The organism is Lysobacter sp. OAE881 (assembly GCF_040546665.1).
Classification (GTDB): Bacteria; Pseudomonadota; Gammaproteobacteria; order Xanthomonadales; family Xanthomonadaceae; genus Lysobacter_J; species Lysobacter_J soli.
The window spans coordinates 3985518-4040434 of the sequence record NZ_JBEPOG010000001.1 but is presented as its reverse complement, the minus strand read 5'-3'; the positions used below and the strand labels follow the sequence as shown (position 1 = coordinate 4040434).

Annotated in this window: 57 protein-coding genes, 2 tRNA genes and 1 pseudogene; 37 read left to right on the top strand and 23 right to left on the bottom strand. The window is 65.8% G+C overall.

From position 1 onward, the window contains the following. Positions 1 to 10: 10 nt before the first annotated feature. The gene (locus tag ABIE51_RS18545; RefSeq protein WP_115841944.1) at positions 11 to 337 is read right to left on the bottom strand and encodes a DUF6249 domain-containing protein; all 327 of its coding nucleotides are present in this window, start codon (positions 335 to 337) and stop codon (positions 11 to 13) included. Between the two features lie 154 nt (positions 338 to 491). On the opposite strand from ABIE51_RS18545, the gene ABIE51_RS18540 reads away from it, so the two are divergent. Next, a complete protein-coding gene (locus ABIE51_RS18540; RefSeq protein WP_115841943.1) occupies positions 492 to 1064 on the top strand; it encodes an RNA polymerase sigma factor in 573 nt (190 codons plus the stop codon). Continuing rightward, positions 1061 to 1582 (top strand): hypothetical protein, encoded by a 522-nt coding sequence (locus ABIE51_RS18535; RefSeq protein ID WP_192632723.1) that lies wholly within the window; start codon positions 1061 to 1063, stop codon positions 1580 to 1582. Before ABIE51_RS18540 ends, ABIE51_RS18535 begins: the two co-directional genes overlap by 4 nt. Before the next feature lie 859 nt (positions 1583 to 2441). Here ABIE51_RS18535 and ABIE51_RS18530 read toward each other — a convergent pair. Then, positions 2442 to 3668: an RtcB family protein gene (locus ABIE51_RS18530; RefSeq protein WP_192632724.1), complete on the bottom strand. Its 1227-nt coding sequence runs from the start codon at positions 3666 to 3668 to the stop codon at positions 2442 to 2444. Positions 3669 to 3725: 57 nt separating this feature from the next. Next, positions 3726 to 4853 carry a slipin family protein gene (locus tag ABIE51_RS18525; protein ID WP_192632725.1) on the bottom strand — a complete coding sequence of 376 codons (1128 nt, stop codon included), beginning with the start codon at positions 4851 to 4853 and terminating at the stop codon, positions 3726 to 3728. A 4-nt stretch (positions 4854 to 4857) separates the two neighbouring features. Here ABIE51_RS18525 and ABIE51_RS18520 point away from each other — a divergent pair, with 4 nt between their 5' ends. Beyond that, positions 4858 to 5214, top strand: a complete 357-nt coding sequence (locus ABIE51_RS18520; RefSeq protein WP_192632726.1) for a hypothetical protein — start codon at positions 4858 to 4860, stop codon at positions 5212 to 5214. Between the two features lie 15 nt (positions 5215 to 5229). On the opposite strand, the gene ABIE51_RS18515 is transcribed toward ABIE51_RS18520, so the two are convergent. The 3 genes from ABIE51_RS18515 to ABIE51_RS18505 all read right to left on the bottom strand — a co-directional run bounded on the left by ABIE51_RS18515 (position 5230) and on the right by ABIE51_RS18505 (position 6757). Then, a tRNA-Leu gene (locus tag ABIE51_RS18515) sits at positions 5230 to 5297 on the bottom strand. Position 5298: 1 nt separating this feature from the next. Continuing rightward, a tRNA-OTHER gene (locus ABIE51_RS18510) sits at positions 5299 to 5369 on the bottom strand. A 665-nt stretch (positions 5370 to 6034) separates the two neighbouring features. Continuing rightward, positions 6035 to 6757, bottom strand: a complete 723-nt coding sequence (locus ABIE51_RS18505; RefSeq protein WP_354504693.1) for an arylesterase — start codon at positions 6755 to 6757, stop codon at positions 6035 to 6037. A gap of 73 nt (positions 6758 to 6830) precedes the next feature. On the opposite strand from ABIE51_RS18505, the gene ABIE51_RS18500 reads away from it, so the two are divergent. Both ABIE51_RS18500 and ABIE51_RS18495 read left to right on the top strand, forming a co-directional pair. Then, on the top strand, positions 6831 to 7532 hold the full coding sequence (locus tag ABIE51_RS18500) for an ABC transporter ATP-binding protein (protein ID WP_396615994.1): 702 nt from the start codon (positions 6831 to 6833) through the stop codon (positions 7530 to 7532). After that, positions 7529 to 10039: an ABC transporter permease gene (locus ABIE51_RS18495; protein WP_192632727.1), complete on the top strand. Its 2511-nt coding sequence runs from the start codon at positions 7529 to 7531 to the stop codon at positions 10037 to 10039. Before ABIE51_RS18500 ends, ABIE51_RS18495 begins: the two co-directional genes overlap by 4 nt. Before the next feature lie 39 nt (positions 10040 to 10078). Here ABIE51_RS18495 and ABIE51_RS18490 read toward each other — a convergent pair whose 3' ends face one another. After that, complete coding sequence (locus ABIE51_RS18490) at positions 10079 to 10339, bottom strand: hypothetical protein (protein ID WP_115841939.1); 261 nt, start codon at positions 10337 to 10339, stop codon at positions 10079 to 10081. 133 nt (positions 10340 to 10472) lie between these two features. On the opposite strand from ABIE51_RS18490, the gene ABIE51_RS18485 reads away from it, so the two are divergent. The 3 genes from ABIE51_RS18485 to ABIE51_RS18475 are packed head-to-tail and all read left to right on the top strand — an operon-like array spanning position 10473 to position 12900. Then, positions 10473 to 11531 carry a class I SAM-dependent methyltransferase gene (locus tag ABIE51_RS18485; protein WP_192632728.1) on the top strand — a complete coding sequence of 353 codons (1059 nt, stop codon included), beginning with the start codon at positions 10473 to 10475 and terminating at the stop codon, positions 11529 to 11531. Further along, on the top strand, positions 11528 to 12235 hold the full coding sequence (locus ABIE51_RS18480) for a pseudouridine synthase (protein ID WP_192632729.1): 708 nt from the start codon (positions 11528 to 11530) through the stop codon (positions 12233 to 12235). Before ABIE51_RS18485 ends, ABIE51_RS18480 begins: the two co-directional genes overlap by 4 nt. Continuing rightward, complete coding sequence (locus ABIE51_RS18475) at positions 12232 to 12900, top strand: HAD family hydrolase (RefSeq protein WP_192632730.1); 669 nt, start codon at positions 12232 to 12234, stop codon at positions 12898 to 12900. The genes ABIE51_RS18480 and ABIE51_RS18475 overlap by 4 nt, the downstream gene beginning before the upstream one ends. 5 nt (positions 12901 to 12905) lie before the next feature. Here the strand turns inward: ABIE51_RS18475 and ABIE51_RS18470 are convergent, their stop codons facing one another. Then, on the bottom strand, positions 12906 to 13442 hold the full coding sequence (locus ABIE51_RS18470) for a DUF1415 domain-containing protein (protein WP_192632731.1): 537 nt from the start codon (positions 13440 to 13442) through the stop codon (positions 12906 to 12908). Position 13443: 1 nt separating this feature from the next. Then, on the bottom strand, positions 13444 to 13926 hold the full coding sequence (locus ABIE51_RS18465) for a YajQ family cyclic di-GMP-binding protein (RefSeq protein WP_192632732.1): 483 nt from the start codon (positions 13924 to 13926) through the stop codon (positions 13444 to 13446). A 158-nt stretch (positions 13927 to 14084) separates the two neighbouring features. On the opposite strand from ABIE51_RS18465, the gene ABIE51_RS18460 reads away from it, so the two are divergent. Continuing rightward, positions 14085 to 15155: an NAD(P)-dependent alcohol dehydrogenase gene (locus ABIE51_RS18460; RefSeq protein ID WP_192632733.1), complete on the top strand. Its 1071-nt coding sequence runs from the start codon at positions 14085 to 14087 to the stop codon at positions 15153 to 15155. A gap of 633 nt (positions 15156 to 15788) precedes the next feature. After that, a complete protein-coding gene (locus ABIE51_RS18455; RefSeq protein ID WP_192632734.1) occupies positions 15789 to 16676 on the top strand; it encodes a DMT family transporter in 888 nt (295 codons plus the stop codon). Positions 16677 to 16856: 180 nt separating this feature from the next. Here the strand turns inward: ABIE51_RS18455 and ABIE51_RS18450 are convergent. The 3 genes and pseudogenes from ABIE51_RS18450 to ABIE51_RS18440 form a co-directional block, all read right to left on the bottom strand. Then, positions 16857 to 17588, bottom strand: a pseudogene (locus tag ABIE51_RS18450) (DNA-formamidopyrimidine glycosylase family protein); the annotation flags it as partial. 7 nt (positions 17589 to 17595) lie between these two features. Beyond that, a complete protein-coding gene (locus ABIE51_RS18445; protein ID WP_192632736.1) occupies positions 17596 to 17790 on the bottom strand; it encodes a hypothetical protein in 195 nt (64 codons plus the stop codon). A gap of 180 nt (positions 17791 to 17970) precedes the next feature. Next, positions 17971 to 18621 (bottom strand): OmpW/AlkL family protein, encoded by a 651-nt coding sequence (locus ABIE51_RS18440; RefSeq protein ID WP_192632737.1) that lies wholly within the window; start codon positions 18619 to 18621, stop codon positions 17971 to 17973. A gap of 317 nt (positions 18622 to 18938) precedes the next feature. On the opposite strand from ABIE51_RS18440, the gene ABIE51_RS18435 reads away from it, so the two are divergent. The 4 genes from ABIE51_RS18435 to lpdA all read left to right on the top strand — a co-directional run bounded on the left by ABIE51_RS18435 (position 18939) and on the right by lpdA (position 23802). After that, positions 18939 to 19757 (top strand): DUF2884 family protein, encoded by an 819-nt coding sequence (locus tag ABIE51_RS18435; RefSeq protein ID WP_192632738.1) that lies wholly within the window; start codon positions 18939 to 18941, stop codon positions 19755 to 19757. Between the two features lie 91 nt (positions 19758 to 19848). Beyond that, positions 19849 to 21288, top strand: a complete 1440-nt coding sequence (locus ABIE51_RS18430) for a dihydrolipoyllysine-residue acetyltransferase (RefSeq protein ID WP_192632739.1) — start codon at positions 19849 to 19851, stop codon at positions 21286 to 21288. Next, positions 21285 to 21962 carry a hypothetical protein gene (locus ABIE51_RS18425; protein ID WP_232338470.1) on the top strand — a complete coding sequence of 226 codons (678 nt, stop codon included), beginning with the start codon at positions 21285 to 21287 and terminating at the stop codon, positions 21960 to 21962. The genes ABIE51_RS18430 and ABIE51_RS18425 overlap by 4 nt, the downstream gene beginning before the upstream one ends. A gap of 19 nt (positions 21963 to 21981) precedes the next feature. Then, a complete protein-coding gene (lpdA, locus tag ABIE51_RS18420; RefSeq protein ID WP_192632740.1) occupies positions 21982 to 23802 on the top strand; it encodes a dihydrolipoyl dehydrogenase in 1821 nt (606 codons plus the stop codon). A 72-nt stretch (positions 23803 to 23874) separates the two neighbouring features. Here the strand turns inward: lpdA and ABIE51_RS18415 are convergent, their stop codons facing one another. Both ABIE51_RS18415 and ABIE51_RS18410 read right to left on the bottom strand, forming a co-directional pair. After that, positions 23875 to 24678 (bottom strand): outer membrane beta-barrel protein, encoded by an 804-nt coding sequence (locus tag ABIE51_RS18415; RefSeq protein ID WP_192632900.1) that lies wholly within the window; start codon positions 24676 to 24678, stop codon positions 23875 to 23877. 416 nt (positions 24679 to 25094) lie between these two features. After that, on the bottom strand, positions 25095 to 25313 hold the full coding sequence (locus ABIE51_RS18410) for a DUF2061 domain-containing protein (RefSeq protein ID WP_115841925.1): 219 nt from the start codon (positions 25311 to 25313) through the stop codon (positions 25095 to 25097). 260 nt (positions 25314 to 25573) lie between these two features. On the opposite strand from ABIE51_RS18410, the gene ABIE51_RS18405 reads away from it, so the two are divergent. The 9 genes from ABIE51_RS18405 (at position 25574) to ABIE51_RS18365 (ending at position 32976) form a co-directional block, all read left to right on the top strand. Next, a complete protein-coding gene (locus tag ABIE51_RS18405; protein WP_232338469.1) occupies positions 25574 to 25942 on the top strand; it encodes a hypothetical protein in 369 nt (122 codons plus the stop codon). 10 nt (positions 25943 to 25952) lie between these two features. Beyond that, entirely contained in the window at positions 25953 to 26783 is an 831-nt protein-coding gene (gene atpB, locus ABIE51_RS18400; RefSeq protein ID WP_115842075.1) for a F0F1 ATP synthase subunit A, read from the top strand. Positions 26784 to 26860: 77 nt separating this feature from the next. After that, positions 26861 to 27139: a F0F1 ATP synthase subunit C gene (gene atpE, locus ABIE51_RS18395; protein ID WP_192632741.1), complete on the top strand. Its 279-nt coding sequence runs from the start codon at positions 26861 to 26863 to the stop codon at positions 27137 to 27139. A 95-nt stretch (positions 27140 to 27234) separates the two neighbouring features. After that, positions 27235 to 27705 (top strand): F0F1 ATP synthase subunit B, encoded by a 471-nt coding sequence (locus ABIE51_RS18390; protein WP_115841923.1) that lies wholly within the window; start codon positions 27235 to 27237, stop codon positions 27703 to 27705. A gap of 48 nt (positions 27706 to 27753) precedes the next feature. Continuing rightward, entirely contained in the window at positions 27754 to 28281 is a 528-nt protein-coding gene (locus ABIE51_RS18385; RefSeq protein ID WP_192632742.1) for a F0F1 ATP synthase subunit delta, read from the top strand. Between the two features lie 48 nt (positions 28282 to 28329). Further along, the gene (gene atpA, locus ABIE51_RS18380; RefSeq protein WP_115841921.1) at positions 28330 to 29880 is read left to right on the top strand and encodes a F0F1 ATP synthase subunit alpha; all 1551 of its coding nucleotides are present in this window, start codon (positions 28330 to 28332) and stop codon (positions 29878 to 29880) included. A 113-nt stretch (positions 29881 to 29993) separates the two neighbouring features. Continuing rightward, positions 29994 to 30857, top strand: a complete 864-nt coding sequence (gene atpG / locus ABIE51_RS18375; protein ID WP_157031253.1) for a F0F1 ATP synthase subunit gamma — start codon at positions 29994 to 29996, stop codon at positions 30855 to 30857. Positions 30858 to 31004: 147 nt separating this feature from the next. Further along, positions 31005 to 32405, top strand: a complete 1401-nt coding sequence (gene atpD, locus ABIE51_RS18370; RefSeq protein WP_115841919.1) for a F0F1 ATP synthase subunit beta — start codon at positions 31005 to 31007, stop codon at positions 32403 to 32405. Positions 32406 to 32550: 145 nt separating this feature from the next. Continuing rightward, positions 32551 to 32976 carry a F0F1 ATP synthase subunit epsilon gene (locus ABIE51_RS18365; RefSeq protein WP_157031252.1) on the top strand — a complete coding sequence of 142 codons (426 nt, stop codon included), beginning with the start codon at positions 32551 to 32553 and terminating at the stop codon, positions 32974 to 32976. Between the two features lie 104 nt (positions 32977 to 33080). Here ABIE51_RS18365 and ABIE51_RS18360 read toward each other — a convergent pair whose 3' ends face one another. Next, positions 33081 to 33395, bottom strand: a complete 315-nt coding sequence (locus ABIE51_RS18360) for a GtrA family protein (protein ID WP_502913313.1) — start codon at positions 33393 to 33395, stop codon at positions 33081 to 33083. A 204-nt stretch (positions 33396 to 33599) separates the two neighbouring features. Here ABIE51_RS18360 and glmU point away from each other — a divergent pair, with 204 nt between their 5' ends. Further along, positions 33600 to 34970 (top strand): bifunctional UDP-N-acetylglucosamine diphosphorylase/glucosamine-1-phosphate N-acetyltransferase GlmU, encoded by a 1371-nt coding sequence (gene glmU / locus ABIE51_RS18355; protein ID WP_192632744.1) that lies wholly within the window; start codon positions 33600 to 33602, stop codon positions 34968 to 34970. Between the two features lie 237 nt (positions 34971 to 35207). On the opposite strand, the gene ABIE51_RS18350 is transcribed toward glmU, so the two are convergent. The 6 genes from ABIE51_RS18350 to ABIE51_RS18325 all read right to left on the bottom strand — a co-directional run bounded on the left by ABIE51_RS18350 (position 35208) and on the right by ABIE51_RS18325 (position 42641). Beyond that, entirely contained in the window at positions 35208 to 36524 is a 1317-nt protein-coding gene (locus ABIE51_RS18350; RefSeq protein ID WP_192632745.1) for a sensor histidine kinase, read from the bottom strand. A 4-nt stretch (positions 36525 to 36528) separates the two neighbouring features. Continuing rightward, complete coding sequence (locus ABIE51_RS18345; protein ID WP_192632746.1) at positions 36529 to 37863, bottom strand: sigma-54-dependent transcriptional regulator; 1335 nt, start codon at positions 37861 to 37863, stop codon at positions 36529 to 36531. Positions 37864 to 37970: 107 nt separating this feature from the next. Then, complete coding sequence (locus ABIE51_RS18340) at positions 37971 to 39206, bottom strand: ABC transporter permease (protein WP_192632747.1); 1236 nt, start codon at positions 39204 to 39206, stop codon at positions 37971 to 37973. Between the two features lie 15 nt (positions 39207 to 39221). After that, the gene (locus ABIE51_RS18335; RefSeq protein WP_115841912.1) at positions 39222 to 40541 is read right to left on the bottom strand and encodes an ABC transporter permease; all 1320 of its coding nucleotides are present in this window, start codon (positions 40539 to 40541) and stop codon (positions 39222 to 39224) included. Between the two features lie 11 nt (positions 40542 to 40552). Beyond that, entirely contained in the window at positions 40553 to 41284 is a 732-nt protein-coding gene (locus ABIE51_RS18330; protein WP_115841911.1) for an ABC transporter ATP-binding protein, read from the bottom strand. A gap of 67 nt (positions 41285 to 41351) precedes the next feature. Then, positions 41352 to 42641: an efflux RND transporter periplasmic adaptor subunit gene (locus tag ABIE51_RS18325; protein ID WP_192632748.1), complete on the bottom strand. Its 1290-nt coding sequence runs from the start codon at positions 42639 to 42641 to the stop codon at positions 41352 to 41354. Between the two features lie 207 nt (positions 42642 to 42848). Between ABIE51_RS18325 and glmS the strand changes: the two genes are divergently transcribed. From glmS to ABIE51_RS18275, 11 genes are all read left to right on the top strand, one after another. After that, the gene (glmS, locus tag ABIE51_RS18320) at positions 42849 to 44681 is read left to right on the top strand and encodes a glutamine--fructose-6-phosphate transaminase (isomerizing) (protein WP_192632749.1); all 1833 of its coding nucleotides are present in this window, start codon (positions 42849 to 42851) and stop codon (positions 44679 to 44681) included. A 121-nt stretch (positions 44682 to 44802) separates the two neighbouring features. After that, a complete protein-coding gene (locus tag ABIE51_RS18315; RefSeq protein ID WP_192632750.1) occupies positions 44803 to 45045 on the top strand; it encodes a hypothetical protein in 243 nt (80 codons plus the stop codon). 134 nt (positions 45046 to 45179) lie between these two features. After that, positions 45180 to 45389: a hypothetical protein gene (locus ABIE51_RS18310; protein ID WP_192632751.1), complete on the top strand. Its 210-nt coding sequence runs from the start codon at positions 45180 to 45182 to the stop codon at positions 45387 to 45389. 216 nt (positions 45390 to 45605) lie between these two features. Continuing rightward, positions 45606 to 45881: a hypothetical protein gene (locus tag ABIE51_RS18305; protein ID WP_192632752.1), complete on the top strand. Its 276-nt coding sequence runs from the start codon at positions 45606 to 45608 to the stop codon at positions 45879 to 45881. Between the two features lie 244 nt (positions 45882 to 46125). Next, a complete protein-coding gene (locus ABIE51_RS18300; RefSeq protein WP_192632753.1) occupies positions 46126 to 46596 on the top strand; it encodes a hypothetical protein in 471 nt (156 codons plus the stop codon). Positions 46597 to 47815: 1219 nt separating this feature from the next. After that, positions 47816 to 48211, top strand: a complete 396-nt coding sequence (locus ABIE51_RS18295) for a hypothetical protein (RefSeq protein WP_192632754.1) — start codon at positions 47816 to 47818, stop codon at positions 48209 to 48211. A 228-nt stretch (positions 48212 to 48439) separates the two neighbouring features. Then, positions 48440 to 48760: a hypothetical protein gene (locus tag ABIE51_RS18290; RefSeq protein WP_192632755.1), complete on the top strand. Its 321-nt coding sequence runs from the start codon at positions 48440 to 48442 to the stop codon at positions 48758 to 48760. 176 nt (positions 48761 to 48936) lie between these two features. Next, the gene (locus ABIE51_RS18285) at positions 48937 to 49458 is read left to right on the top strand and encodes a hypothetical protein (protein ID WP_192632756.1); all 522 of its coding nucleotides are present in this window, start codon (positions 48937 to 48939) and stop codon (positions 49456 to 49458) included. 91 nt (positions 49459 to 49549) lie between these two features. After that, positions 49550 to 50008, top strand: a complete 459-nt coding sequence (locus tag ABIE51_RS18280; protein WP_192632757.1) for a hypothetical protein — start codon at positions 49550 to 49552, stop codon at positions 50006 to 50008. Between the two features lie 55 nt (positions 50009 to 50063). After that, positions 50064 to 50303, top strand: coding sequence for a DUF6960 family protein (locus ABIE51_RS19370; RefSeq protein WP_502913312.1), 240 nt, complete (start codon positions 50064 to 50066; stop codon positions 50301 to 50303). Between the two features lie 140 nt (positions 50304 to 50443). Then, positions 50444 to 50944 carry a hypothetical protein gene (locus ABIE51_RS18275; protein WP_192632758.1) on the top strand — a complete coding sequence of 167 codons (501 nt, stop codon included), beginning with the start codon at positions 50444 to 50446 and terminating at the stop codon, positions 50942 to 50944. 96 nt (positions 50945 to 51040) lie between these two features. Here the strand turns inward: ABIE51_RS18275 and ABIE51_RS18270 are convergent, their stop codons facing one another. Then, entirely contained in the window at positions 51041 to 51397 is a 357-nt protein-coding gene (locus ABIE51_RS18270) for a hypothetical protein (protein WP_192632759.1), read from the bottom strand. Between the two features lie 815 nt (positions 51398 to 52212). Here ABIE51_RS18270 and ABIE51_RS18265 point away from each other — a divergent pair. Then, complete coding sequence (locus ABIE51_RS18265) at positions 52213 to 52683, top strand: hypothetical protein (protein WP_192632760.1); 471 nt, start codon at positions 52213 to 52215, stop codon at positions 52681 to 52683. Between the two features lie 100 nt (positions 52684 to 52783). On the opposite strand, the gene ABIE51_RS18260 is transcribed toward ABIE51_RS18265, so the two are convergent. After that, positions 52784 to 53788 carry a glycoside hydrolase family 43 protein gene (locus tag ABIE51_RS18260; RefSeq protein ID WP_192632761.1) on the bottom strand — a complete coding sequence of 335 codons (1005 nt, stop codon included), beginning with the start codon at positions 53786 to 53788 and terminating at the stop codon, positions 52784 to 52786. A 356-nt stretch (positions 53789 to 54144) separates the two neighbouring features. Here ABIE51_RS18260 and ABIE51_RS18255 point away from each other — a divergent pair, with 356 nt between their 5' ends. Then, the gene (locus ABIE51_RS18255) at positions 54145 to 54702 is read left to right on the top strand and encodes a DUF6438 domain-containing protein (protein ID WP_192632762.1); all 558 of its coding nucleotides are present in this window, start codon (positions 54145 to 54147) and stop codon (positions 54700 to 54702) included. Positions 54703 to 54917: the final 215 nt, after the last annotated feature.

Sequence of the window (54917 nt, the reverse complement as noted above, 5' to 3'; positions counted from 1 at the left end):
GCGCGCGGCCTCACCCCAGTTTCCGCGAGGCTGCGTAGGCGGCCAGGTTCCCGAGGCCCGTCACGCCGAGCAGCACGGCGACGACGCCGGGGGTGATCTCGGTCCAGCCGAACGCTTCGATCAGCGCGAAACCGAGGCCGACGGCCAGCAGCAGGATGCCCCAGCGCAGCGAGGCGTGGCGGCGCTGCAGCGCTTCGGCCTGCACCAGCGAGCGGATCAGGTCTTCCGAGCCGTTGCTGGCGATCAGCTTGGCGCGGGTACGCGCGTCCACGACCACCTTGATGGCGTAGACGACGCAGATGAACAGGGTGATCGGGATCAGGATTTCGAAGTTCATGGGTGTGTTCTCGATGCCGTGGCGTGGGGTACGGGACATGAGATACAGCCGCCGCGCGACCGGTTGCAGCGGCCTCGAACGAATTTCGTGAAGGCCGCGTTGCAACCATCTGGCCCCTGAACGTATCCACAAAGGTCATGACCGGTGAAACCCCGTGACCGAGGACGACCGCAGGCTGGTGGATGCCGTGCTGGGCAACGTGCCCGGCGCGTTCGAACGCCTCGTGCGCGAGTACCAGGGCCTGTGCTGGCACATCATCCAGCGCATGGTCCGCCAGCCGGAGGACACCCGTGAGCTGTGCCAGGAAGCCTTCCTGCGCGTGCACCAGTGCCTCCACCAGTACCGCGGCGAGAGCGCGCTGAAGTCATGGATCGGGCAGGTGGCCTATTCGGTCGCCAAGCGGCACCTGGAGAAGCGCCGCATCGCCATCGCCGAACCGGTGGGCGACGAGGACGACGGCGTCAGCCTGCTGGACCAGCTCAGCGACGGCTTCGATCTGGAAACGGCCTGTGCCGATGCCGAGATCGCCGCGGGTCTCCACGAGGAAATCGAATCGCTGCCGCCGTTGCAGCGCACGCTGCTGACGCTGTATCACCTGGATGAAGTACCCATCGTCGAGATCGCCCGCATCACCGGCCTCGCCGAGGGTACGATCAAGAGCCATCTGTTCCGGACCCGGGCGCGGCTGCGCGAACGCCTGCAGGCCCGGATGGGAGTGACCGCATGAACACACCTGACGATCGCAAGCCCGGACGCGAAGACCCGCCGATCCACCGCACCGGCTGGCGCGGCATCGACGCCTTGCGCCTGGAAGCCGAATGGCAGGCGCAGGAACACGCACTCGAACAGGAACGCCGCGGGCAGCCGCTCGATCCGGCCGATTCGCGCCTGGCCGAGTACCGCCTGATCGCGCGCGCATTGCGCACGCCGGCGATGGAGCCGGTGCCCTACGACCTCGCGGCGCAGATCGTGCGCCACGTGGAAGGCATGCCCGCGGCTGGCGAACTGTTCGAACGCTGGCTGCTCCGCGTGCTCACCGCGATCTTCGCGATCGCGGTCATCGCGGTGGTCGCCGCGTACGGCGCGCAATGGATGCCGGCCTTCGCCAGCCTGTGGCCGTCGCTGTCGCCGCAATCGGCCGACTGGGCGGGGCTGCTCGTCGGCTGCCTCGCGGTGTCGCTGGCATGGCAGGGCGTGGTCCGCCTGATGCGCGCGGACGTGGAGATGCCGGCGGGGTTGGCTTGAGTTGAGCCCCTCTCCCTGCGGGAGAGGGGTTGGGGTGAGGGCCGGGACGTGCGATCACACGCGCATGCCCGTGCAAAAAAGGCCGTCATTCCCGCGAAGGCGGGAATCCAACTGTCCGCGTTCTCACGCTCTTCGTAAGTCGTGATGTGTCGTCAAGATGGATCCCCGCCTTCGCGGGGATGACGGCGTTCGATTCGATCGATGCCAAAGCCCCTCTCCCCGCGGGAGAGGGGTTGGGGTGAGGGCCGGGACGTGCGATCACGCGCGCATGCCCGTGCAAAAGAGGCCGTCATTCCCGCGAAGGCGGGAATTCAACTGTCCGCGTTCTCACGCTCTTCGTAAGTCGTGATGTGTCGTGAAGATGGATCCCCGCCTTCGCGGGGATGACAGCTTCAGCGCGAGCGCTTCCAAAGCCTCTCTCACTCCAACAATGCCGTCATTCCCGCGAAGGCGGGAATCCAACTGTCCGATCCCTCATGGCCTCCGTAAGGCGTGACAAGTCGTGACGTTGGATCCCCGCCTTCGCGGGGATGACTGACGTCTTCCAGCGCGAGTGCGATTGAAGAAGCGCCGCTTCGAATGAGGAGTCGATGCCATCGATGGCGCCGCACGTCAGGCTCCGGAAAGCCCGGCCCGGCCATCCCTGGCCGGGCGTTCCGGCAGTGCCGCGTAGGCGGCCTGCATCACCCATCCATGGCCGTGCGTTCGGCAGGCCGCGCGGCAGTGCCGCGCAGCACGAGCTTCGAAAGGATGCCACTGCCATCCATGGCGCAACGCACCGGCTTCGGATCGCCCGGCCCGGCCATCCATGGCCGTGCGTTCGGCAGGCCACGCGGCAGTGCCGCGTAAGCGGCCTGCCTCACCCCTTGATGCACACCACCTGCCGCAGCGTATGCACGATCTCCACCAGGTCGCGCTGTGCCGCCATCACCGCGTCGATGTCCTTGTACGCGGCGGGCGACTCGTCGATCACGCCTGCGTCCTTTCGACATTCGACGTGTGCGGTGGCCTCGCGATGCTCCTTCAGCGTGATCCGCGCGCGTGCAGCGGTGCGGCTCATCACGCGGCCGGCGCCGTGGCTGCAGCTGTGGAAGCTGTCCGCGTTTCCCTTGCCGCGCACGATGAAACTGCGTGCGCCCATGCTGCCCGGGATGATGCCGAGCTCGCCCTCGCGCGCGCTGACCGCGCCCTTCCGCGTGACCAGCAACGACTCGCCGAAGTGGTCCTCGCGCTGCACGTAGTTGTGGTGGCAGTTCACCGCCGACTTCTCCGTCTGGAACTTCGGCAGGCGGTGGCGCATCTCGTGCAGCACGCGCGCCATCATCGCCTCGCGGTTCGCACGCGCGTAGTCCTGCGCCCACGAGACCGCTTCGACGTACTCGTCGAACAGCGGCTCGCCCTCTAGGAAGAACGCGAGGTCGCGATCGGGTACGTGGAAGCCGAGCACGCGCTTTTCCAGCTCGCGACGCGCCAGTTCGATGAAGTACGTGCCGATGAGGTTGCCGGTGCCGCGCGAACCCGAATGCAGCATCACCCACACGCGGTCCGCCTCGTCCAGGCAGATCTCGATGAAGTGGTTGCCGCCGCCGAGCGTGCCGATCTGGCGATCGAGCTTGTCCGGACGGATCTTCGGATGCTTCTGGCGGATCTTCGCCAGCCGCGCGACGAGGTTGGACTTCTCCAACGCCGTCTCCACGCTGTCGGGAATCCGGCGGTGCTCGCCGCCCGGACCGTTGCCGACCGGAACGCTGCGCTCGATGGAGTTGCGCAGCAGCGACAGGTCGTCGGGCAGGTCGTCGGCGCGCAGCGTCGTGCGAACCGCGGCCATGCCGCAGCCGATGTCGACGCCGACCGCGGCCGGGATGATCGCGCCCTTCGTCGGCACGACCGATCCCACCGTCGCGCCGATGCCCAAGTGTACGTCCGGCATCACCGCGACCCACGGCCCGACGAAGGGCAGGGTGGTGATGTTGCGCAGCTGCTGCCGCGCCTGGTCCTCGACCGGCACGCCGTGCGTCCAGCCCTTGATCGGCGTGGTCGCACCTTCGGCGTGCAGCAGGTCGAATGAAGCGTGTTGCGTGTTCATGGTTCCATTCCTTGTGAAAAACCGTGCGGCGCGAATCCGTTCGCCCCGCACGGAAGCTTACTGCTTGAGGCTCACGAGCTGCTTCATGACGCCGTCCAGGCCGCCGAACACGGTGAGCTTGTCGATCTTCTCGGTCACCTTCTCCAGAGCTTCCAGCTCCTTCAGGCGCATGAGTACCGGGCTCTCCTCGATCAGCTTCGCGGTGTTGAGCAGGGAACGCGTGGCGTTCGCCTCCTCGCGACGACGGATCACGTTGGCCTGCGCCGACTTTTCCGCCTGCACGACGCTGTTGAGGATCTCCTTCATCTCGCCCGGCAGGATCACGTCCTTCACGCCCACGCCGAGCAGCTCGACACCGACCTCGCCGACGCGGCCGCGCACGTAGCCGAAGATGTCGGCGTCCAGCGATGCCTTGTCGCCGAGCAGGTCGTCCAGCGTCTTGGCGGAGACCGCCTTTCGCAGGCCGAACTGCAGCTCGCGGTACACGTAGTCGGCGTACTTGCCGACCTTCGTGATCGCGGCGACCGGATCGACGATGCGCACGCTTGCGGCGAGGTTCACGCGCAGGCTGACCTTGTCGCGCGTGAGCAGCTCCTGGCCGGAGACCTCGAGCGACTGCACGCGCAGGTCGACCGCCTGCACCACGACGTTCTTCCGGAAGTTCCAGAAGGCGTACGAACCCGCACCGACGACGCGCGCGAGCTTGCCGTCGATGAACACCAGGCCCGCGAACTCCGCCGGCACCGGCAGCACGACCGCGACCTTCTCGAGCACGCCGAGCTGGCGCAGACGCGTCGCGACATCGGTCGGCACATCCGGCTCGTCCTGCAGCGCGAGCGTGCGGACCTCGATCGCGATCGGGCCCTTCCAGTACAAGCGGCGCGAACCCGGCGCGAGCACTTCCTCCAGGCGGCCGTTCTTCATCACCAGGCCGACTTCGTCCACGCCGATGTCGGCGAGCACGAAGGTTTCAGCCAGGCGCGTGCCCAGCGCATCGATCAGCGCGTTCTCGTCGCTGCCGAGGTATTCGGCGCGAAGCGCGATGTTGTGCACCTTCACCTCGACCGCGCCGAACGGGTCGAACCACGTGTGCACACCCGGCGCGATGACGCCTTCGAATTGACGGTTGCGATACACCAGGCCGCGCTCGCCGTCGCCGATCACGACCTTCTTGGTCCAGAACATCGGAATGTCCTCCTTGTTGTTGGCTCTGATGTTTCGATCCGCTTGGTGCGCGAGGGATCGGTCGTCGCGTTTGATTGGCGCCCGGCGAAAGCGCCGCAACGCAGGAAAAAGTTGGAAACGCCCCGACGCCGAATCCGCGGAGCACGTCGCGCTCGATGCATTCGATGCGATGGCGACATGGATCGCGTCGCAGGCCGACATCGCCCGCGAACGGACCCGTGCAGCCAGCGCACGCATGCGCGAGGGCGACGGCCCGGCGGATCCACCGCTGCGATACTCCGATCGCATCCGCATGAAGCCGGATGCGACACGGAACGCCGCAAGGGGCGTTTCCGATGAAGGGACTTTCGTCCCGATGTAACGACGTGAAAGGTCGTTGGAGCGGGAATCGAACCCGCGACACTCAGGCTTTGGACCTGATGCTCTACCCGACTGAGCTATCCAGTGGTGGACAAGCCGGAATCGAACCGGCGGCCGATGGCGTGCGCCATTGCTCTACCTCTGAGCTACTGTCCCGGCACGACGCACCGCTCTACATCCCGGCATACGCAGCGGCAGTGCCGCGCGCACCGGGCAGGTACGGCTTCCGCCGCGAACCTGCGCCGCTGTGGACGTTTCGCGTGATGCGTCGTTCATTGGCGTCGCGATCCACCGCAAGCGATGAGTCGTGACGTCAATCCTGTGTGCGAATGCAACCGCCCGCCGCCCGCGCCGAAGCATCCAGGCGCAGCGCTGTTGCGCTCACGGCATTCCCTTCATCGAAACCAGCATGTTCCGGATGCTTCGGGATGCGCGATGCACTCGCGTTGTGATTGTTTGAAATGCCTTGAAAACGGGCCTTTGCGAACGCCGAAAAGAGAACGCCCCCGGGTGTGAACCCGAGGGCGTTCGCGTTGCCTCGGGGAGATCGGGGTGACCGACCTCCCGTGTGCAGGAGATCAGTCGATGGACTGGCCTTCGTCGCGCAGTCGCGGCGCGAACGCGCACAGACCGCGGCCGTTGGGCTGCAGTGCGTGGCGCTTGGCGATGTGGGCGACGGCGTTCATGGAAATCGACTGACTCGAAAAGTGTGTGGTGCAACGAAGGTCGCGCAAGTTACGCATTCGTAAAAACGAATGCAAGACCGTTCGTCGGGAAATGAACGGTCGTATGCAATGCACCAGCAAATCAACATTGGCGAATCAACGCAGCAACGGCGCGAGCTGCGTCCACACGTGATCGCGCAGTTTGGGTTGCGCGCTCGCGACCGGATGCAGGTTGTCGTCCTGGAACGCGGTGCGATCAGTGGCGATGGGTTCCAGCAGGAACGGCAGCAATGCGATGCCGTGCTGCTTCGCCAGCGCGCTGTAGTTGTCGCTGAAACCCTGCGTGTATTCGCGACCGAGGTTCGGCGGCATGCGCATGCCGATCAGCAGCACCTTCGCGCCGCTCTTCTTCGATGCGGTGATCATGCGGTCGAGGTTCGCGCGCGATTGCGCCAGCGGCAGGCCGCGAAGGCCGTCGTTCGCGCCGAGTTCGATCACCACCACCGCCGGCTTGTTGCGCTTGAGTTCGCCATCGATGCGCGCGGCACCACCGGCGGTGGTCTCGCCGCTGATGCTCGCATTCACCACGCGCCAGCCGGGCTTCGTTTTCGCGATGCGGTCCGCGGTAAGCGACACCCAGCCCTGCGATGCGGCGAGCCCGTAACCGGCCGACAGCGAATCGCCCATCACCAGCACCGTGCGAGCCGGCTGCGTGGCGGGTGCGGCCTTCGCGGCCTGTGCCGCCGCCGGAAACGCAACCGCCAGCATCAGCGACGCCGCCACGACCCAGCCGATGGCACATTGCACGGGGTGCGAAAGGCGCGCATATCCCGAGAGGACGGCGCCGGAACCGCCGATGATGGCCTTCTTAAAGAACATTTAATCCGCGCTCCCAATGATGGTCACAGGAATGTACCGCCCCACGATGAACGAGAAGAGCATAAGGACGAACATGGCCGATTCCATCGCACCGCGCACGCAGGCACAAGCGGCGCTTCAGGTCGCCGCGCTCGGCAAGCGCGTGATGCTGCCGTCGGGCGAACTGGTGATCCTGGACGATGTGTCCTTCGACATCGCGCCGGGCGACACGGTGGCGATCGTCGGTGCATCCGGCTCGGGCAAGAGCACGCTGCTGTCGCTGCTGGCGGGGCTGGATACGCCGAGCAGCGGTCGCGTGGTGCTCGACGGCGAAACGCTGTCGACGCTGGATGAAGACGGGCGTGCGCGCGTGCGCGGCGAGAAGGTCGGCTTCGTGTTCCAGAACTTCCAGCTGCTTCCGTCGCTCACCGCGTTGGAGAACGTGATGCTGCCGCTCGAACTGCGCGGCGATCGCGAGGTCGATGCGCCTGCTCGCGCGATCCTGGAGAAGGTCGGCCTCGGCCAGCGTCTGAACCATTACCCGCGCCAGTTGTCCGGCGGCGAACAGCAGCGCGTCGCGCTCGCGCGCGCGTTCGTCACGCGGCCCTCGCTGCTGTTCGCCGATGAGCCCACCGGCAATCTCGACACGCACACCGGGCAGGCGATCATCGAACTGCTTTTCGAACTGAATGCGCAGGCCGGCACGACACTAGTGCTGGTCACGCACGACGAACACCTCGCCTCGCGTTGCGGACGACTGCTGCGACTGGACAGCGGCCGGCTGGTGGCGTCGTGAGCCGCACGTCGGGCAATACGTTCGGACTCGCGTGGCGCCAGCTGCGCCGGGATCTCGCGGCCGGCGACGTGCGCATCCTGATCGCAGCACTGGTGCTCGCGGTGCTGGCCGTTACGGCGGTCGGCTTCGTTACCGATCGCGCCGAGCGCGCGCTGGCGATCGAGGCCAACCGACTGCTCGGCGGCGATGCCGTCGTGCGCGCCGATTCGCCTATCACCGGCACCGTGCGCGAGGCCGCCAACGCATCGCAACTGCAACGCACCGAAACCATCGAACTGCAGACGATGATCCGCGTCGGCGAGCGTCTGCAGCTCGGCGACCTGCGCGCGCTGGGCGAGGGCTTTCCGCTGCGTGGCGCGTTCCGCATCAACGGCAGCGATGGCGTCGAACGCGATGCCGGCAGCGTGCCCGCACGCGGCACGATCTGGATGAGCCGCGCCGGCGCCGACACGCTCGGCGCGACGCCTGGCGACCAGATCGCGCTGGGCGACGCGCAGTTCCGCCTTGCCGCGCTGGTCGTGCAGGAGCCGGACGCCGCGCTCGACTACTTCAACGTGGCGCCGAAGGTGTTCCTCAACCTCGCCGACGTGCCTTCCACGGGGCTGGTGCAGGAAGGCAGCCGCATCCGCTATCGCCTCGTCGTCGCGGGGCCTGCTGCCGCGGTGGAGACCTTCGTCGCGAAGGCGAAGCCGGCGCTCGGGCGCGGGCAGCGTCTGGAGACCATCGCCGACGCGCGTCCTGAAATCCGCTCCGCGCTCGATCGCGCCGGCCGCTTCCTCGGTCTCGCCGCGCTCGTCTCCGTCGTGCTCGCCGCGGTCGCGGTCGCGATGGCCGCGCGTCGCCACAGCGCGCGGCATCTGAGCGGCACCGCGGTGATGCGTTGCCTCGGCGCGAGCCAGCGGACGCTGGTCGGCATCCAGGTCGGCGAACTGCTGATGCTGGGCGTCATCGCCAGCACCATCGGCGTGCTGCTCGCGTTCGCGCTGCAATGGGCGATCGGGGGCTGGCTCGCGCAGGCGCTGAAGCTGTCGATTCCACCGGCGGGTTTGATTCCGGCGCTGCAGGGTTACGGCGTCGGTCTGGTCGTGCTGATGGCGTTCGGTGCGCCGCCGGTGCTCGCGCTGCGCCGCGTGCCCGCGCTGCGCGTGCTGCGTCGCGACCTCGATCCCACCGAGCCGAGCGCGTGGCTCGTCGGCATCGCCGGCTTTGTCGGCCTCGCCGCGCTGCTGTGGTGGAAGGCGGGTTCGGCGGCGCTCGGGCTGTCGATGCTCGCCGGCATCACCGCGACGCTGCTGGTGCTCGCGCTGCTGGCGTGGGCGCTGATCCTCGTCGTGCGCCGCGTGCGTTCGCGCCTGCGCGGCAGCCTGCGCTACGGTCTGGCGAACGTGAGCCGTCGCGCGGCCACGAGCATCGCGCAGGTGTCGGCGCTGGGGCTGGGCCTGATGGCGCTGCTGCTGCTCACCTTCGTGCGCACGGACCTCCTGGACCGCTGGCAGCTCGCGCTCGCCGCGGATGCGCCCAACCGCTTCATCATCAATGTGCAGGACGACCAGGTCGACGCCGTGCGAGCCTTCATCGCCGAGCAGGGCGTGGCCGCGCCGACGCTGTATCCAATGATCCGCGGCCGCCTCACCGCGCATAACGGCAAGCCGGTCACCGGGAAGGACTACGAAGCGCAGGGCGAGCGCGCGCAGCGCCTGGCCGAACGCGAGTTCAACCTGTCGGTCGCGGACCATCTTCGCGACGACAACCGCATCACCGAAGGCAAGTTCTGGACCGGCAAGCCTGCGAAACCCGAAGCCTCCGTCGAGGAGGAATTCGCCAAGCGCCTTGGCTGGAAGATCGGTGACCGCATCGCGTTCGACATCGCCGGCCAGCCGTTCGAAGCCACCATCACCAGCCTGCGCAGCGTGGAGTGGGAGAGCTTCCGGCCGAACTTCTTCGTGATCGCCTCGCCCGGCTCGATGGACGGATTGCCCGCCAGCCACATCACCGCGGTGAGCGTGCCGCCCCAGCGCACGCGGTTCACAGCTGACCTGGTGGCGCGCTTCCCGAACCTGTCGGTCATCGACATCGACGCGGTGCTCAAGCAGGTGCGCAGCACGGCCGACCAGGTGTCCACGGTGGTGGAAGTGGTCTTCTACTTCTCGCTGGTCGCCGGCCTGCTGGTGCTGATGGCGGCGGTGAGCGCGAGCCAGGACGAGCGCCTGCTCGAAGGCGGCGTGATGCGCGCGATCGGCGGCAGCCGTCGCCAGTTGCGACTGGCACAGGCGTCGGAGTTCATCGCGATCGGCCTGCTGTCCGGCCTGACGGCGGCGATTGCCGCGTCGCTACTGGCCGGCGTGGTCGCCACGCAGGTGTTCGACCTGCCCTGGGAAGCGGACTGGCGGATGGCAGCAGTCGGCGCGGTGGCCGGCGTGCTCGCCGCGCTGCTCGCCGGCATGTTCGCCACGCGACGCGTACTGGACGCGCCGCCGTCGGTGACGTTGCGGGAATTGCAGGGCTGATTCGCACGCAGCCCTCTCCGCAGAGAGGGGCCAGGCGGGTTACTGCATCACGGGCTGCGGGCGTGCGCTGAAACGACGCGCGTAATCGCGCTCCTCGACGACGCGGTCGACCTCTTCGGTGGCGAGCTCCGGCGCGCCGTAGACGGCGTAGGCGATCTCGCCGTCGCGTACCCCGATCTGGTGCAGGCGGTAGCGAGGGCGGCCGCCGCCGGTGTTCTCGGGGTAATGCAGCGGCGGCTCGGCGCCATCGATGTCCAGTTCGCTGTTGTCGACCGTACCGCCGACGAAGAGGGCGCGCATCGCGGTTCTCCTTTGGGCTTTACACGATGGTGGCGCGCCGCGCGTTGAATCGGCATGAAGCCGAGGCCGGATGCGGCGTCGCACGCGGGTAGAATCGACGGCAATCACCCTTTCTCCATGCCCGGGACTGCCCATGCGCGCCGAAGACGGCGACGACGCACTGGAAACCCTGTTCCTGCCGTTCATCGACGGCACGCTCGCGTGGCCGTCCGACGGCGCGCTGTTCCTGCGTGCACGCGACGGCTGGCCGCTGCACCAGCGCGCCTGGCCCGGGCTGCGGTGCGAACAGAGCTTCCGCCCTGCCGCCGATGCGCTGGAGCGTTCGGGCCTGTCGCTGGCCGAGGAGGACGAGACCTCGCGCGTCCCGCTCGTGCTCGTCCTCCCGCCGCGCCAGCGCGACGAATCCCGCGCCTTGTTCGCACGCGCCATCGCGCGCTGCGCGCCCGGCGGACGCGTCGTCGCGTGCGTGCCCAACAACGAAGGCGCCAAGTCGGCCGAGGCGGACCTCGCGCGTATCGCGGGCCCGGTGGGCAACGTGTCGAAGAACAAGTGCCGCGTGTTCTGGACCGCGCCGTTTGAGGGCCCCGCCGACGCCGATCTCGCCGCGCAGTGGGCGCAGGCCGACGCACCGCGCCCCATCGCCGACGGCCGCTTCGTGAGCCGCCCGGGTGTGTTCGCGTGGGATCGCATCGATGCGGCCTCGCGACTGCTGGCCGAGCACCTTCCGCACGATCTGGCGGGGCACGCGGCGGACCTGGGCGCGGGCTACGGCTATCTCACCAGCGAACTGCTCACCCGCTGCCCGGGCATCCGCGCGGTCGATCTCTACGAAGCGGAGCGTCGCGCGCTCGACCTCGCGCGCGTGAACCTCGCGCCGTTCGCCGAGCGCGTTGCACTGCAGTTCCACTGGCACGACGTCACGCGCGGCATCGACGGCCGCTTCGACGTGATCGTCTGCAATCCGCCGTTCCACGCGCAGGGTCGAGGCGATCGCCCCGACATCGGCCGCCGCTTCATCGCCGTCGCCGCGCAGGCGCTGAAGCCCGGCGGGCGCCTGTGGCTGGTGGCGAACCGCCATCTTCCGTACGAAGCCGAACTCGATGTGCATTTCGGCAACGTGCGTACGGTGGCGCAGGAAGGTGGATTCAAGATCGTGGATGCAATGAAATCGCGCGAAGGACGCACTGCATGAAGCTGGTCAAACTCATCGCCAACCTCGGTTACGGCAGCCGCAAGGACGTCGCGGCGATGTTCCGCGAAGGCCGCATCACCGATGCGCAGGGCGAAGTGCTGTACGCCGACGACAAGGTCGGCCACGACGCGATCCGCATCGACGGCGAGCCGCTCGATCCGCCGGCCGGCATGACGCTGATGCTGCACAAGCCGATCGGCTACACGTGCTCGACCAAGGATCCGGGCCGCGTGATCTACGACCTGCTGCCGCTGCGCTTCCGCGCGCGTTCGCCGCTGCTGTCGAGCGTCGGCCGGCTCGATCGCGACACCAGCGGCCTGCTGCTGATGACCGACGACGGCGCGTTGCTGCATCGCATCGTCTCGCCGAAGGCGAAGCTGGCGAAGGTGTACGAAGCGACGCTCGCGCAGGATCTGCGCGGCGACGAGGGCGAGGTATTCGCCAGCGGCACCTTGATGCTCGAATCGGAAAACACGCCGCTCGCGCCCGCCGCCCTGGAGGTGCACGACGAGCGTCACGCCGCGCTGACGCTCACCGAAGGCCGCTACCACCAGGTGCGACGCATGTTCGCGGCCGTCGGCAACCACGTCGATGCGCTGCATCGCAGCCGCATCGGCGGTCTTTCGCTCGGCGATCTGCCTGCCGGCAAGTGGCGCATGCTCGATGCGGCCGACCTCAATGCGCTCTTCGGAGGCGCGGCATGACGCTCGACTTCACGCCCGCGGCGGTCCTGTTCGACATGGACGGCCTGATGATCGAAAGCGAACGCGCGCTGCTGCAGTGCTGGCGCGAGGCGTCGCAGGAACTCGGGCTCGAGCTCGAGGATGCGCTGTGGCTGTCGTTCGTCGGGCTGTCCGATCGCGCCTGCCACGCTTTGCTTCTGGAACGTCTGGGTGACGAGGCACTGCTCAAGTCGCTGCTGCACGGCCTGCAGGTGCGTTACGACGCCCACGTGGAAGCGGGGCTGCCAGTGAAGGTCGGCCTGCTGGAACTGCTCGCGTTGCTGGAAGAACGCGGCATCCCGCGCGCCGTCGTCACGTCCACCCGCCGCGAGCGCGCGCTGCAGAAGCTCACCACCACCGGCCTGCTGCCGCACTTCCACGACGTGATCGCCGGCAACGAGGTGCAACACACCAAGCCCGCCCCGGACATTTACCTGCTCGCTGCGAAACGCCTGGGCGTGCCGCCGTCGGAATGCGTCGTGCTGGAGGATTCCGTGCCTGGCGTGCGCGCGGCGCTCGCGGCTGGCATGACGCCGATCCAGGTGCCGGACCTGGTGATCCCCGATGACGCCGTGCGTGCGCTCGGCCACCGCATCGTCGATTCGCTGATGCATGCGCGGGCATTGATCGAGCCGGCGCTGAGGTAAAGCCCTTACTCCATCAACCGCTTCCACCCCTCGACGCCCAGCTCCTCCAGCGTCGCGATATTCCGCTTCACGATCACGTCCGGATCCGGGAATGCGGCCACCGCGCGATCGATGCTCGCCTCGCGCAGCAGGTGCAGCGTCGGGAACGGCGCGCGGTTGGTGTAGTTGCCCATCTCGTCGGGGTAGGTGCCGGCGAACTGGTACTGCGGATGGAAGCTCGCGACCTGGATCTCGCCTTCCAGTCCGAGCGCCGCGACGGCCGCGTCGGCGCGATCGAGAAAATCGTTGTAGTCGAGGAAGTCCGTAAGCACGTGCGGATGCACCAGCAGCGTGGTGTCCACGGCCTGCGCGTCGGTTTGCGCGAGCAGCGACAGCTCTGCGGTCAGTTCGTCGAGCAGCGCCTCGGTCGTCGTCGCTTCGCTCAGCACGAAGCGCACCTGCTGCTTCACGTACACGGCTTTCGCGAACGGGCACAGGTTGAGCCCGATCACCGCGCGCTCCAGCCAGCGGCGGGTTTGCGCGATGGGATCCTCGCCGTTCATGTCAGTCGCGGAAGTTTTCGAACTGCAGCGGTCGTTCGAACTCGACGCCGCGAAGCAGCGCGATCGCGGCCTGCAGGTCGTCGCGTTTCTTGCCCGTCACGCGCAGCTTGTCGCCGTTGATCTGGCTCTCGACCTTGAGCTTGGCGTCCTTGATCGACGCCTGGATCTTCTTGGCCAGTTCGCGCTCGATGCCCTGCTTGACGGTGATCTTCTGCCGCGCGCCGGCGAGGTTGGTTTCCACCTCGCCGAACTCCAGGCAGCGCACGTCTATGCCGCGGGCGATCAGGCGCGCGCGCAGGATGTCGTTCATCTGCTTGAGCTGGAAATCGCTCGGCGCCGACTGCGTGATGGTCTGGTCTTCCAGCACGAACTTCGCGTCCACGCCCTTGAAATCGAAGCGGGTGCCGAGCTCGCGGTTGGCCTGGTCGACGGCGTTGGTGAGTTCGTGGCTGTCGACTTCGGAGACGATGTCGAAGGAAGGCATGGGCCGCTCCGGAGGGCGTTTCGGGGGCGCAAAGGGTAGCGCAGCGGGCGCGAAGCTGCAGCGTTGGAACTCTGTGTCGGCGCATGACGGCCGTTGGCGCACGGCGCGGAAACATCGGGCCGACTAGACTTTGCCGATTCGCCTTGAAGGAGCACCGCATGTCCACGCCCGCCTACGCCGCGCTGAGCGCGACCACGCCGCTTGCGCCGTTCACCATCGAGCGCCGCGAGCCGGGCCCGCGCGAAGTGCTGATCGACATCCTCTACTGCGGCGTCTGCCACTCCGACATCCACCAGGCGCGCGACGGATGGGGCGGCTCGGTATTCCCGATGGTGCCGGGGCACGAGATCGTCGGCCGCATCGCCAAGCTCGGCGGCGAGGTCACCGCGTTCAAGCTTGGCGAGGCGGTCGGCGTCGGCTGTTTCGTCGACTCGTGCCGCCAGTGCCCCTCATGCGAGGCCGGCGAGCAGCAGTACTGCGACTTCGGCATGACCGGCACGTACAACAGCTTCGAGCGCGACCATGCCGATCGTCGTCGCCAGGATCGCAGTCGCCCGACCTACGGCGGCTATTCCACGCAGATCACCGTGGACGCCGGCTACGTGCTGCGCATCCCCGAGTCGATTCCGCTCGATCGCGCCGCACCGCTGCTGTGCGCGGGCATCACCACGTATTCGCCGCTCAAGCATTTCGGCGTGAAGCCGGGCGATCGCGTGGCCGTGGTCGGCCTCGGCGGCCTGGGGCACATGGGCGTGAAGCTCGCCGCCGCGATGGGCGCGCACGTCACGGTACTGAGCACGTCCGAATCCAAGCGCGCCGATGCGCTCGCGCTGGGCGCGCAGGATTTCGCGGCGACGCGCGACGGCGAGGTGTTCAAGAAGCTCGCAGGCAGCTTCGACTACATCCTCGACACGGTATCGGCCGAGCACGACTACAACGCGTACCTCAACCTGCTCAAGCTCGACGGCACGATGGTGCTGCTCGGCCTGCCGGAAGCGCCCGAGTCCGTGGCTGCGGGCGTGCTGATCCGCAAGCGCCGCCGTCTGGCCGGCTCGATGATCGGCGGCATTGCCGAGACGCAGGAAATGCTCGATTTCTGCGCGGCGCACGGCGTGGCGTCGGATATCGAAGTGATCCGCATGGACCAGATCAACGAGGCGTACGAGCGCATGCTGAAGTCGGACGTGCGCTACCGGTTCGTGATCGATCTGGCGAGTTTGAAGGGCTGATCTGGTCTGCCGCAGTCTCCTCGCGTCATCCCGGCGAAAGCCGGGGCCCAGGGCCGTAGCGAATGGGCACTCTCTCGACGGCTCGAACCTCACCGTCATCCCGGCGAAAGCCGGGATCCAGGCCCGCAACATCCGGGCACTCCGGCAGCGGTCAGCCACATCACCGTCATTCCAGCGAAAGCTGGAATCCATCTTGCCGTTGCTCCTGCTCGTAATTCCCGCGAAGGCGGGCCGCTTCTGGGCCGCCGCATGGCGGCACCATCCAGGGACGTTTCATGCTTTCCCTGTAACGTGCGAAGAGCAAAAAGAAGAATCACCCGCCAAGCCTCCGATCGCCTGCGGCGCTCGGGTCACTTTTCTTTGCTTGCCCAAAGAAAAGTAACCAAAAGAAAGGGCAGCTCCCCGACAAATCAATCCGACGACCGGACAGCACAAGGGCGCGTTCGCGATTCGCCATCCATGGCTCAGCGCTCACCGCCGCACATCCTGTGCGGCGCCCTCCGGGGCTAGCGACGAATAGGCTGTTCGACAGCAACAGCAACAGCAACAGCAACAACGACGGTGACGCTGAAGGCCTTCGCCGATGAGCGGCTCCTGGCCTTATAGTGCGGGCCCCACCCGCCGGTTCCCGCCATGTCTCTCTCCCGCAACGCGCACCAGGGCCGCGCCATGCTGACCATGCTGGTCGCGGTGGCGATGTTCGCGATGATGGATGCGGGGCTGAAGCAGTTGTCCACGCACTATCCGCCGTTCCAGGTGGCGTCCCTGCGCGGCGCGGCATCGCTGCCGCTGGTGCTGGTGTGGGCGCTGTGGACGGGCGGCGTTGCGCCGCTGCTGCGCGTGCGCTGGTCGCTGCACCTGCTGCGCGGCGTGCTGGGCGTGGCGATGATGGCGACGTTCGTCTACGCCGTGTCCAAGCTTCCGCTGTCGACCACTTACTCGATCTTCTTCGTCGCGCCGCTGCTGATCACCGCGCTGTCGGTACCGGTACTGCGCGAGAAGGTCGGGCCGCGACGCTGGGCGGCGATCGCCGTCGGCCTCATCGGCGTGATCGTCCTGCTGCGGCCGACGGGCGAGGGCATGATCAGCCTCGCCGCACTGGGGGTGCTCGTCGCCGCGGTGATGTACGCCGTCAGCGCGATCACCGTGCGCATCCTCGCGCGCACCGACAGCACGCAGTCGATGATGGTGTGGCTGATGGTGATGATCGCGCTCGGCGCGGGCGCGCTGGCGTGGCCGGAATGGGTGGCGATCCGTCGCGAGGACTTCTGGCTCATCGCCTTCATCGGCGTCGCAGGCGCGTTCGGACAGTACGCCATCACCGAGGCATTCCGCCTGGGCGAAGCCTCCGCCATCGCGCCGCTGGAGTACACCGCACTGGTGTGGGGCGTGCTGTTCGACCTGACATTCTGGGGCGTGCTACCCGACGCGATCACCTGGGTGGGCGCGGCGATCATCGTCGCCAGCGGCCTGTACCTGATCCGTCGCGAGAAGGTGCACGCGGAAGCCGAGCACCCGTAGGCAGCATCACACGCGTCGTGCGGTCGTTCGCTTCGCCGCAGGTTTGGCGGCCTTCGTGACGGTCTTCTTCGCGACCTTCTTCGTCACTTTCTTCGCAGCCTTCGCCGGCGCTTTCGTCGCTTTCTTCGAGATCGCCTTCCGACCGCGCGTGATCGGTTCCGGTGATGGCAATCGTTCGCCATAGAAGACCTGGCAGGTCTCGCAGAAGAACGCGCGGCGCTGGAAATGGCCGAGCTTGGCGCGATACGACAGCCGCGTGCCGTCGCGCGGGCAGATCTGCTTGGTGTGCACCTGGTAGTGCTTGCGCAGGACGAACTGCTTTTTCCAGTGCAGGAAATCGAAGCTGTATTCGCGCGCCTGCGTGATCAGCTCGCCGAGCTTGCGCGAGGACAGCGCGCCGACCTGGCTTTCCGGATGCACGCGGATGCGGTGCAGCACTTCGTTCTTGATGATGTTGCCGACGCCGGCAAAGATCGTCTGGTCGAGCAGCGCGTCGGCCGCGAGAAGCGTTGGCCTGGCCTTGAGCTTGCGGCGCGCCTTCTTCGGATCCCACGCATCGGCCATCACGTCGCCGCTCCAGTCGTAGACGACGTCGAGGTCGCCTTCGATGTAGCGCAGCGAGCATGCGTAGAAGTTCAGTTCCTGCCCGTCGTCGAAACGCAGGCTCATGCGCGGTGCGGCTTCGCGACGTTCGTTGATGCGATAGCTGCCGAACAGCATGAAGTGCACGCGCATCGCGAACGTGGGGAAGCGGATCAGGAAGTGCTTGCCCCAGCTGCACAGCGCGGTGATGCGTTCACCGCGCATGCGCTGGAGGTCGAGCCGGCTGTTGCCGCTGACCTCCTCGACCACGCGCCCTTCGAATCCGACCGTCTCCTCGCGGAGGATGACGATCGTGGGACCTTCGGGCACGGGCGGGTCAGCGCTCGGTGCTGGCCGACAGCGCCGCGTTCAGCTGCGCATTCCCGCTGACCAGATCGGACCAGCGCAATTCCTGGCCATTGCGGCGGCCTTTTTCGACCAGCTTGAGGCCGTCGGCATCGATGGTCAGGGTGTAGGCGCGTTCCTCGATCTGGATTTCGCGACGCAGGGGCTTGTCGAGCTTGGTGGTCATGCGCAACTCCTTGCAGGGGGAATTCAGGGGTCACCGCGACCCTACGGGGAGGCGGTTAGCGTGGCGTGAATGCGTTCAGCGTGCGGTCGAGCCGCGAGCGCGCTTCGTGTGAAGTCGTCCCGCGACCGAAACGAAACGGGCCCCAGAGGGGCCCGTCTCGCGTGCATGGAACGCTGCGACTTAGAAGCGCGCGCCGAGGCCCACACCCACCGTGACCGGATTCAACTCGGCCTTGCCGACGTTGGCGCCGTCGACGGTGACGTTCGGCTGGCCGGTGGTGTCGTGCATGTAGCGCACGTCCGCACGGGCGAACCACGTCGGGGTGATGTTGACGTCCACGCCGGCGGTCGCGATCGCGCCCTTGGCGGTTTCAACGCCGATGTGCTGGCCGGCCAGCGGGCCGGTCGGTTCGGCCTTCTCGCCGTCGGTGTTGGCTTCGAAGTAGCCCAGGCCCACGAACGGACGCACGATGCTCTGCGTGTTGCCGAAGTGGTACTGGCCGCTCAGCGCGTACGGCTGGGTGTCGACGCTGGCGACCTTGCCATTGGGCGTGCGCACGCGGTTGCCGAACTTGTCGGCCGCGCCCCACGCCTCGACGGCGATGTTGTCGGTGATGTAGTAGTTCGCGCTCAGCGTGGCGGCGCCGTCGCCGTCCACGTTGGTGCGCTCGCCGGCAATCATCGGATTCTTGGTCGGTTCGGCCAGCGTGTAGCCGCCGACGACCGCGAACTTCTTGCCGCTGGTATCGGGACCGGTGATCTCCTGCGCGAAAGCAGGGGCGATGGCGAGGGTGGCCACGACGGCCAGGGTCAACTGACGAAAGTGCTTCATGGAGAAATCTCCTGTTATTGGTTTATCGATCACGCCTGGGGGAGGCATCGCCTTTGAAGGCGCCGCCACCGTAGCGATCGGTCGATGAACCGTTCTTGCCGTGCAATCGCGATGCGCGGAACTTTCGCGCAGCGCTCACGGCTACGCGCTGCGCGCGCGTCTGCCACGTTCGTGATGAATCTTGCTTGACCATGCGCTCGCATCGTTGACGAACGCTCCACGCATCGGCTTTCCGACGGGCGTGTATTCGCGGTGGAGGACAACGCGGCACGCAGGAGGCAAGATGGAAACCCACGGAAAGGGCGGGGGAGTGCTCCATGAATCGACAGTTAGCGTCGTGCGCGTTGTGCTTCGCGTTCGTGGCCGCGCCGGCCTTCGCGGCCGAGGTGGACATCGATGCTTCGTGCGACATCGACAGTGACTACGACCTGACCATCGACGAGCGCAGCGTCATCCTCACGCGCGAGGCGGGCGTGCCGCACGCGATCGTCATGCGGCAGGGCAGGCTCTTCGTCGACGACCGCTGGGTCGAGTTGAACGCCGCCGACCGCCAGCGCATTGTCGATTTCGAGCAGGGCGCACGCGCCGCGATGCCGGAGGCCCAGGCCATCGGGCGCGACGCCGCCGACATCGCCTTCACGGTGCTGGGCGAAGTGGCGACCGGATTCGCCAGCGACCCGAAGCTGGTGCAGCAGAAACTCGATCGCGCGCGTTCGCAGATCGACGCGCGGCTCGCACGCTCGGTCACCGCGACGCGCTTCAACGGCCGCGAGCTCGGCGACGGCATCGGCGAAGCGGTGGCCGAGGTGATCCCGAGCATGATCGGCGATATCGTGTCCGGCGCGATCGGCGCGGCCTTCAGCGGCGATGCGTCGCGGCTCAAGCGGCTGGAAGACCTGGACGCCCAGATCGACGCCCGCGTCGAACCACGCGCCCGGGCGCTGGAAGCACGGGCGCAGGGCCTGTGCCGTCGCATGGTCGAACTGGACCGGATCGACGACGCGCTCGAATTCCGCCTGCCGGGCGGACAGCCGCTGGGGTTGCTCCGGGCGAGCCGGCCGGACGACGACGCCCCGGCTGCGAACGCCGCCGAGGAAGCGGCCCGGGCCGGGCAACTTCCTGAAAAGACACGCTGAGTACCGGATACCGGTACGTACGGAAGTCTTGGTTGGCGCATGGGCCGCCAAACCGCACAATAGGGTTTTCGCGTCTGCGGGACCCCCCACAATGGCTGAGCTCAAAGAAGCACGCGTTCCCGACATCGGGGACTACGACGGCGTGCCGGTGATCGAATTGCTGGTCGCGGTAGGCGACACGGTGAAGCTGGACCAGGGACTGGTCACGCTCGAATCGGACAAGGCCACGATGGAGGTTCCGGCGCCGTTCGCCGGCGTCATCCGCGAGATCAAGGTCAAGATCGGCGACGAACTGGCCGAAGGCAGCGTGGTTGCGCTGATCGAACCGACCGACGCCGCGCCTGCGGCCGAAGCGCCGAAGCCCGAAGCCCCGAAGGCCGAGCCGGCCAAGGCCGCCGCGCCGGCCCGCGCCGAACCCGCCGCGCCGTCGCAGCAGGTCCGGGCGGCGGAGACCGGTACCAGCGTCGAACCCGTCGTCGTCCCGCAGCAGGCCGACCGCATCGCGCAGGCGTCCATTGATGCCTCGCGTCCGGGCGTGGACCCGGAGGCCATGCCCCCGCGCAGCCCGCCGGTGACGTTCGATTCCAATGAACTGATGCCCGACAAGGTGCCCTACGCCAGCCCGGCGGTGCGCCTGTTCGCGCGCGAGCTCGGCGTGGACCTGGCGCAGGTCGGCGGCAGCGAGCGCGGTGGCCGCATCAGTCGCGAGGACGTGCAGAAGTTCGTGAAGTCGGTGATGGAAGGCGGTACCGCGCCGTCGGCCGGCGCCGCACCCGTCAGCGGTGGTGGCAGCCTCAACCTGCTCCCGTGGCCGAAGGTCGACTTCGCCAAGTTCGGCGAGATCGAGAGCAAGCCGCTGTCGCGCATCCAGAAGCTGTCCGGCGCGAACCTCGCGCGCAACTGGGCGATGATCCCGCACGTCACGCAGCACGACGATGCCGACATCACCGATCTGGAAGAGCTGCGCGTCGCGCTCAACAAGGAAAACGAGAAGAGCGGCGTCAAGCTCACGATGCTCGCCTTCCTGATGAAGGCCTCCGTCGCCGCGATGCAGAAGTACCCGACCTTCAACGCCTCGCTGGATGGTTCGGGCGAGAACTTGGTGCTGAAGAAGTACTTCCACATCGGCTTCGCCGCCGACACACCGAACGGCCTGGTCGTCCCCGTCGTGCGCGATGTCGATAAGAAGGGCGTGCTGCAGATCGCGCAGGAAACCTCGGAGCTGGCGAAGAAGGCGCGTGACGGCAAGCTCGGCCCGGCCGACATGACCGGCGGCTGCTTCTCGATCAGCTCGCTCGGCGGCATCGGCGGCACGAAGTTCACCCCGATCGTCAACGCGCCGGAAGTCGCGATCCTCGGCGTGTCGAAGTCGGCGATCCGTCCGGTGTGGGACGGCAAGCAGTTCGCGCCCCGCCTGATCCTGCCGCTGTCGCTGAGCTACGACCACCGCGTCATCGACGGCGCCGCCGCCGCACGCTTCACCGCGTACCTGGCGCAGCTGCTGGCCGACATGCGGCGCGTGCTGCTGTGACGCAGCGCGCGCTGGGGGTGGCGCTTGCGGCGTTAGCAGCGCTCGCGACGACGTCCGCCGCACACGCCGCCGATGCGTGCGCGGTCGACCTCGGCCGCGGCTGGCCGCCGGCGACGGAGAACTACGGCACGGCCGTGGAGCAGCTGTTCTTCGGCGGTGCCAAGCCCGTGCTCAGCCTGACCCGCCTGCCTGCGCGCAGCGTCGAAAGCGGCGTGCAGCTGTTTGCCGGCGAAGGCGAGGGCGACTGGCGGCTTCGCTTCACCGAAGCGGACGAACGCGTCGAAGTGTGGAGCGGCGGCAAGCGCGAGCTTCGCGTCGGCCAGCAGCCCGACGTCGTCGAAGTGCCGATGCCCGCCGCGCTTGCGCGTCGCGTCGTGACCGATTGGCAGCGCGCGCTCAGCACGCAGGTGCCGGCCGACCGCGCGGCGCAGTTCCACGAAGGCGAGGTGCTGCTGTTCGTCGTCGGCGAATCGGCCACCGGCGAGCCGCTGCGCGTCAGCGGGCTGCAACCCGCGTGCGGGCCGACCGCCGAACTCATGGAACAGCTCGGCCTGCTGATCGAGGCCACTGACGACAGCGACGAGAAGCGCTTCAAGCGTTGGCGCAAGCTCGAGGAGTCGCTGGACGAGCTGGAATCGCAACTGGAACAGACGCTCGCCGGCGCCACCGGCTGAGTCGCAGGAGACCCCCACAATGGCGACGATTGAAGTCAAGGTGCCGGACATCGGCGATTACGACGGCGTGCCCGTGATCGAGCTGCTCGTCGCCGTCGGCGACACGGTGAAGAAGGACCAGGGCCTGGTCACGCTGGAATCGGACAAGGCCACGATGGAAGTGCCCTCGTCCGACGAAGGCGTGGTGAAGGAAATCAAGGTCAAGGTCGGCGACAAGGTCGCCGAAGGCGCCGTGATCGTCGTGCTCGAAGGCGCCGGCGGAGCCGCTGCACCGAAGGCCGAAGCGCCGAAGGCCGCGGCGCCTGCCGCGCCGGCTGCTCCCGAACAGGCCAGGCCGCCGGTGGCACCGTCGCCGGCCGCACCGCCGAGCGAGGCGCCCAAGCCTGCGCTCGGCACGGGCCGCAAGGCCGACATCGAATGCCGCATCGTCGTCCTGGGTTCCGGCCCCGGCGGCTACACGGCGGCGTTCCGCGCGGCCGACCTCGGCCTGGATACGGTCCTCATCGAGCGCTACGCCAGCCTCGGCGGCGTGTGCCTCAACGTCGGCTGCATTCCGTCCAAGGCGCTGCTGCACGCGGCGGCGCTGATCGATGAAGCCGCGCATTCGTCCGACATCGGCATCAGCTTCGGCAAGCCGAAGATCGACCTCGACAAGCTGCGCGACTTCAAGCAGAACAAGGTCGTGGGTCAGTTCACCAAGGGCCTTGGCGGCATGGCCAAGCAGCGCAAGGTGCGTACGGTGCAGGGCGTCGGCAAGTTCGTCTCGCCCAATGAACTCGAAATCACCGGCGATGACGGCAAGACGCAGCTGCTGCGTTTCGAGCAGTGCATCATCGCGGCCGGTTCGCAGGCCGTGAAGCTGCCGAACTTCCCGTGGGACGATCCGCGCATCATGGATTCCACTGACGCGCTGGAACTGGCCGAGGTACCGAAGAAACTGCTCGTCGTCGGCGGCGGCATCATCGGCCTGGAGATGGCGACGGTGTATCGCGCGCTGGGCAGCGAAGTGACCGTCGTGGAATTCATGGACCAGCTGATGCCGGGTGCCGACAAGGACCTGGTCAAGCCGCTGGCCGATCGCCTGAAGAAGCAGGGCGTCATCGTCCATCTCAAGACGAAAGCCGCGAAGGTGGAAGCCTCCAAGTCCGGCATCACCGTCTCGTTCGAGGCGGCCGAAGCCGGCGCGACGCCCGCGCTGGAGAACGGCACATGGGATCGCGTGCTGGTCGCCGTCGGCCGCGCGCCGAACGGCAACAAGATCGACGCCGACAAGGCCGGCGTGCAGGTGACCGATCGCGGCTTCATCCCGGTCGATCGCCAGATGCGCACGAACGTGCCGCACATCTTCGCCATCGGCGACCTCGTCGGCCAGCCGATGCTGGCGCACAAGGCCACGCATGAAGGCAAGCTCGCCGCTGAAGTCGCGGCCGGCGAGAAGCGCGAGTGGGTTGCGCGTGTCGTGCCTTCGGTGGCGTATACGGATCCGGAAATCGCCTGGGTCGGCGTCACCGAAACCGAGGCGAAGGCCAAGGGCCTGCATGTTGGCGTGGGCAAGTTCCCGTGGGCGGCCTCCGCGCGCGCGGTGGGCATCGGCCGCGGCGAAGGCTTCACCAAGCTGATCTTCGACGAGAAGACGCATCGCATCATCGGCGGCGGCATCACCGGCGTGCACGCGGGCGACCTGATCAGCGAAGTCGCGCTCGCCATCGAAATGGGCGCCGAGGCCGGCGACATCGGCGCGACGATCCACCCGCACCCGACGCTCAGCGAAACGGTGGCGATGGCGGCCGAAGTCTACGAAGGCACCATCACCGACCTGTACATCCCGAAGAAGAAGTAACTCGGGACAGCAACTGCAACGAAACAGGCGCGGACTTCCGCGCCTGTTTCGTTTGCGTCGCAGGACGCCGGATCAGAACGAGAACGACACGCCCGCGACCGGACCCTTGAAGCGGTGGTCGAGGCCGAGCGAGCCATCGCGACCGCCGCGGCGTGCGTCGAGCTTGAACCAGTCGTAGCCCACGAACGCGCCGAACACCGGCGTGAAGCGGTATTCGACCGCCGCGTTCGCGCGCGAGATGCTGCCGTCGTAATCGCCGAAATCGCCCCAGTCGGCGTCCAGGTACTGGCCCTGCAGGTTGATCAGCCACTTCTCGCTCGGCGTGAACGTGAAGCGCGCACCGACCACCGGCGCATAGCCGTCTTCCTGGTCGCTGTCCTCGTAACGGTACGGCCCGGCTTCGGCGAGCAGCTTGCCGTCGAGCTTCGCCCACTCGGCACCGATCTGTAGGCCCATCTCGAAGGTGTCGGTATCCACCACCGCGTAGTCGTACATCAGGCTGGCCAGCGTGAACTCCACCTCGGCACGCGCGAAGCTGCCGGCCGGGATCGTGTACACGTCGTAGGACAGGTCGCGATCGAGCGTGGTGGTGTTTTCCTTGTCGTACTGGAAGTAATCAAACACCAGGCGCTGGCGATCGCTGAAGCGGAACGTGCCGTCGATGCGCGGCGACACTTCGTTGCTGCCGAAATCGAAGTCCTGGCTGTAGCGGTAGTCCTGCCCCATGAAGGTCGTGTTGGCAGTCAGTTCGCTGGAAGCATCGGCATCCATTGCGCCGATGCGAAGGGTGAATCGATCGTTCTGTTGCGCCTGCGCGGCGCCGGCGAGAAATACGGAAGACAGGGCCAACGCAAGGGCCAAACGCTTCAACTCCATCATCAGTCCACTCCATCGAGGCGATTGCGAGTGCGTAATGGAGCCTCAATGGACATGCAGCAGAAGTGAAAGCGCGCGCATCGCATGCGTTGATGTCGCGACGGTGCGTTCGAGCGCAAGCACGCTCACATGCGACTCACGCGCGCTGCATCGTCGTTGCGCAAGGTGGGAGTGACGTCGATGCGCAGTGCGCATCACTTCAGTGCGATGCACGACCAGACGTCAGCGATGAACAAGCGCGCACACAGCGCGGGTCGACACAAAAGGAGAAGCCCCGGCGCAAGCCGGGGCTTCGGAGGGCCCACCTAGACTGCCGTTGACGAGGAGAGAGCGTCGGCGGGCGATCGCTGGTTGGGACCGGGCAAGTCCGGAAAGGTTCCGCGCTTCGCGGCCGTCATCGAAAAACCGGACCGGCGTCACACTGCGACGGCGTCCGATTCCTGGTGCGGGGCAGCGTGCTGCCGGCGCGCCTCGATGCGCTTCCAGATCTTCTCGTGGAAGTGGAAGGCGACCGTGTTGCAGGCGGGCTCGACCAAGGCGAGGGCGCCGCCGACCCAGACGCTGCCCGTCATCAGATAGCCGACCATGAAGGCGACGCTGAAGTGGACGGCGGCGAAGCTGAAAGTCTTGGCCATGGGGAGAGTCCTTCCAATGAGAGTGGTTCTCATTATGTGGACGACTTCTGGCAGGTCCAATCGAATGATCCAGGCGCACTGATAGTCTCGGTCTATTGTTCGAGAAAAAGCCGCGGACGTCCGGAATCGTGCCGATTGGCCCGAATCCGGGCGAAATCCGGGCTTCGTGACTGGCGCCGGTTGCCCGGACTTAAGGGGACCTTTATACTTTTGCGGCTCTACCGGGCGCTTTGCGCCTGCCCCAGACCGACGAGTCCCGCGTGCACGATCCCTTGTCCGCAGGCCGCCGGCTGGCGTCGCGCGCGACTGCCTGGCAGGCCGCCGCGGCAGCGCTGGCCGCGCTGGCGTTCATCCCCCTCGGGGCGCCAATGGCGCTGGCGGCGGCGGTGGGCGGCGGTGCAGTCGTCGCAGGCGGACTGGTGGCGGCCCTGATGGCCCTGGGCGGCGGCATCCAGCCGGCCGGCATGGCGATGGGGCGGCTCCTGGCCGGGGTGATGTTGAAGTGGGTGGTGGTGTTTGGAGTTTTAACCCTCGGCCTGGCCGGGTTCAAGCTGCCGCCATTGCCGATGCTGGTGGGAGTGCTCGCGGCGACGCTGGCATTCGTACTGGCCAATCTTTTGAAACGATAAGGTGTCTTTCGTGAGCGAACAGACCGGTTCGGGCGGCCTGAACGAATACATCCAGCATCACCTGCAGCAGAACACGATCGAAGTGTTCGGCGGTGCGTTCCATATCGACACCTGGGCGGTGTCGCTGGTGCTGGGTCTGATCTTCATCGGCTGGTTCGCGTTCTTCGCGCGCAAGGCCACCGCCGGCGTGCCGTCCAAGGGACAGGCATTCGTTGAGCTGATCCTGGAGTTCATCGACGGCCAGGTGAAGGACAGCTTCCACGGCGACCGCCGTTCGATCACGCCGCTGGCGCTGACGATCTTCATGTGGGTCGTGCTGATGAACGGCATGGACCTGCTGCCGCTCGACCTGCCGGGCTGGTTGGTGAAGACGACCGCCGGTGCGGAAGTCGCGCATCACACCTATTTCCGCTGGGTCCCGACCGCCGACCTCAACACCACGCTCGGCCTGTCCGTCGTCGTGTTCTTCCTGATCCTCTACCACTCGGTGAAGGCCAAGGGCGGCTTCGGCTTCGGCAAGGAACTGCTGACCGCGCCGTTCCACGCGCACGGCACCGGCGCCAAGATCGCGCTGGCACCGGCGAACCTCGGCCTCAACGTCATCGAGTACCTCGTCAAGCCGGTCAGCCTGGCGATGCGACTGTTCGGCAACATGTACGGCGGCGAGCTGGTCTTCATGCTCATCGCCGGCCTGCTGGGCGGCGGCCTGCTGATGTTCGTGCCGGGCGTGCTGTTCAACACGGCGTGGGCCCTGTTCCACATCCTGATCGTGCTGCTTCAGGCCTTCATTTTCATGATCCTCACCGTCGTCTACATCGCCGGCGCGTACGAGAGTCACTGATTTCGCTTTACCGCTTCACCTTCCAAGCTTCACCTTCCTTAGTCGTCCAAACCAAAACGTTTCAGTAGGAGAAAACCATGGAATTCATCGCCAGTGTGCAGGGCCTGACCGCTATCGCGATCGGCATGATGGTCGGCCTCGGCGCGATCGGCGCGTGCCTCGGCATCGCGCTGATGGGCTCGAAGTTCCTTGAGTCGGCTGCCCGCCAGCCGGAACTGGTTCCGATGCTGCAGGGCCGCATGTTCCTGCTGGCCGGCCTGATCGATGCGGCGTTCATCATCGCGCTGGCCGTCGGCCTGCTGTTCGCCTTCGGCAACCCGCTGCTGGGCGCGCTGCAGACCGCCACTGGCGCCTGATCCCGGGCCGCAAGCCGATCTATTGAGCCGTCCGTGACCCGGGCGGCTCTCCCGGGCGTAACCGCCCGAAAGACAAGCGTTCCATCGGAGCTGTCATGAATATCAACATGACCTTCTTCGGCCAGATGATCACGTTCGCGATCCTCATCTGGTTCACGATGAAGTTCATTTGGCCGCCGCTGAACAAGGCGATCGAAGAACGTCAACAAAAGATTGCCGAGGGCCTGGCTGCTGCCGAGCAGAGCCAGAAGAACCTCGCGCAGGCACAGCAGAGCGTCGACGCCGAGCTGCGCAGCGCGCGTACGAAGGCCAACGAGATCATCGAGCAGGCGCACCAGCGCGCCAATCAGATCATCGACCAGGCCAAGAACGACGCGATCGCCGAAGCCAACCGACAGAAGTCGGCGGCCGAGGCCGAGATTGCGGCGGCATCGAACCGCGCCCGCGAGGAACTGCGCAAGCAGGTCTCCACGCTGGCCGTGACCGGCGCCGAAAAGCTGCTCAAGCGCGAAATCGACGCCAACGCCCACAAGGCGCTGCTCGACGAGCTGGCAGCCCAGCTTTGATCTGTGCACACGGCATCACCCAGGCTCGCTCGAGCGGAATGATCTGAAATGACCCAGGCCTTGACCCTCGCCCGTCCGTACGCACGTGCCGCCTTCGCGCTTTCGCGCGAGGGCGGTCGCACCGCTGCGTGGTCGCAGGCGCTCGCCTTCGCTTCGCGCGTGGCTGCCGATCCGCAGGCGCAGGCGCTGCTCGGCCACCCGCTGCTGAACCCTGTCGACGCGGTCGGCCTGCTTGCGCCGGACGGCGCCGATGAAGCCTTCACCCGCTTCCTCGGCTTGCTCGCCGACAACCGCCGCCTCGTGCTGCTGCCGGAAATCACCGGCCAGTTCGAAGAGCTGCGCGCCGAAGCCGAGCGCGTGGTCAAGGCGAAGGTCACCGCTGCGAGCGAGCTGCCGTCCGCCGAACTCGACGCCATCAAGGCCGCGCTGAAGAAGCGCTTCGGCCGCGAGGTCGAGATCGAGACGGCGGTCGATGCCTCGCTGATCGGCGGCGCCGTGATCGACGCGGGCGACGTGGTCATCGACGGCTCGCTGAAGGGCAAGCTCGAGCGCCTGCAGTCGACGCTGTCGCAATAACGAATTCATCTGCAATTCCGGTCTATGCCGGATCAAGGGACTCAACCCATGGCAACCACCACGCTCAACCCGTCCGAAATCAGTGAACTGATCAAGACCCGCATCGAGAAGGTCAAGCTGACCGCCGAAGCGCGCAACGAAGGCACCGTCACCTCGGTGTCGGACGGCATCGTGCGCATCTACGGCCTGGCCGACGTGATGCAGGGCGAAATGATCGAGCTGCCGAACAGCACCTACGCGCTGGCGCTGAACCTGGAGCGCGACTCGGTCGGCGCCGTGGTCCTGGGTGACTACGAGCACCTGCGCGAAGGCGACGTCGCCAAGACGACCGGCCGCATCCTCGAAGTGCCGGTGGGTCGCGAACTGCTCGGCCGCGTCGTGAACGCGCTGGGCGAGCCGATCGACGGCAAGGGCCCGATCGGCGCCTCGCAGACCGCTCCGGTGGAGCGCGTCGCCCCGGGCGTGATCTGGCGCAAGTCGGTCGACCAGCCGGTGCAGACCGGTTACAAGACCGTCGACGCGATGATCCCGATCGGCCGCGGCCAGCGCGAGCTGGTCATCGGCGACCGCCAGACCGGCAAGACCGCCCTGGCCATCGACGCGGTGATCAACCAGAAGGGCACGGGCATCAAGTGCGTGTACGTGGCGATCGGCCAGAAGGCCTCGACCGTCGCGAACATCGTGCGTCGCCTGGAAGAGAACGGCGCGCTGGCGCACACGATCGTCGTCGCCGCCACGGCGTCCGAATCGGCCGCCATGCAGTACATCTCGGCCTACTCGGGCTGCACGATGGGCGAGTTCTTCATGGATCGCGGCGAAGACGCGCTGATCGTGTACGACGACCTGTCCAAGCAGGCCGTCGCCTACCGCCAGATCTCGCTGCTGCTCAAGCGTCCGCCGGGCCGCGAAGCCTACCCGGGCGACGTGTTCTACCTGCACAGCCGCCTGCTTGAGCGCGCCGCGCGCGTGTCCGAGGAGTACGTCGAGAAGTTCACCAACGGCGAAGTGAAGGGCAAGACCGGTTCGCTGACCGCGCTGCCGATCATCGAAACGCAGGCCGGCGACGTGTCCGCGTTCGTGCCGACCAACGTAATCTCGATCACCGACGGCCAGATCTTCCTGGAAACCGACCTGTTCAACGCCGGCATCCGCCCGGCCGTGAACGCCGGTATCTCGGTGTCGCGCGTCGGTGGTGCGGCCCAGACCAAGATCATCAAGAAGCTCTCGGGCGGCATCCGCATCGCGCTCGCCCAGTACCGTGAGCTGGCTGCGTTCGCGCAGTTCGCCTCCGACCTGGACGAAGCCACCCGCAAGCAGCTCGAGCGCGGCCAGCGCGTCACCGAGCTGATGAAGCAGAAGCAGTACGCGCCGATGTCGATCGCGCTGCAGGCCCTGTCGATCTACGCCGTCAACGAGGGCTACCTCGACGACGTGCCGGTCAACAAGATCCTGGCGTTCGAAGAGGGCCTGCACGCCCACTTCGTCAACACGCAGGGCGAGCTGGTCAAGACGATCAACAGCACCGGCAACTGGAACGACGAGATCGAGGCGACCTTCAAGAAGGGCATCGCCGAGTTCAAGCAGACCGGCACCTGGTGAAGCCGTGATTCGTGATTCGGGATTGGTGATTCGCAAAAGCAGCACGCGGATCGCCGACCACACGAATCACGAATGACCAATCACGAATCACGAGCGAGCAGAGCGAGCGACAGATGGCAGGCGGACGCGAAATCAAATCCAAGATCAAGAGCGTGCAGAACACCCGCAAGGTGACGCGCGCGCTCGAGATGGTCTCGGCTTCCAAGATCCGCAAGGCGCAGGAACGCATGAAGGTCTCGCGTCCGTATGCGCGCGTGATGAAGCAGGTGATCGGCCACCTGGCGCAGGCCAACTCCGATTACCAGCATCCGTACCTGGTCGAGCGCCAGGACGTGAAGCGCGTCGGCTACATCATCGTTTCGTCGGACCGCGGCCTCGCCGGCGGCCTGAACAACAACCTGTTCCGCAAGCTGCTCGGCGAGTTCCGCAAGTGGCACGAGCAGGGCGTCGAGATCGATGTGGTCACCATCGGCCAGAAGGCTTCGGTCTTCTTCCGTCGCATCAAGGTCAACATGGTCGGTTCGGTCACCCACCTGGGCGACCAGCCGAAGCTGGAAGACCTGGTCGGCGTGGTCAAGGTGATGCTGGACGGCTACAGCAGCGGCAACCTCGACCGCGTGTTCGTCTGCTACAACGACTTCGTCAACACGATGACCCAGCGCGCGGCGTTCGACCAGCTGCTGCCGCTGCCGCCGTCGGAGACGCAGGTCGCCAGGCACGACTGGGACTACATCTACGAGCCCGATGCGGAGAGCGTGCTGAACCACGTGCTCAACCGCTACGTCGAGTCGCTGGTGTACCAGGCGGTGCTGGAGAACGTCGCGTCCGAGCATGCCGCGCGCATGGTCGCGATGAAGGCCGCCTCCGACAACGCCACCAAGCTGATCGGCACGCTGAACCTGGTCTACAACAAGGCCCGCCAGGCTGCGATCACGCAGGAAATCTCGGAAATCGTCGGCGGCGCCGCGGCGGTGTAAGGCCGTGATTGGTGATTCGGGATTGGTGATTCGTTAGAAGCAGCGTTTCGCGCTCGACCGAATCACGAATCACCAATCACGAATCACAACGAATCAATCGGGCGACGCAAGCCGCCGAAACGAACAAAGTTAATCGGAGCAACCACAATGAGTCAGGGCAAGATCGTTCAGATCATCGGCGCCGTCGTCGACGTCGAGTTCCCGCGCGAGTCCGTGCCGAAGGTGTACGACGCGCTGAAGGTCGACAACACCGCCATCACGCTCGAAGTCCAGCAGCAGCTCGGTGACGGCGTCGTCCGCACCATCGCCCTGGGCTCCACCGACGGCCTGAAGCGCAACCTGGTCGCCACCAACACCGGCCGCGCGATCGCGGTGCCGGTCGGCGCCGGCACGCTGGGCCGCATCATGGACGTGCTGGGCAACGCCATCGACGAAGCCGGCCCGGTGCAGGCTGCCGATCATTGGGAAATCCACCGCGCGGCCCCGACGTACGAAGACCAGTCCTCGGCCAACGAGCTGCTGGAAACCGGCATCAAGGTCATCGACCTGATGTGCCCGTTCGCGAAGGGCGGCAAGGTCGGCCTGTTCGGCGGCGCCGGCGTCGGCAAGACCGTCAACATGATGGAACTGATCAACAATATCGCCAAGGCGCACTCGGGTCTGTCCGTGTTCGCCGGCGTGGGCGAGCGTACCCGCGAGGGCAACGACTTCTACCACGAGATGAAGGACTCCAACGTCCTCGACAAGGTGGCGATGGTGTACGGCCAGATGAACGAGCCGCCGGGCAACCGCCTGCGCGTCGCGCTGACCGGCCTGACGATGGCCGAGTACTTCCGCGACGAGAAGGACGCCTCGGGCAAGGGCCGTGACGTGCTGCTGTTCGTCGACAACATCTACCGCTACACGCTGGCCGGTACGGAAGTGTCGGCACTCCTGGGCCGCATGCCGTCGGCGGTGGGTTACCAGCCGACGCTGGCCGAGGAAATGGGCGTCCTGCAGGAGCGCATCACCTCGACCAAGACCGGTTCGATCACCTCGATCCAGGCCGTGTACGTGCCCGCGGACGACCTGACCGACCCGTCGCCGGCGACCACCTTCGCACACCTCGACGCCACCGTCGTGCTGTCGCGAAACATCGCCTCGCTGGGTATCTACCCCGCCGTGGACCCGCTCGACTCCACCTCGCGCCAGCTCGATCCGAACGTGATCGGCCTGGAGCACTACGAAGTCGCGCGCAAGGTGCAGTCGACGCTCCAGAAGTACAAGGAGCTGAAGGACATCATCGCGATCCTGGGCATGGACGAGCTGTCTGAAGAAGACAAGCAGGCCGTGTCGCGCGCCCGCAAGATCGAGCGCTTCTTCTCGCAGCCGTTCCACGTGGCCGAAGTCTTCACCGGTTCGCCGGGCAAGTACGTGTCGCTGAAGGACACCATCCGCGGCTTCAAGGGCATCGTGGAAGGCGAGTACGACCACCTGCCGGAGCAGGCGTTCTACATGGTCGGCGGCATCGAGGAAGCGGTCGAGAAGGCCAAGAAGATCACCGGTTGATCGGTTGATCTTGTTCCCTCTCCCATCGCGGCGCCCGAAAGGTGCGCGAAGGTGAGAGGGTCAGGGTGGAGGCTCTGCTTCCGCCCTCACCCCAACCCTCTCCCGCAGGCGGGAGAGGGGGACGCAGAAGAAAGGCACGTTCTCCATGGCATCCACGATTCGTTGTGACATCGTCAGCGCCGAGCAGGAAATCTTCCACGGCGACGCCGAGCTGGTGGTCGCCACCGGTGAAATCGGCGAGCTCGGCATCGCGCCGAAGCACGCGCCGCTGATTACCCGCCTGAAGCCGGGCAAGGTCGTGGTGACCCTGCCGGGTGGCGAGCAGCTGGACTTCGCGATCTCGGGCGGCATCCTCGAGGTGCAGCCGACGGTCGTCACCGTGCTGGCCGACACCGCCGTGCGTGCGCAGGACATCGACGAAGCCGCCGTCCGCGACGCGAAGGAAGAAGCCGAGCGGATCCTGTCGAAGAAGGATCCGAAGATGAGCATGGAAGAAGCCCAGAGCCAGCTGGCCATGAGCATCGCCCAGCTCAGCGCGCTGGAGCGCCTGCGCAAGAACATGAAGCACTGACGGCAACGCTGCGGGATCGCTGCGCGCAGCCCGCTCGATGCACAGAAGGCGACGGAGACCCCGTCGCTTTTTTGTTTGGCCTCGCCGGCGAGCGGCGTACGCGACTACCGCCGATACACCCAGTGCCGCGACAGCACGAAGCCGATCGCCGCGACCGTCATGTCGATCGCCGGCTTCGCCAACCACGCCCAACGCAGGCCGACGGCGTCGTCGATGTGCCCCACCGCCCAGGTGCTGATCGCTGTCGTCGCGAGCCACATCAGCGCGAAGCGCGCGAACTGCCGGCCACCGAGCGCCGTCTCGTCGCTGGCGAACGTGAACCGGCCGTTCGCCCAGAATCCGATCGCCGCGCCGCTGATCCGTCCAATGATGTTCGCCGGTTCCACCAGCAGCCCCGACGCGCTGAGCGCGACGAACACGGCCCCAGTCCACGAGCAGCTGCACGCCGCCGACCACGACGTAGCGGCCGCCTTGCCGGGCGAGGGTCGAACGATCGGGGCGGTTACGCATGACGCGATTCTAAGCGAGGCCCGCGCGCGTCCCTGCACGCGACCCACACGCACGGCGCGTTGCGTTTCGCATTGATAAGATCCCCGCGGTCGCGTCCACGAGTCCCTCATCGCATGAACCCGCTCCACGTCGTCATCCTCGCCGCCGGCGAGGGCAAGCGCATGAAGTCCGCCACGGCCAAGGTGCTGCAGAAGATCGCCGGCAAGCCGATGCTGGGTCACGTGATCGACACCGCGCGCCAGCTCGGCGCCGCCGGCATCCACATCGTCTACGGCCACGGCGGCGAGCAGGTGCGGGCCGCGTTCGCCGACCAGACCGATCTCCACTGGACCGAGCAGGAGCAGCGCCTGGGCACCGGCCACGCCGTGCAGCACGCGATGCCGTCGGTGCCGGTCGATGCGCGCGTGCTGGTGCTGTACGGCGACGTGCCGCTCATCACCGCCGAGACGCTGCGGCGTCTGCTCGCCGCGGAAGGCCGCATCGCGGTGCTGGTCGCCGATCTCGACGATCCCACCGGTTACGGCCGCATCGTGCGCGATCCGCAGGGCCGCGTGGGCCGCATCGTCGAACACAAGGACGCCGACGACGAGCAGCGCGAGATCCGCACCGTCAACACCGGCATCCTCGTCGCCGACGGCGAGGCATTGCGCCGCTGGCTGCAGCACCTGGGCAACGACAACGCGCAGGGCGAGTACTACCTCACCGATGTCTTCGCCTCTGCCGCCGCCGAGTTCAACGCGGCCGAGATGGTGCACGTCGTCGATCCGATCGAAGTCGAAGGCGCGAACGACGCTTGGCAGCTCGCGCAGCTGGAGCGCGCGTTCCAGCGTCGCGCCGCGCGTGCGCTGTGTCTGCAGGGTGCACGACTGGCCGATCCGTCGCGTTTCGACCAGCGTGGTGAAGTGCGCGTGGGCCATGACGTGGAGATCGACGTCGACGTCGTGCTCGAAGGAAAGGTCGTGCTCGGCGACGGCGTGCGCATCGGTCCGTTCTGCCGCCTCAAGGACGTCACCCTCGGCCCGGGCACCGAAGTCCGCGCCCACTGCGATCTCGATGGCGTGATCGTCGAAGGCGCCGCGCAGATCGGCCCGTACTCGCGCCTGCGTCCGGGCACCGTGCTCGCCGATGGCGTGCATGTCGGCAACTTCGTCGAGACCAAGAACGCGCGCATCGGCGTCACCAGCAAGGCCAATCACCTCACCTATCTGGGCGACACGGTCATCGGCGCGGGCGTGAACGTCGGCGCAGGCACGATCACCTGCAACTACGACGGCGTGAACAAGTCGACGACGACGATCGAGGACGGTGCGTTCATCGGTTCGAATTCCTCGCTGGTCGCGCCGGTGACGATCGGTCGCGAGGCGACGATCGCTGCCGGCTCCGTCGTGACGCGCGATGCGCCCGAAGGCAAGCTCACGGTCGCGCGCGCGCGGCAGGCGACGATCGAAGGCTGGCAGCGCCCGAAGAAGAAGCCGAAGGCCTGACTTCGCATCGACGCGGGTGAGGGCACTTCACCCGACTCGCTCGCCGCACATAGCGTCATCCCGGCGAAAGCCGGGACCCAGGCCCGCGCCGTGGGAAGTTTGCGGTGCTTTCGCCTCTATGACGAACGCCGACTGCGGATGCCTTGATAGCCTGGATCCCGGCTTTCGCCGGGATGACAGGTTTCACGCGATGACACATAAGGTGCGCGGCAGCGCGTCACCAGCGAACGGCGCGCCTCACTCCACCGGCAGCGTCAAACTCACCGTCAGCCCGCCGCCATCGCGATTGGCCAGGCCGATGCGGCCGCCATGGGCTTCGCAGATCTCGCGCGCCAGCGCCAGGCCCAGGCCGCTGCCGGTGCGCTTGGTGGAATAGAACGGCACCAGCGCGTTCGCGAGCACCGCGTCCGACATGCCCGGCCCGCGATCGCTCACCTCCACGCGCACGACGCGGCCGGCCTGTCGCACGCTCAGGGTCACGTCGCTTTCGTTAGAGCCCGACTCGTGCGCATTCTTCAGGACGTTGATCAGCGCCTGTTCGACCTGCGCCGCGTCGAAGCGCGCCGGTTCGCTTGGGATCGGGCCGCGATGGAAGCCGTAATGCTGCTGCAGTCGCGACAGGAACGGCGCCCAGTCCACCGATTCCAGCTCCGGCACCGGCAGCTTGGCGACGCTGGAATAACCGCGCAGGAAGCCGTGCAGATGCCGCGCGCGTTCCTCGATGGTTTCGAAGATGCGGCCAAGCTTCTCGTAATCCTCGCGACGCAGCAGTTCCGCACCGGAATGCGCCAGTGACGTGATCGGCGCCAGCGAATTGTTGAGCTCGTGGCTGATCACGCGGATCACCTTCTTCCACGTCGCCACTTCCTGCCGGTTCAACTCGGCCGTGAGGCGCTTGAACATGTAGAGCGTGTGCACGCGGCCGTTGAGGTGGAAGTCGCGGCGCGCGAGGTGGTAGGTCTCTTCCTGCCCGGCGTGTTCGAAGCTGAAAAGCCGGTCGCGGCCTTCGCCCAGCGCTTCGCGCAGCGGCGCCGGCGTGTGCTCCATCAGCTGCGGGAACTTGAGGCCTTCGACCTTGCGGCCGTCGTGGAAGAGCTGGCGCGCGGCGAGGTTGCCGTACACGATCGCGCCGCGGCTTTCGATCAGCAGCAGCGCGGTCGGCGTGTTCTGCACCACGGTGTCCAGCAGCAGTTCGCGCTGGAACAGCGACTGGCGCTCGTCGCGCAACACTCGGCCCAGTTCATTGTGCGCTTCGACCAGGTCGTCGAGCTCATCGTGCGAGCGGCGCGTGACGCTGAAGCTGAAATCGCCATCGCGGAAACTGGCGACCGAACCGGAGAGCGCGCGGAACAGGCTCAGCTGTCGCGCGAGGTAGCGCTGCGCGATCAACGGTGCGACCAGCGCACACACCACCAGCGTGAGGCTCGCGCCGAGCAGCGCATTGCCCAGCCAGTCGATCAGCAGCGCGCACAACCCGACGGCGCCCAGCATTGCCGCGAACAGCAGCAGCGCGAGCTTTCCGGCCATCGAGAAGTGGCGCTTCGGCGCGTCCATCGCATCACCGCGCGATGCCGAGCTTGTCCAGCCGGCGGTACAGCGCCTGACGACTCAGGCCGAGGTCCGCCGCCGCCTGGCTCATCACGCCACCGGCGCGTTGCAGCGCGGCTTCGATGGCGTCGCGATCGGGTTCGCCATCGTGCGTGCGCGGCGCGGGCGGCGACGCTGCGAGGCCGAGCTCCTCCGCGTCGATGACATCGGCCGAACCCAGCAGCAGCGCACGCTGGATCGCGTTCTTCATCTCGCGCACGTTGCCCGGCCACGCATGCCGCAGCAGCGCGCCGCGCGCGGCATCGCTGAGGCGACGCCGGCCTTCGAGGAAGTGCTCGGCCAGCGGCAGGATGTCGCCGCGACGCTCGGCCAGCGGCGGCACGCGAAGTTCGATCACGTTGAGGCGGTAATACAGGTCTTCGCGGAACGTGCCGGCGCGGATCATCGCGGGAATGTCGGCGTTGGTGGCGGCGATCACGCGCACTTTCACCTGCCGCTCGCGGTTGGACCCCAGGCGCTGGAAGCGGCCGGTTTCGAGCACGCGCAGCAGCTTCATCTGCCCGGCCGGCGGCAGGTTGCCGATCTCGTCCAGCAGCAGCGTGCCGCCGTCGGCCGCTTCGAACTTGCCTTCGCGCGCCTTGTTGGCGCCAGTGTAGGCACCGGCCTCAGCGCCGAACAGCTCGGCTTCGATCAGCTCCGACGGCAACGCGCCGCAGTTGAGCGTCACGTACGGACCTTCGCGCACCGACGAATTGGCCTGGATGATCTCGGCGATGCGCTCCTTGCCGGCGCCGTTCGGGCCGGCGATGAGCACCGGCACGTCGGCCCGCGCGACGTGGCACGCCAGGCTCACCACGCGTTCGCTCGCGGGATCGGCGAACACGACGCCGCGCAGATCGTACTGGCGCTCCAGTTCCTGCCGGCGACGACGTTCGCCATCACGGTGCTGCGCGAGCGCGCGGTTCGCCTCACCCAGCTCCAGCAGGTTGGTGACCGTGGTCATCAGCTTGTGGTCGTCCCACGGCTTGCCGAGGTAATCGGCGGCGCCGGCTTTCACCAGTGCGACCGCCGATTCCAGCCGCGTCCACGCGGTGAGCAGGATGATCGGCAGGTCGGGGAAGCGGTCGCGGATCGTGCGGAACAACGCGATGCCTTCCTCGCCGGACGTGGTGTCGGCGGTGAAGTTCATGTCCTGGATCACCAGGTCGATGGTTTCGCGTTCGAGCAGTTGCAGGCCTTCGTCCGGCGACTCCGCGCTGAGCACGCGCAGGTCGGCCAACGAGAACAGCACGTCCAGCGCGACGTGCACCGCGTGGTTGTCGTCGATGACGAGGATGGTCCGCATGAGCCTTAGGGTAGCAGTGGGCCGACATGACGCGGCGGCCGTCCCGGAGAGAGTGGGAACGGCCGCCGCCGGTTACGAGGTTCCTGCGGACGCACGGCGCCCGGCGATCACACCGTACGCGTGGCCACCGCCGGCGAGACGCGGGAGGCGCGCGTGGCCGGGCCGAACACGGCCAGCTGGCCGAGCAGCAGCACGGTCAACGCTCCCAGCGGCGCGTAGTACCACGCCAGGCGCGGCAGCTCGTAGTGCTTCATCAGCCAGAGGTTGAAGCCGTAGGTGAGCAGCAGGCCGAGCGCGATGCCCACGCCCACCACGATCACGTTCTCGATCATGAAGTAGCGGCGGATGTCGAAGCGGCGAGCGCCCAGCGCACGACGCGTACCGATCTGCTTCACGCGACGCGTCACCCAGAAGCTGACCATGCCGACGATGCCCAGGCCCGTCACCGCGAGCAGCGAGAAGATCACCGTGGTCAGCACGATGGTCATCGCGCGGTCCTGGCGATAGCTCTCGCCGCGCACTTCCTCCACCGATTGCAGGCCGCGCACGATGCGCCCGGTGTTGATCTCGCCGAGCTTGCGTTCGGCTTCCTTCATGATCTCGTCGCGACGCGACGCATCGGTGCGAATGAGGTAACGCGCGGAGTTGTCGAACTCGCCGTCCTGGTACTGCGGCACAAGCAGCGCGTGCTCGACCTTGTCCCAGCCCACCCACGGCGCCTGCAGGCGCTCCACAATGCCCACGATCGTGCTCGACGAACCCTTGCCGCCCAGGCCGCTGTAGATCGGCTTGCCCAGCGCGTTGCCGTCGGGGTACAGCTGGTCGGCGAGCGCCTGCGTGACGATCACCGAGTTCGGCGTGCCCTTGTCGTCGCGGCTGCGGTAGCTCACGTCGTCGGCGGTGAAGTTGCGGCCGGCCACCAGGTGCACGCCCAGCGTGTTCACGCCGTGGTCGTCCACGATGTAGATCGAGGTCGGCGTGTTCTTGCGCTGGTCTTCCGGCGCGCTTTCCGGAAGCGTCGTGATGCCTTCGCTCCAGCCGCCGTTGGACAGCGGCACGGAGTTGATCGTGGTCGCATCGATCACGCCCGGAATCGAACGCAGCGCGTCCAGGTCCTGGCGCAGGCTGCCGCGCAGGTCGAAGTCAGGTGCGAAGCCGAGGCTGGTGATGGTGAACAGCGCCTTCTCGTCCATGCCGCTGGGACGGTTCACCTTCTCGATGCGCTGCAAAATGATGAAGACGCTGTTGCACACGATGGCCAGCGTGATGGCGACCTGCAGCGCGATCAGCAGCAGGCCGGTCTTGTTGCGCATGAGCGCATTGAGGATCGGTCGGAATTCCATGGTGGTGTCCTCGGCTTACTGCGTCTTCAACTGCGTGGCCGGCTGCACCTGGCAGGCGCGCCACGTCGGATAAAGGCCGGCGATCAGGCTGGCGACCAGTGCGATCAGCAGCGACAGGCCGACCATCACCCAGTCCAGTTCGGCCAACCGTTCGATCGATGTGCCTGCATAGAGCTTGCGCAGCGCCAGCAATCCGAGCCCCGTCAGCACCAGTCCGAGCAGGCCGCCGGCGATGCCGACGAGTCCCGATTCGGTCAGGTACTGGGCGAACACCGCCGGCTTGCTCGCGCCCACTGCGCGACGCAGGCCGATTTCCGGCGCCTTGCCCATGAACTTCGCCAGCAGCAGGCCCACGGTGTTGATCAGGCACACGGCGAAGAACGCGAACGCCAGCCACACCTGCGTGCGGACGTCGCGACCGACCACGCGCTGCGCTTGCAGGAATTCGGACACCGTGTACACGCGGTTGTTGACCGGACGCGCGAAGCGGCCGGCCTTCTTCTGCTCGCCGACGTAGTCGTTGAGGAAGCCCAGGTACCGCTGCGCATCGGCTTCATCCTTGACCTGCACCCACATGTCGATCCAGATGCAGTCCGATGCCAGCAGCCCTTCGTAACCGGGCTCGGAATCCTTGTAGCAGCTGTTGTTCGAGTTGCTGTTGAGCTTCTTCTCGATGCCGAACGAGAACGGCACGAACACCGACTGCGGATCGTTGAAGGCGCCGTTGGAGACGTGGTACACGCGCGGCGTCGGGCGCCATTTGTCGAGCACGCCCACGACGGTGAAGTCCTCGCCGCCCAGGCGCACCTTGCGGCCGACGCTGTTCTCGCCGCCGAAGAGCTTGTCGTTGGTCTCCGCATCGATCACCGCCACGCGCGCGGCGCTGCGGTCTTCGGCCGGCGTCCAGCCGGTGCCGTAGCGGAAGGGCGGCTCGAAGATCGGGAAGAAGCCCGACGTGGTGAACAGCGCTTCGACCATGTACGGCTTGATCTCGCGCTTCTCCGGTTCCAGCGGAAGCACGTTGGGGAAGAACGCCGCCTCGTGCTCGGCCTTGTGCGCGTTCACCAGGTTGTTGGCGTCCTGGTAAGTCATCAGCTCCGGCGGTTCGGTCGGGTAGTCCTCGTCCCAGGGCTCGTTGACGTCCCAGTTGTCCAGCTGCACGCGGCGCACCTGTTCGTCCTTGTAGGACATCGGGTTGCTTCCCATCATGTGCAGCACGGTCATCGAGGTCATCGACATGCCGATGCCCAGCGCGATGGCCGCGACCATGAGGGCGGTGAGGATGCGGTTCCGCTTGAGCGAGATGGCCGCCAGTCGCAGGTAGTAGGTGAACATGGGTGCGTTCCTCAGCCGGCCGTGACGGTGGCGGAGTGCGCGGCGGCGTGGACTTCACCGCCCAGGCGCGGCGCGTCGTCCAGGTCGGTCACCTGGCCGTCGATGATGTGCACGTTGCGCTGCGAGCGCGCGGCCAGTTCCGGATCGTGCGTCACCATCACGATCGTGGTGCCCTGCGCGTGGATCTCCTCCAGCAGTTCCATCACGCCGCGCGCCATCAGTGAGTCGAGGTTGCCGGTGGGTTCGTCGGCGAGCAGCAGGCGCGGCGAGCCGGCCAGCGCACGCGCGATCGCCACGCGCTGCTGCTGGCCGCCCGACAGTTCCGACGGGTAATGCTTCATGCGCGACGACAACCCCACGCGACCCAGTGCGTGCTCGATGCGCTCCTTGCGCTCGCCCGCGCCCATGCGGCGATAGCGCAGCGGCACGTCGACGTTGTCGAACAGGTTCAGGTCGGGGATCAGGTTGAAGCCCTGGAAGATGAAGCCGATCTTCTCGTTGCGCAGGCGCGAACGCGCGTTGTCGTCCAGGCCCTTCACCGATACGCCGTCGAGCAGGTAATCGCCGTCGTTGAAGTCCTCCAGCAGGCCGGCGATGTTGAGGAACGTCGTCTTGCCCGAGCCCGACGGCCCGGTGACGGCGACGAACTCGCCTTCGCGCACGTGGATGTCGAAGCTGCGCAGCGCGTGCGTCTCGATCATGTGCGTGCGGTAAACCTTGCTCAGGTGGGTCATCTTCAACATGGCGGGCTCCTGGGTCGTTCTGTTCGTGCGTGCGGTGATGCGGATAGGGTGGGATGCGTGAAGCCGGTCAATCGTTGACCATCACTTCGTCCGCGCCGTTGAACGCGGTGGTGTCGGAAATCACGATGCGGTCGCCGGGCTTCAGGCCCGAAAGCACTTCCACGTCGGACAGGCTGCTGGCGCCGGTGGTGATCGCGGTCTTGATCGCGGTGTCGCCATCGAGCTTGTAGGCGACGCGGCCGCCGCCGGTGTCGAGGAACGGGCCGCGCTGCACCATCAGCACGTTCGGCTTCTCCTCGATCATCACGCGTGTGCTCACGCGCTGGTTCTGGCGAAGGCCGGTGGGGCGCTTGTTGTCGGGCTGCTGATCGGCGAAGCGCAGGCGCGCCATCACCTGGCCGTTCACCACTTCAGGCGACACCGACTGCAGCACGCCGTTGTACTTCTGCCCGCCGTAGCTGATCTCCGCGCCCATGCCCAGGCGCAGGTCGTCGGCGTAGCTCTCCGGCACCGGCAGTTCGACTTCCAGCTCGCGCAGGTCCACCACCACCAGCAGCGGCTGGTTGAGCGGCACCACCGTGCGGTCGGTGATGTTCACCGTGCCGACCATGCCGTCCACGGGCGAGCGGATGTTGAGTTCGTCCACCTGGCGCTGCAGCTCGTCGACGATCGCCTGCTGGCGCTGGGCGAGCAGGTGCTTGTTGCGCGTGTCCAGCCCGGCGCCGCGATCCTGCAGGCCGTAGTCGTGCTGCGCGTGCGTCAGGCCGATGTCGGCCTTCTTCAGCGTGTCCTGCGCGCGGGCCACTTCGATGCTCGACACCGCGCCGCCGTCGAAGCCCTTCTGGCTTCGTTCCAGGTCGCGCAGCGCGGCAGTGCGGTCGATCTCCGCCTGGTCCAGCGCCTTCTGTGCCGTGGAGCGCGCCAGCTGCGCGTCGAGCGCCGCGCGGCTGGCCTCGGCCTGTAGGCTCGCCAGCGTGGACTGCTCCTGCACCAGCTTGCTGCGCAGCTCGGGGCTGTCGATCACCGCCAGCGTCTGGCCCTGCTTGATGGTGTCGCCGGCGCGCACCTTCAGCGTCACGGTGCCGGCGGCCGGCGCGTACAGCGTCGGGCTGACGGCCGCGACCATGCGGCCTTGCACCGAAACGTCCCGCACCAGCGTGCCGCGATGCACTTCGGCCGTGCGCAGGCGCTCGCCGCTGACCGACTGCCCGGCGCCCAGCCAGCGACCCAGCGTCGGCACGCTCAGCGCCACCAGGAGCAGGGCCGCCACGCCGCCGCCGATGAGCAGCTGCTTGCGGCGCGGGTTCGCAGGGGACGCGGCGAGGACGCGGTCTTGGGCGGAGGTGTCGCGGATCATGCGGTCGTCAGGTGATGGAAGCTCACCTGAACAAGCAGATCGCGTGCCAATCTCGCGCCCCTTTGGATTCAACCACTTGCGCGCGCCAGCACCTGTCCGGAGTGTCCGCGCGGACAGTTCCGTGTCCGCCGTACAGCGGCCTTCGCGTACCTCCCGCTAAACTGCTTTCCGTTCCGGAAATCCCCTTCGAACCAGGAGTACGGCTGCATGTGCGGAATTGTGGGAGCGATCGCCGATCGCGACGTGGTGCCGGTGCTGATCGAAGGCCTGAAGCGCCTGGAATACCGCGGCTACGACTCTGCCGGCATTGCCGTCCTGGACGGTGAACAGGTCCGCCGCGTGCGCCGCACCGGCCGCGTGTCTGAGATGGAAACGGCCGCCCAGTCCGAAGGCTTCCACGCCCGGCTCGGCATCGGCCACACCCGCTGGGCCACGCACGGCGGCGTGACCGAAGCCAACGCGCACCCGCACGTCTCCTTCGGCGAACTGGCCGTGGTGCACAACGGCATCATCGAAAACCACGACGAGCAGCGCGAAGCCCTGCGCGCCCGTGGTTACGTCTTCGAGTCGCAGACCGACACCGAAGTCATCGCGCACCTGATCCACTTCCACCAGTCGCAAGGCGCCGACCTGCTGGCCGCCGTGCAGAAAGCCGTGCACGAACTCGTGGGCGCCTACGCCATCGCCGTGGTCAGCAAGCGCGAGCCCGGCCGCCTCATCGCCGCGCGCATGGGCTGCCCGCTGCTGGTGGGCCTGGGCGAAGGCGAGAACTTCATCGCCAGCGACGTGTCCGCAATCCTGCAGGCAACGCGCCAGGTGATCTTCCTGGAAGAAGGCGACACCGCCGAAGTCACGCGCGAGTCCGTGCGCGTGTTCGACGCCAGCGGCGCCGCCATCGAACGCGAAGTGCACGTGTCCGACGTCTCGCTCGCCTCGCTGGAGCTGGGCCCGTACCGCCACTTCATGCAGAAGGAAATCCACGAGCAGCCGCGCGCCATCGCCGACACCATCGAGGCGGTGATGGACGCCAACGCGTTCAACGCGCTGCTGTTCGGCGCCGATGCCGAACACGTCCTGCGCGACGTGGAAGGCGTGCAGATCCTCGCCTGCGGCACCAGCTACTACGCCGGCCTCACCGCGCGTTACTGGATCGAAGCCATCTCCGGCCTGCCGTGCTCGGTCGAAATCGCCAGCGAATACCGCTACCGCAAGGCCGTCGCTAACCCGAAGCATCTCATCGTCACCATCTCGCAGTCGGGCGAAACGCTCGACACGATGGAAGCGCTGAAGTACGCCAAGTCGCTGGGCCACGACCGCACGCTGTCCATCTGCAACGTGCCCGAAAGCGCCATCCCGCGCGCCAGCCGGCTGGTGTACTACACGCGCGCCGGCGCCGAGATCGGCGTGGCGTCCACCAAGGCGTTCACCACGCAGCTGGTGGCGCTGTTCACGCTGGCCGCCACGCTGGCCAAATTGCAGAACCGCCTGAGCGTGGAGCAGGAAGGCCAGTACCTGGACGCGCTGCGCTTCCTGCCCGGCAGCGTGCAGCACGCGCTGAACCTGGAACCGCAGGTCACCGCCTGGGCCGAGCGTTTCGCGCCCAAGCAGCACGCGCTATTCCTCGGCCGTGGCGTGCATTACCCCATCGCACTGGAAGGCGCGCTCAAGCTCAAGGAAATCTCCTACATCCACGCCGAAGCCTACCCGGCCGGCGAACTCAAGCACGGCCCGCTCGCGCTGGTGGATGCCGCCATGCCGGTGGTGGTCATTGCCCCCAACGACACCCTGCTGGAGAAGGTGAAGTCCAACATGCAGGAAGTGCGCGCCCGCGGCGGCGAGCTGTTCGTCTTCACCGACGAGGACAGCCAGTTCGGCCCGTCCGAAGGCGTGCACGTGATCCGCGCCCCACGCCACGTCGGCGTGCTGTCGCCGGTGGTGCATGCCATCCCCGTGCAGCTGCTGGCGTACCACGCCGCACTGGCGCGCGGTACCGACGTGGACAAGCCCCGTAACCTGGCGAAGTCGGTGACGGTGGAGTAACGCCGGACCGAATGCGGTGCTTGGGAACGGCCCTCCTTTGCGAGGGCCGTGTTCTTTTTGGCGGGATGTTAATGTCCGCTTTCGACCCGAAGCGGACATCGCAATCGATCGGAGAATGAAGATGAAGTTGATCGCTAGGGATACGACGGGTACCGAAGTGATCGAGCGTGATGGACGCTACTTCGTCCGCTACGACGCAGGGTCTCACCAGGTAACTTGGCGCGAGGATGAGATCTCGGCTGATGATCTCGACGTGATTCGCTCCAGCTCCGAAGGGATCGAGATCGTGCTGCGGGCCGTTCAACGAAGGCTGCTTGCCGCGGGCATCGATCCATATCGCGCAAACTGGACGCCAGCGCACTGATCTCGCCGAAACGTCCGCTCCTGGCCGATAGCGGACGCTCGGCCGGGACGGCTGGCGGCCGGGCTGCTAATGTCCGCTATCGACCCATAGCCGACGAGCAACGGCGCCCAGTCCCGAGGCACCAGGGGAGACGGATGAAAGATGCCTTGATTGTCATCGCGCTGTTGGTCTTCGTTGCGGCGCTCGCCTTTGCAAAGTTGGGAATGCAGTTCTCGAACGGCACCGGCATCGTTTACCACTTGATAAACAGGGGCTTCGATAGGTCAGCTCAGATCGGTCTGGTACTGACAGTGCTCATCGGTGTGGGCAGCTACCTGTACAAGAAGGGACGCAAAGGGGACTGAGCGCAGTACTCAACGAGCAGGTCCGAAGGTCCGCTTCTGGCCGTTGGCGGACATTCGTCCTGTGGGCTCCTTGAGGGCGATGCCAATCTCCTCTGTCGATCCATGCCGGACAGGGCCCGGCACGACCAGGTGGGACTGGTGATGCGTTAGGCTGGTACGGGACGACACACCCGTGGGGGCAGCATGTTTCGCGCGGCACGCGGCGCATTGATCTTGATGTTCTGGCTGATGGCCGGTGGCATGCTGCTGGCCGGCGGCGAGCCGCCGCTAGGCGTTCTGCTCGCACTCGCCGGAATAACGTTGCCGCTCGTCACGGCCAATCGTGCACTGGACAATGCGCGTAAGCGCCAAGGAAAGGCGAACGACTTCACCACCACTTGGGAAGACGTGGACAACTTGAGCTCGCGCGACGTTGTTGTGCACGTTGTCTCGCTGCTGATCGGTGTCGGCATGATTGTGGCTGCCGTTACGCTTTCAAGCGCGGGCACTTAGAACTCCTTTGCCGAGGAGTTTTCGACGGAGTCCCGGGAGCAGCTTGAGCGCGGCGCTGGGGTGGTCACCAGTCTTCAACCCAACGTCCGCTCTTGGCCGATAGCGGACGTTCGGCTGGCTGGCGTCGTCACCACACTGCTAATGTCCGCTTTCGACCCAAAGCGGACATTACGGGGGGCGCATGTTTGGATGGCGAAGGAAGAAGGCTCAACCACCGAGCGAACCGAGTGCCAAGTTCCCGCCGGTGCCCGACTGGCAGCCTTCGATCGTGCAGCCCCTGGAGTCGATCGAAGACCGTGTCAGGTACTACACAGACGGCAAGCGGGACTTCGCCTTGTTCGCTAATGGAACGTTCGTCCTGCTACCGGTGGGCTTAAGCGAAGCGCAGGCCGAAGCCTTCGCATTGGCCGCGCTCGACGAAGTCTTTCATGCGCACCCCGATATGCGGCCGGTAGCGATGGACGATGGCAACATCCTAATTGGGTACAAGAACGACATCACGGCGAACGTGGTGCTCAGCGACGTCGTGGCGGCAAACTGGACTGAGATCGAGGCGCAGCATCAACGTGCCTTGGCCAAGCACGAGGTGCTCATGACTCCCCTCGGGCAGAACAAGTTCGATGCCTTTGGAATCAAGGCGCTTTTCGGGCGCTGTTTTATGTTTATGGATGCCCAGCGGCCGCGTGTACTGAAGGTCGTTCGGCACGCGACCTGACTTCAGCGAGTGGTTTCGGCTCACATCCCTTCGATGACCGCTTCTGGCCGAAAGCGGACCTCGTCCGGACCAGCCCGCTACGGCGGTGGTAATGTCCGCTTCCGACCCGAAGCGGACATCGGACGTTCTGAATCGAGGGGGAGCAGATGAACGAAAAGACAGTCGTCGCTACCGATTCGCATCGTGAGAGCGAACTTGGGCGAGTGGCGCTTTGGCTGGACGTGGAAGACTTGAAGTGGCTAGCCGCGCATTGCGCATGTGATGACTCAACCAGCGAAGCCGAGCGTGATCGGTGTAGTCGCCTCCGCTTTCGCGCCAATGCGGCCCTGCACAAGGCCGGGTTGAAATCCTGATTTCGGAAACGTCCGCTTCTGGCCGATAGCGGACGTTCGGCCAGACGAGGCCACTGTGGCGATGTTAATGTCCGCTTTCGACCCAAAGCGGACATACCCGCGATTCGGACAGGGACCGAATGGAGCTTCTACTAAATGTCGAGGACCGCTTCATGCTCACCGGTCGAGGGTTAGCTCTGGCGCCCGATTTGCCGCTCCCGCATGACAAGCACAAGCCCGCCTGCGCCGTTGTCGTCGAGCGGCCGGACGGGACCAGGTTGCACGCAGAGGCACAGCTTCGTCTCGATCACTTTCGACCTGGTGGCTACAAACTGATTGTCTATCTGGCTGGGCTCGATAAGGCTGACGTACCCGTAGGTAGCAAAGTCTGGAAGGTGTGAGTCGAACGTCCGCTTCTGGCCGATAGCGGACGTTCGACCGGCACCCCCGGCAGCCGGGCTGCTAATGTCCGCTTTCGACCCAAAGCGGTCATTGCTCGGTCATCGGACCCGGCCGCTAGATCCATCTACTAGGTCCGCTAGCCATGTCCCTTCAGCAACACCAAGCCATCCAGATTGCGCGGGACTTTGTCGCTGACCGCAGACTGGACAGAACATATCCGCTCAAGGATCGCCATTACAGTGCAACGCTCGTTGACAGTGATTCGTTCTCACGATCGCTCGGAGTCAACTGTCGCCACTGGAGGGTAACTTTCGAGCACCTCGTTCCAGAAGGTATCGTGCTAAGCCCCGACGAGGTGACGGTCCTGGTCGAGGAGACATCGGGAAAAGCCACCTTGGCCACTCTGATGTGACGCGGCGTTAGTGAATGACCGCTTTTGGCCGATAGCGGACATCTAGGAAGGACGGACGCGACGGCGGCTGCTAATGTCCGCCTTCGACCCGAAGCGGACATTAAGGGGATCGCTGATGCACTTCGTACGACTGGGGGAGTTCCTCGCGGTTTCTCGCATTACGGGACCAACCCATAACCTCTTGCAGATCAGGCTCGACGGCACTGGTTCTCGTCCGATCTGCGAGCGGCTTCCTGCGGCGGGCGGATGTAGCCACAAGCCATTGGATGAGGATGCACTCGTTAGGTACGTGCTTGAGGGCGTGGCCGAAGCCAATGGCGAACTCGGGACGGCCTACTCAGTCGCACACATTCGATATGTCGAGAACGACACGCCGCCAGAGGTCGTTTATGGCTTCATGGCGAAGCGCTTGATCGAGCGCCTGCACTCGGGCAGCGAGTTCGTTCCCGGGCTTTCGACCGAGTCCTAGAGGTCCCGAGGCAACGTTTGGGCGATGTCCGCTTCTGGCCGATAGCGGACGTTCGGCCGGGACGCCCGGCAGCCGGGCTGCTAATGTCCGCCTTCGACCCAGAGCGGACGTTCTGCCCAAGTAATGGCCACCCCGCGATTCATAGGCACGGCGATGGCCGTTTTTGCGCTCGCGTCCTGTTCCGATGGACCGCGTATCGAGAAATCCGGTCGCATGAGCTGTGAGCGAATGATCGAGCTGTCAACGTCCGCTTCCTTGGAACATATTGCACGTCAGCTCGTGTCGATCGCCAACGAGAACCATCTGGATGCGAGGCGTGATTCTGCGACCGAAAGCGCCCTTCGCGATGAGTTCGGGCAAGAGCCACTGCTTCTGTATCTGGCGCGTCCGCACGGAAACCACGAGGCGCTACACGTGGCCGCGATGCGGGTACCTCCCGGTGACGCGGTTGCCATTCAGGTGTACGTGGATGGCACGGACGAGCACACCGCACGTCAGCTGTGTAGAGGCATCCAGCGGATCTCGACGTCGGCCCCCATTCTGGATTGAGCGGTCACGTGAATGACCGCTTCTGGCCGATAGCGGACGCTCGGTCGGGACGGCCGGCGGCCGGGCTGCTAATGTCCGCTTGCGACCCAAAGCGGTCATATCAGGGATGAGGCGCTATGAGTTCTTTCGTACGAGGCGCATTCGTAATCGCAATATTCGTGACGGCGTCGTGTTCCGTGTCGGGCACGCAGGACCAAACTGGCGATGGAGGCATTGATCTGCCGGCCGTGATCTCGGCCGAGGCGATGCTGTCGCCCTCGGCCAAGTTCGCATCCCAACCCATCGCGCTGAACATACAGGGCGAGTACGCCAACTTCTCGAAGAAGTGCAGTCAGACGAAAGCACTCATTGGACCGGTTGCCTATCCCAGACAGGTGGTCGCGTTCGATGAGCCGGGGCGACGCCGTATTCCGACGAGCATCGAGGGTACCGACAAGGGCTGTCCGCTTCAGCTCGTCAGCATCCAAGTTGAACTTCTCGCGGCGGCTGGGGATTCTCTGGCAGGAGGCGCTGCATTTATCGGGACGCCGGGAAGGAAAGCGCTCCTCCAGTGCTTCAGTTCAGTGAACGCCCCGGGGACCTGCGTCGTAGTAGGACCCGAATCGGCCAAGGCGCGCGAAGCGCGCAAGGCCATGCTCATTGGCGACCTCGTAATCCGTTGGACCGAAGCCGGGGCCCGGCCCGCTCCTGACCGATAGCGGACGCTCGGCCGGGACGGCCGGCAGCCGGGCTGCTAATGTCCGCTTCCGACCCGAAGCGATCGTTCGGTAAGCGCAGTCAGGGGGATTGATGAAGTACCGTTCGCTCTTTGCTATCGGCATGGCGCTCTATGCCATCGCATCCGGCGCCGTGGCTAAAGATCCAATGGCCGAGTTGGCCGAGTACTGCTTCGTTCGCGAGGAATCGACGCAGCTAATGGCACGTGGTCGCGACAGAGGTGTTTCAAAGGAAGCGGTCCTAGCTTCATTGCCTTCGGGAGAGTCGGATGCAGAGGCCGCAGCTCGCAGCCGCCTAGACGATGTTTACCGATTCGCACAACTGGATGGCCGAACGTTGGAGGCGTTTCGCAGAGCAAGCTGCATCTACCAGGGAATGCTTGGCGGACTCGAGCCAACGTTCGACGACGAAATAGAAGCGTCGCTCCTGAGGTGCCAGCAGCAGCCGGGCACTGACCGGCAATCCTGCGTCATCAGAGCCACAAAGGCGGCCCTTACTTCACCGCTTCCTCGCGAGGGCCGCAAGCAATGACCGCTTCTGGCCGATAGCGGACATTCGGCCGGGACGGCCGGCGGCAGGGCTGCTAATGTCCGCTTTCGACCCAAAGCGGACATTGGGGAATAAAGAGTTGGAACCGCGACCGGAGTTCGACGTGGGGCAACGCGTATCGGTGCGTGTCAATGAGCGGAATCTCACTCCGCGTGTAGGCACTGTGCTGCGCGTCGTCTGGCACTTCAAGGATGCTTGCTACAACTACTACCTTGAAGTCGATGGCAGGAAGATTGGAAAGCGGTACTTCGCCAGCGACTTGATATCCGAGGATTGACGGAGCGTCCGCTCCTGGCCGTTAGCGGACATTCGGGCGGGAGTGGGGCGGCCAGCAATGCTAATGTCCGCTTCCGACCCAAAGCGGTCATCCACCCGCGGCCGACCATTATCTTGCTGCGCCTCAATGTGAGCTCTTCCATGCGGATGATCTTGTCGCTGTTGCTCGTAGGCGTCTTCGGGTTGTCCGGGTGTTCCATTCATGGCGGGCTGTCATCGGAACGCGAGCGCGAGACCTTTGACGCCAGGCAAGCGCACTATCAGAAGCTGGCGTCGGAGCCGACGCCGGACGCTTGGCGCGCGGGAGTGGACTGGGAGTTCGTGACCACCGGCAAGGACGGCGCAGTCGTGGAATCGTTCGTCGTACGCGTCACTGATGCTCCCCAGGACGCTTGCTTGTCGGGCGACTGGAGGAAGCTGGAGATCGTCAGTGGGAGCACAGGCAAGCTCCGCGCTCCGGCTTACGTGATCGACGGACGCAATCTCCATGTTCTTCTGTCGACGGCATTGTGTGATGCCTACCCGATGTACGCAGGCGAGCTGTCCGACAATGAATTCGCCGGCACTTACAACTTCACCCATATGCAGGGCAGCGAAGAACACGGGAAGGTATCGGGGCGGCCGGTTCGACTGTTCCCCTAGCTGTAATGTCCGCTTCTGGCCGATAGCGGACACTGAACGGCCGCGGCAATGCCCGGGCTCGGAATTCGGCCCGGGGATTGCGTTGGAGGTCGGCTCTTACGTCACGCCTGCCGCATCGAAGAGCAACCGCTCCATGCAGGAAAAGAAGCCGATCCAATACCCCGTGCAGTTAGCGTCGCGGAAGTCAATGTCAGCCGCAATCCAGCCTAGCGTTCCCATGCCTACGAGTTCGGGGTTGGCGCGCAGCCAATCGGCGTACTCGATCGCGTATTTGGCACCGACGCGCTGGGCCTGGATTTGCTTCAATGGCGTTTCGTCTACTGGCTCGACCGCCCAGTAGCGCGGGCGACCTTGTTCGCCGTCGACGACGAAGGGGAGGGCGGTGATGGACAGAGTGCCAGACGGCTGTGCTTCCGGCCGCACGCTACTCGCGCGCTTCTTCTTATTGGTCATTGCGGAATTCCTGTTAGGTGAATTCCGTCGATCTGCTGCCAAACAGGGCGACGGACGACGCGGGGTTGGCAGACCGGAACAGGACCGGCGAGCCTCTCGGCTCCCCCGCGCCGCCCGCCATAGGCGAGTGCGCTCCACGCAGGGCCCATCATCGCGAAAGACCGGAGAAACAAAAAGGCGCCGATCGATGATGGGCGCCTGCGCGCCTGTTGTCGGGCTGCCAAGCCCGGCACCGGAATCTGCCGGTGCCGTGCCAGCGTGCCAAAGCGAGAAAGCCGATTCAACCGCGTATGTGCGTCAGATCAATCTTTTTCGTGAGCTTTTGTCGCGGGTAGGACGGCGCCGGCCACGCGTAGACGACCACCGCACTCTACCGACTTCTGCATTCTTGGCCGCAAGCCATTTCGGCTTGCGCGCAAACCAAAATGGTTCGAGCGCAAGCCAGATTGACTTGCGCGCAAAGCAATTCGGCTTGCGAGCGGTTGAAACCGGTTTGCGCGCAAGCAAGTTTGCCTTGCGAGCAAGTGAACTTGACTTGCGCGCAAGCTAACTTCAGTCAAATGCGCGCCAATTTGCCTTGCGCGCAAGCCAAATTGCTTCTCGCGCAAGTCAAATCATGTTGTGCGCAAGCAGATTTGGCTTGCGTCCGGCATGAATTGGCTTGCGAGCAGGGCGTGACAACCGAACGTGGACTCGTCATGTACTCAGAGCGCCTCAGGTGCTCGACTATTTCTCAACTTTTAGTGGGGCTTATGTCGCTACTGTTGGGTGGCCGGCAACGAAGCCGGCGTACCAATAGGGAAGTAGGAAGCCTCATGAGTCAGAATCTAATCTCGCTCAGCTTTACTGGCGAGCAACTGGCCGCCATTGACGCAGCGCTGAGTTCCTTGGAACAGGAGTTCACGGACCTCATCGCCATGCCTGCGTACGAACGACGGCAATTAACCAAGATGGGCAACAAGTCCGAAGCCTTTTGCCGGCAGGCAATCGAAGTATTAAGCGCGAACCCGTACGTCCTGCCGCAGAACTTCGACTTGGCAGAGCTTCAGCGCGACCTCGTGGCGCTGGACCAGTTGCGGCCCAGATTGATTCGGCTGTCGCGGCTTCTCGAACGCGCAACGGACACCGAGACTGTGCTCGGTAGCGACATCATGAGTGCCGCTCTGGAGGGATACGCGATGCTCAAGGTTGCGGGAAAGACAGCAGGCATTGAGAGCCTCAGGAAAACTCTGGCTGCACGCTTTAACAGGACGGCGCGAGCGACCTCGACCGAAACCAAGCACTAACGTTCGCAGGCGCTGACAACTCGATCCGCAATCGGGTGCCGCGCAGCGGCACCCGACTTGCGGCCACAGGGCACGACGGCGCCATCACGGGCGCAACGCCCTACCGCCCAGCCGGCACCGAAACTCCAGCCTCCGTCTGCATCACGGGCTTCATGCTCCCGTCGGGGTTGTACTGCAGGTGTTCGACCGTCACCGCGCGCCGGCCGATCGCACCGTTCTGGTCGCCGATGGCCAGCGTGGCGTTATGCAGGAACAGGTACCAGTCGCCCCTGAACTGCACGATGCCGGGGTGGATCGTGAAGCTGTACTTGCCCGAGCCCGTCAGCTCGCCGCGATACGTCCACGGCCCCTGGATCGACGGCGCGGTCGCGTACGACACCTTTTCGTCCCGGTGCGTCTCGCGGTCGAGCGAGGCGTATGTCAGGTAGTACATCGCGCCGCGCTTGTGCAGCCACGGGCCTTCCTCGAAGTGCGGCGGCGTGATCTCGGTAATCGGCCCGTCTATCTCGATCATGTTCGGCTTGAGCCGGGCGATGTAGCACTGCCGGTTGCCCCACGCGATCCACGTCGTTCCGTCGTCGTCGGTGAACACCGTGGGGTCGATGTCTTCCCAGCTGTGCGTGCCCTTGGGCGTCATCTCGTTGGTGATGAGCGCCGAGCCCTTCGCATCGACGAACGGCCCGGTGGGCGTGTCGGCCACGGCCACCGCGATCGCTTTGCCCGGATGCGTATCGTCGTGCTCCACCGCCGCGTAGAACCAGAACCGCCCGTTCTTCTCGATGGCCTGCGACGCCCACGCATCAGCCTTGGCCCATTTGAAATCGGCCACCTTCATGATCGGGCCGTGGTCGGTCCAGGTCTTCATGTCGGCCGTCGAATAGACCAGCCACTCGCGCATGTTGAACATCTCGTCGCGCTGGGCTTCATCGTGCCCGACGTAAAGGTAAAGCCGGTCGCCCACCACCAGCGGTGCGGGGTCGGCGGTGAACTTGTCGCGGAAGAGGGGATTCGACCCCGGCGCAGCCTTCGTTTGCGCCACGGCCGCAAACGGCACCGTCGCCAGTGCAAGCAGCATCATCGACATGACGCGCGCGGCCTGTCTCATGCAGTTACCCATCCTGTTTCCCGTGATGTTGGCCGCCAGCGCGGCATGGAATAGGCACGTACCCAGAGCCTGCGCCGAGTGTACGAGAGCGCGGCGACGCATGCCGTCACCCCGGCGCCTCGTTCCGGTGGGGCGATCCACATTTCGGAGCCATGCTCGTGCTGTCCCGCCAAGTTCGGCCCGTGTCCCTTCAGGCCAATGTTGGCTGCGGCGAATGCCGGCGACCGCGCCGGCGAGCCAGCCTGCGGCTACGATGCTAATGTCCGCTTCCGACCCATAGCGGACATTCGCCATCAGGGCTGAAGGGCGCCAGGGCGATTGCGATCGAGCAGAGGATTGCGAACAGGAGAAGCCGGATGAAGTGGTTGTCGACGTTTACGCTTGCCGCGGTGACATGTAGTTCTCTTGCGTGCTCGCCCACCGATACCACCAGTCGGGGAACTCGGGGAACCGCTTCCACGCTCGCGCCCACCGGATCGCCCAGCAGTAGGGACATCGAAGAGATCGGACTCCAGCGTACAGGCTGCTTCGGTCCGTGCCCCGTCTACAAAGTCACCATCAAGCGAGATGGATCGGTGACATTCGATGGGAAAGAGTATGTTCTGCACAAGCGTAGTGCGACCTCGAAAATCGCGCTATCGGATTGGAACCTCCTTGTTGCTGCCCTGGAACGAACAAACTTCTTTGCACTGCAGGATCGCTACGCCACAAAGGAAGATGGCTGCCCTTCGATCTGGACCGATAACCCGTCTCTTGAAATTACGGTTGTGCGCGATAGCGGTGTGAAGCGCGTAATGCACTACCAAGGATGCAGGGGCCTTGACGAACTCGACGCAATCGATTGGCTGGGCACCACAATCGATCTAGTGACCAGCACTCGGCAGTGGATTGGGCACGACGCTGATCAGCTTTAGCAGTACTCAGCCGACAAAAGCCCACAATGTCCGCTCCTGGCCGAAAGCGGACGTCGAGGCGGGCTAGTCGGCCGGGCCGATGGTAATGTCCGCTACCGCCCGAAGCGAACGTCCACAGGGGGGGCGCGGTAAGCTTTACTAAAGCAGCCGAGATCGTTGAGAGCATGGGTACTACTCATAGATTCATCGCAGACCCGTCCCAGCCTTCCGAAGTT

Bases quoted from the DNA above. Each gene is read 5' to 3' on its own strand.
- ABIE51_RS18545 (WP_115841944.1), bottom strand. From the start codon at position 337: ATGAACTTCGAAATCCTGATCCCGATCACCCTGTTCATCTGCGTCGTC.
- ABIE51_RS18535 (WP_192632723.1), top strand. From the start codon at position 1,061: ATGAACACACCTGACGATCGCAAGCCCGGACGCGAAGACCCGCCGATC.
- ABIE51_RS18530 (WP_192632724.1), bottom strand. From the start codon at position 3,668: ATGAACACGCAACACGCTTCATTCGACCTGCTGCACGCCGAAGGTGCG.
- ABIE51_RS18525 (WP_192632725.1), bottom strand. From the start codon at position 4,853: ATGTTCTGGACCAAGAAGGTCGTGATCGGCGACGGCGAGCGCGGCCTG.
- ABIE51_RS18520 (WP_192632726.1), top strand. From the start codon at position 4,858: ATGTCCTCCTTGTTGTTGGCTCTGATGTTTCGATCCGCTTGGTGCGCG.
- ABIE51_RS18505 (WP_354504693.1), bottom strand. From the start codon at position 6,757: ATGTTCTTTAAGAAGGCCATCATCGGCGGTTCCGGCGCCGTCCTCTCG.
- ABIE51_RS18500 (WP_396615994.1), top strand. From the start codon at position 6,831: ATGGCCGATTCCATCGCACCGCGCACGCAGGCACAAGCGGCGCTTCAG.
- ABIE51_RS18490 (WP_115841939.1), bottom strand. From the start codon at position 10,339: ATGCGCGCCCTCTTCGTCGGCGGTACGGTCGACAACAGCGAACTGGAC.
- ABIE51_RS18485 (WP_192632728.1), top strand. From the start codon at position 10,473: ATGCGCGCCGAAGACGGCGACGACGCACTGGAAACCCTGTTCCTGCCG.
- ABIE51_RS18480 (WP_192632729.1), top strand. From the start codon at position 11,528: ATGAAGCTGGTCAAACTCATCGCCAACCTCGGTTACGGCAGCCGCAAG.
- ABIE51_RS18475 (WP_192632730.1), top strand. From the start codon at position 12,232: ATGACGCTCGACTTCACGCCCGCGGCGGTCCTGTTCGACATGGACGGC.
- ABIE51_RS18470 (WP_192632731.1), bottom strand. From the start codon at position 13,442: ATGAACGGCGAGGATCCCATCGCGCAAACCCGCCGCTGGCTGGAGCGC.
- ABIE51_RS18465 (WP_192632732.1), bottom strand. From the start codon at position 13,926: ATGCCTTCCTTCGACATCGTCTCCGAAGTCGACAGCCACGAACTCACC.
- ABIE51_RS18460 (WP_192632733.1), top strand. From the start codon at position 14,085: ATGTCCACGCCCGCCTACGCCGCGCTGAGCGCGACCACGCCGCTTGCG.
- ABIE51_RS18455 (WP_192632734.1), top strand. From the start codon at position 15,789: ATGTCTCTCTCCCGCAACGCGCACCAGGGCCGCGCCATGCTGACCATG.
- ABIE51_RS18445 (WP_192632736.1), bottom strand. From the start codon at position 17,790: ATGACCACCAAGCTCGACAAGCCCCTGCGTCGCGAAATCCAGATCGAG.
- ABIE51_RS18440 (WP_192632737.1), bottom strand. From the start codon at position 18,621: ATGAAGCACTTTCGTCAGTTGACCCTGGCCGTCGTGGCCACCCTCGCC.
- ABIE51_RS18435 (WP_192632738.1), top strand. From the start codon at position 18,939: ATGAATCGACAGTTAGCGTCGTGCGCGTTGTGCTTCGCGTTCGTGGCC.
- ABIE51_RS18430 (WP_192632739.1), top strand. From the start codon at position 19,849: ATGGCTGAGCTCAAAGAAGCACGCGTTCCCGACATCGGGGACTACGAC.
- lpdA (WP_192632740.1), top strand. From the start codon at position 21,982: ATGGCGACGATTGAAGTCAAGGTGCCGGACATCGGCGATTACGACGGC.
- ABIE51_RS18415 (WP_192632900.1), bottom strand. From the start codon at position 24,678: ATGGAGTTGAAGCGTTTGGCCCTTGCGTTGGCCCTGTCTTCCGTATTT.
- ABIE51_RS18410 (WP_115841925.1), bottom strand. From the start codon at position 25,313: ATGGCCAAGACTTTCAGCTTCGCCGCCGTCCACTTCAGCGTCGCCTTC.
- atpE (WP_192632741.1), top strand. From the start codon at position 26,861: ATGGAATTCATCGCCAGTGTGCAGGGCCTGACCGCTATCGCGATCGGC.
- ABIE51_RS18390 (WP_115841923.1), top strand. From the start codon at position 27,235: ATGAATATCAACATGACCTTCTTCGGCCAGATGATCACGTTCGCGATC.
- ABIE51_RS18385 (WP_192632742.1), top strand. From the start codon at position 27,754: ATGACCCAGGCCTTGACCCTCGCCCGTCCGTACGCACGTGCCGCCTTC.
- atpA (WP_115841921.1), top strand. From the start codon at position 28,330: ATGGCAACCACCACGCTCAACCCGTCCGAAATCAGTGAACTGATCAAG.
- atpG (WP_157031253.1), top strand. From the start codon at position 29,994: ATGGCAGGCGGACGCGAAATCAAATCCAAGATCAAGAGCGTGCAGAAC.
- atpD (WP_115841919.1), top strand. From the start codon at position 31,005: ATGAGTCAGGGCAAGATCGTTCAGATCATCGGCGCCGTCGTCGACGTC.
- ABIE51_RS18365 (WP_157031252.1), top strand. From the start codon at position 32,551: ATGGCATCCACGATTCGTTGTGACATCGTCAGCGCCGAGCAGGAAATC.
- glmU (WP_192632744.1), top strand. From the start codon at position 33,600: ATGAACCCGCTCCACGTCGTCATCCTCGCCGCCGGCGAGGGCAAGCGC.
- ABIE51_RS18350 (WP_192632745.1), bottom strand. From the start codon at position 36,524: ATGGACGCGCCGAAGCGCCACTTCTCGATGGCCGGAAAGCTCGCGCTG.
- ABIE51_RS18345 (WP_192632746.1), bottom strand. From the start codon at position 37,863: ATGCGGACCATCCTCGTCATCGACGACAACCACGCGGTGCACGTCGCG.
- ABIE51_RS18340 (WP_192632747.1), bottom strand. From the start codon at position 39,206: ATGGAATTCCGACCGATCCTCAATGCGCTCATGCGCAACAAGACCGGC.
- ABIE51_RS18335 (WP_115841912.1), bottom strand. From the start codon at position 40,541: ATGTTCACCTACTACCTGCGACTGGCGGCCATCTCGCTCAAGCGGAAC.
- ABIE51_RS18330 (WP_115841911.1), bottom strand. From the start codon at position 41,284: ATGTTGAAGATGACCCACCTGAGCAAGGTTTACCGCACGCACATGATC.
- ABIE51_RS18325 (WP_192632748.1), bottom strand. From the start codon at position 42,641: ATGATCCGCGACACCTCCGCCCAAGACCGCGTCCTCGCCGCGTCCCCT.
- glmS (WP_192632749.1), top strand. From the start codon at position 42,849: ATGTGCGGAATTGTGGGAGCGATCGCCGATCGCGACGTGGTGCCGGTG.
- ABIE51_RS18315 (WP_192632750.1), top strand. From the start codon at position 44,803: ATGAAGTTGATCGCTAGGGATACGACGGGTACCGAAGTGATCGAGCGT.
- ABIE51_RS18310 (WP_192632751.1), top strand. From the start codon at position 45,180: ATGAAAGATGCCTTGATTGTCATCGCGCTGTTGGTCTTCGTTGCGGCG.
- ABIE51_RS18305 (WP_192632752.1), top strand. From the start codon at position 45,606: ATGTTCTGGCTGATGGCCGGTGGCATGCTGCTGGCCGGCGGCGAGCCG.
- ABIE51_RS18295 (WP_192632754.1), top strand. From the start codon at position 47,816: ATGTCCGCCTTCGACCCGAAGCGGACATTAAGGGGATCGCTGATGCAC.
- ABIE51_RS18290 (WP_192632755.1), top strand. From the start codon at position 48,440: ATGATCGAGCTGTCAACGTCCGCTTCCTTGGAACATATTGCACGTCAG.
- ABIE51_RS18280 (WP_192632757.1), top strand. From the start codon at position 49,550: ATGAAGTACCGTTCGCTCTTTGCTATCGGCATGGCGCTCTATGCCATC.
- ABIE51_RS19370 (WP_502913312.1), top strand. From the start codon at position 50,064: ATGTCCGCTTTCGACCCAAAGCGGACATTGGGGAATAAAGAGTTGGAA.
- ABIE51_RS18275 (WP_192632758.1), top strand. From the start codon at position 50,444: ATGCGGATGATCTTGTCGCTGTTGCTCGTAGGCGTCTTCGGGTTGTCC.
- ABIE51_RS18270 (WP_192632759.1), bottom strand. From the start codon at position 51,397: ATGACCAATAAGAAGAAGCGCGCGAGTAGCGTGCGGCCGGAAGCACAG.
- ABIE51_RS18265 (WP_192632760.1), top strand. From the start codon at position 52,213: ATGAGTCAGAATCTAATCTCGCTCAGCTTTACTGGCGAGCAACTGGCC.
- ABIE51_RS18260 (WP_192632761.1), bottom strand. From the start codon at position 53,788: ATGAGACAGGCCGCGCGCGTCATGTCGATGATGCTGCTTGCACTGGCG.
- ABIE51_RS18255 (WP_192632762.1), top strand. From the start codon at position 54,145: ATGAAGTGGTTGTCGACGTTTACGCTTGCCGCGGTGACATGTAGTTCT.